The sequence below is a fragment of the Sphingobacterium cavernae genome (genome assembly GCF_008520265.1).
Classification (GTDB): domain Bacteria; phylum Bacteroidota; class Bacteroidia; order Sphingobacteriales; family Sphingobacteriaceae; genus Sphingobacterium; species Sphingobacterium cavernae.
In genome coordinates this window covers 57,672-115,342 of sequence record NZ_VIQM01000025.1, presented here as the reverse complement: position 1 = coordinate 115,342, position 57,671 = coordinate 57,672, and the positions used below count along the sequence as shown (strand labels likewise).

The window sequence follows — 57,671 nt, the reverse complement described above, 5'->3', positions numbered from 1 at the left end:
GCTATATTTTTATACGATTCACTAAATTTTGGCGCAGTAACAAATACGAAGTATCAGCGGAGCACTCAGAAAATGTAAAGATAATTTCTGTAAATGTCTATCAATTTAACACTGAATATCACCGATTAGTCGATATGATTCGAAAAGAGCAACCCGATGCTTTTTTGACAATGGAAAGTAATAAAGATTGGGAAAATGCATTTCAAGAATTAAAAGATGAATACACCAACTTTAGGGAAATCGCCTTAGAAAATACATATGGAATGCATTTTTATACTAAGCTGAAAGTGCATGATATCAAAGTACATTATTTTGTTTCAGATGATTTGCCAAGTATAGAAGCTGAGTTAGAAACAGAGGATGGTTATCGGTTTATTTTCTTTGGCGTGCATCCACCACCACCAAGTCCGACCGAAGAAGAAACTTCCAAAGAACGGGATGGTGATTTATTAAGTGTAGCTAAGCGTGCGAAAAAACATTCACTACCTGTTGTAATCACTGGAGATTTTAATACAGTTGCTTGGTCGCGAGTTTCTATTTTATTCAAAAAAGCAAGTGGCTTAATTGACGCAAGATACGGTCGCGGCTACCTAGCTACTTTTCATGCGAATTATTGGTTTTTCCGTATTCCTTTGGATTTATTGTACCATAGTCCGGATGTTTTTATTGATGACTTAAAGATTTTACCGTCAATTGGTTCAGACCATTTTCCGATGTGTTGTTCATTTTACATAGATAAAAACAATGACGAACAAGAAGGCGATGTAAAAACTTTGGATATCGAAGAAAAGGAAGAAGTCGAGGAGTTAATCGAAGAGGGGAAAGAGGAGGAAAGCGAAAATAGGAGTGACCCTTAATTAAAATTACAGCTTCTCTAATATTAGTCGATGGGAATACAAAACTTATGACCAAAATTAGAGAAGCTGTAATTAATTTATAAATGCTCTATTTAGCTAAATATCCACCATCAACAGGATAGTAGGATCCAGTTACAAACGAAGATTTGTCTGAAGCTAACCAAAGCGCTAATTCGGCAACTTCTTCAGATTTACCCAAACGTTGCATAGCATGTTGTGTTTCGAGGAAAGTTAATGTTTCTTTATTTAAATTATCATCCACAAGTGGAGTAGAAATAAAACCTGGGCCAATTGCATTGATACGAACACCACGCGTACCGTATTCCCAACCTGCAGTTTTTGTCAGTCCGACTACACCATGTTTTGCGGCTACATAAGCTGAAGAGTATGCAAAGCCTACCTGTCCTAAAATAGAAGCCATATTGATAATACTTCCTCCTACTTTTTCGATTTCTGGAAGTTGATAGTGCATACCGTAGAAAACACCATTCAAGTTAACATCAATGACTTTTTTCCAACTTTCAAGGCTATAATCGCCAACTGTAGCTGCATCACCGCCAATACCTGCATTATTAACCGCAATATGTAAAGCTCCAAATTTCTCTACAGCAATATCAACTAATTTTTTATTGTCTTCTGGCGAAGAAGAATCTGCTTTTACAAATACAGTAGCTTCACCTAAAGAATTAGCTAATTTAGTACCTGAATCTTCATTCAAATCTGCTATTAAGACTTTAGCTCCTTCTTTGACGAAAAGCTCAACAATAGCCTTTCCTATACCTGAAGCTCCACCTGTTACAATTGCTACTTTATTCTCTAATTGTTTCATAAATATCTGATTTTAATGATGAAGACAAGTTAGCTGTTTTAATGTTTGCAAAGTATGATGTTGATTTCTTAAAATAATGACTTATAACAAATTAAAACTTTATGAAATATTAACGAATATATCATCATATTACTAAGTAATGCTAGACCAAAATTAAAATTCTATGCTTTTAATAAATAAGCTTATGAGCAAGATCAATCTGAAGTGCGCCATTTATTTTACTGTTTTTGTGACAATTTTATGTTTTACTAGTTGTACTTCAAAGCCTAAGCAAGTTTTAACATCAACAGTGAAATCTTCCTTAAAGAAAGACAGTGTTGAGAAGTTTAAATTAAACTGTGGATGTATGAGAGGTAGTGGAATTGAGTTTAATAGAGATTCTTTATTTACACAGGTAGAAATAAATCCCGAACCCCCAGGAGGTATGAAGGTTTTTCGAGAATGGATTATACAAAATTATAATTTACCGCAGAAAGCGTACGATTATAGAGTAAAGGGTAACGTTATGATTTCATTTGTCGTGGAAAAAAATGGAACATTAACCGATTTTGTAGTTGAATTTGATAAAGGATTTGGTACAGGAGAAGCTGGAATAGAGATGTTGAAAAAAGGCGAGAAGTGGAAGCCTGGTATATTTAGTGGTATTCCTGTCAGAACGAAATATGCTTTGCCTATCCGTCTTGATATAGAAAGAATGAAAGTTGATACAAACAAATAAAGTCCGATAATAATATCGGACTTTATTTGATTATCCTTTAATACTCTTAATAAAATCAGGGATTTTTTCTAAGTAATTTTCTTCTGCTAAAAGTTTAACAAAAGCAGTTCCGACTATTGAGCCATTAGCATAAGTGGTGGCTTTTTGGAAAGTTTCTTGATTTGAAATACCAAAACCAATAATAAATGGATTTTTCAAATCCATATCTTTTATACGTTTGAAATACGCTTCAGCTTGATCTTTTACTTCTAGATTTTTCCCTGTTGTTGCATTCGACGAAAGTAAATAGATGAAGTTAGTAGACAAATCATCGATTTTGCGAATACGTTGTTCCGATGTTTGTGGAGTTACTAAGAAGATATTGCTTATATCATTTTCTTCGAAAACGGTTTGGTAAAATTCCTCATATTCGTACATCGGCAAGTCTGGAATAATCGTTCCGTTGACACCAACATCCTTACACGCTTTGCAGAAATTCTCCACACCGTATTGCAATACAGGATTAACATACCCCATTAAGTAGACGGGAATGCTTACATGTTTGCGTAAATCTCTCAATTGTTCGAAAAGAACTTTTAGTGACATGCCATTTTTCAAGGCTTCTTCTGAAGCATGTTGAATCGTTGGTCCATCTGCTACCGGGTCAGAATACGGAAAACCGATCTCTAGAAAATCAGCACCTGCTTCTTCCAAAGCTTTGGCAATCTGCACGGTACTATCCAAAGTCGGATACCCCGCAGTAAAATATATAGACAGTAATCCGTTTGAATGTTTATTTAGTTGCATTTTTTTTAAGCATTATGCTTTAGGCTTTAAGCAGTAAGCGTATGGCTTATAGCCTATTGCCTATGGCAATATTATAAATTGAAATACTTCATATAATTATCTAAATCCTTATCTCCACGTCCTGAAAGACAAATGACAACCGTTTCATCGCCTTTGAAATTCATTTTTTCCAAATGCGCTAACGCGTGAGAACTTTCAATTGCTGGGATTATACCCTCCAATTTCGTTAAACGTAATCCAGCTTGCATCGCTTCGTCGTCAGTAGCTGAAACATATTCACTACGACCGGACTTAAATAACCAAGCATGTTGTGGGCCAATTCCTGGATAATCCAAACCTGCTGAAATGGAATATGGCTCGATAACTTGACCATCTTCTGTTTGCATCAAAATCTGACGGCTTCCATGCAAAACACCTTCTTTACCCAAGGCAGTTGTTGCTGCAGATTCACCAGAATCCACACCATGACCAGCAGCTTCAACAGCCACGATTTTTACGCCTTTTTCATCCAAGAAATGATAAAACATACCCGCTGCATTTGAACCACCACCTACACAAGCCATCACGATATCAGGAGTTTCTTTTCCAGTCTTTTCCAAGAGTTGTTTTCTTGTTTCGAATGAGATAATAGATTGAAAACGAGCAACCATATCGGGATACGGATGCGGTCCCACTACCGAACCAATGATATAATGCGTATCTACAGGATTATTGATCCAATCACGTAATGCTTCGTTTGTAGCATCTTTCAATGTTTTACTACCCGAAGTCGCAGGAACTACCGTCGCACCCATCATCTTCATACGCGCAACGTTTGGTGCTTGGCGCTGAATGTCGATTTCACCCATGTACACCACACATTCTAAACCTTTCAATGCACAAACTGTCGCTGTTGCCACACCGTGTTGTCCAGCTCCAGTTTCAGCGATAATACGTTTTTTACCTAGGCGTTGTGCCAACAAAATCTGTCCAATGGTATTGTTGATTTTGTGTGCGCCAGTATGGTTTAAATCTTCTCTTTTCAAAAAGATATTTGCACCATAAAGTTCCGACAAACGTTTTGCGTGATACAAAGGCGAAGGTCTGCCGACATAGTCTTTTAGTAATTGCTCAAACTCTTCTTTGAAAGAAGGGTCATCCATGATTTGCAAATATTGATTTTGCAATTCCTCCACATTGGGATACAGCATTTCGGGGATGTAAGCTCCACCAAATGGACCGTAATATCCTTTGCTATCTACTTGATATTTACTCATTTTATAATAGAGATTGCTTGTGTTAACGAATGTATATTTTTTAATGCAGGTTCGATTTCAAATTTTGAATTTAAATCCAAACCGTACAATCTAGTGTCTTCAAAATTAGCTGCTTCTGCAATGTTTTCTACCGAAATACCACCACTCAGCCAATAAGGCGTGTTATACGGATAATCATTTAATTTCTCCCAATTGAAGGTTTGTCCTGTACCTCCGTACTGTTTGCTTTTGGTGTCAAAAAGGAAATAATTTACCTTTCCTTCGTAATCGACTATACTTTGCCAATTTAAATCTTCGTCAATCCCAAAAGCCTTAAAAGTTTCAACGTCTAAATCTTTAATTTCTTGACAAAATTCAGGTGATTCATCGCCATGTAATTGCACAACTTGCAAGTCAAATTCTTTAATTTTTGCTGTTATTTCTTCCTTGGAAGTATTGACAAATACACCAACTTTTTTGATAGAAGAGGGGATACTAACCTCAGGTTTTCCCGAAACAAATCTTGCAGACTTAGCATAAAATATAAAGCCAATATAATCAATAGGTAAGGTCACAAGTTGATGGATATTCTCCGCATCTCGCATCCCACAAACCTTTATTTTTAATTCTTTATTCATGTTTTTAACTGTCATGCTGAGCTTGTCGAAGAATGAGCTATTTTGTCAATTTCTTCAAGCTATCCAAAGCTTTTAATCCTAACAAAGATTCTTCGGCTTCGTAGTAACAATCTCCAAAGGATTTTTCCGGATGGAAAGTTTTAATCGCAAAAGCTGCATTTGTCAGCACTACATTATTTTGCACTGTATTTCCTTTACCTTCGATTATAGTTCTAAATATCCCTGCCGCCTCTTCAACATTATCACCACCAGCTAATTCCTTCGCTTTCACAGCTTCAAAACCAATTTCCTCTACCGAATAATAGCTTTCGCCTTGATTATTAATTACTTTGAAATCACCTGTCAACGAAATTTCATCGTACCCATCCAACGCATGGATAATGCTGTATTGTTTGTCTGTATTTTGGTACAAATAACCATATAGACGCGCTAATTCTAAAGAAAAAACACCAACAGATTGGAATTTTGGATTTGCTGGATTCGTTAATGGTCCCAACATATTAAAGAAAGTTTTAATTCCTAAAGCACGACGAATTGGTGCTACCGTTTTCATCGCAGGATGGAAAAGAGGTGCATGTAGAAAGCAGATATTCGCTTCATCCAATTGTTTTTGCAACGTATCTTTATCGTTGTTGAACTGGTAACCCAAATATTCCATTATATTTGAAGAACCACATCCCGAAGATACGCCTACGTTACCATGCTTGGCGACTTTATAACCTGCCCCAGCCACAACAAAAGAAGCTAAAGTCGAAATATTAAAGGTATTCTTGCCATCACCACCTGTACCGCACATATCAATCAAGTCATAACCTTGAAAATCCATTTTCAGACACAGATCATACATCGCATCACGAAATCCGCCCAACTCTTCTACACGTATGCTTCGCATGCCATATGCGGTCATAAATGCGGCAATTTGGTGTGTGTCGTATTTTCCAGTCGCAATATTCGTTAGGATCTCATATGCTTCCTTACGTGAGAAAGATTTGTATTCAAATAAATGCCTTAATATTTCTTTCATATTGATTCGGTCTGAATAGTTGTTTTGTTATAAGTTTAGGTTATTGCCAAATAAAAAGGCTCACCTTATTGGCAAGCCTATTATATTTTGATTGTATACAAATTTATGCAATAGGGGATTGCCACAACGTTAATTGTTGTGCCACCACCATGCTTTATTTGATACAAATTGATTCATTTTTAAATTGTTGAAAGCAAATCTATATTATCTTTTCAACAATGTCAAGGATTTTTTAGAAAAATTGTTCGTTTACCAATTTTACTTATAATATTCATAAAACTTGTTCTTAAATAATTCGTACGGATCATACTTCTTTTTTAATTCAAGGAGGGTTTCTGATTGTGGATAAGCTTGCTTCAATAATTCTTTAGTATTGTGCAGTCTGTATGGTAAGTAAAATGTTCCCTCATTTTTGATAGCTATTTTAGTAAGTTGCTGGGTAAGCTGCATCATTTCTAATTCAGCCTTATCAGTTTTCGGTTGATTGAATAGAAAGACAAAACCATAGACATGCTCTTTTGCTTAGTGCATGAAACTAATAGTATCTGTTGCGACATCGCGAATAGTTATATTCAATTAGTCAATGTTTTGATGCGGTAGTACCTCTCTAATTTCTTTGATAAAAGCATCAAAATTTCTATCAGGAATAAAATACTCCTGCAAGATATCTACCGACAAAGAATCTTTGTTTTCAATTAGTTCAACGCTCTCATCCAATAATTGATTACGCGTAAAAACTTGATTTTTTCCAAATGAATAGGCATGATTTTCTAAACTTTTTCTTAGCTCTTTGCCATAATCACTATCTACTGTTCCTCTAAAGATTAATCTTTTAAGTTCAGTAGGAATACTGTTGTAATTCGAATTAGGTCTTTTATCTGTTTTTGAAAAAATATTAAGTGTTGCATTCTGTAGAAAATGTTTTTTTGAAATATCTAATCTGCCATACACTAATTCTGCTTTTTTATTGTTGGTGATATATTTTGAAAAATATTTCAAGTATTCCTCAGCAGGAAAAGTCATTCTTGAATATTGGAGCGAAGAGTTATGTACAATTTCCAATTCAGCTTCCAAAATAATAGCAAATAATCCATAACCTCCAATAATTAGTTTAAAAAGTTCTTGGTTTTCTGTTGATGAACATAAGATTACTCGTCCATCAGCAGTCATAACTTTCAAAGACTTAACGCTGCTAGAGATAGGCGGTGAATTTGGTTGCCAGCCATGACCATTAACACTTATGGAACCCCCGATGCTAAATGAACTAAAGGCCTGCATCACTTTAACAGATCGATTGCATTTATCTAGTTCGACTATGGCTTGGCTCCAATTTGCTCCAGCACCTATTTTCATAGTATTACTCACTGTATCTATGACAATCTTATTATAAGGGAGCATATTAATTACAATTCCATTCGGATATATCGTGTGACCTCCCATAGAGAATTTTCCGCCTGCTATCGATACTGGCAATCGTCTTTCTTTGGCTAATTTGAGTATAGATTGAAGTTGTAGAATAAACTTTTCTTCTTCTTGCTCAATATGAATGATGCTATCAATCTTTGTAAGATTTTGACGGCTAGCATCATTTGTATACCCTTTTGGAATTGTTAGACTATCAATATTTTCAGTCCATTTGGTTTTGATAAGATGGAAAGAAGGTTTCCCAATCAATATGACTATTGCCACAATGAATATTAATGGGATAATAACTATTAACTTCATATTCTTGATATTGTTGACAGAATATAAAATTAGATGGTAAGGATAGATTTAAATTTGCCTTAAGGCAAAAAATTAAACCTTCGAACGAATACGGCTCAAGGTGTGTTGGGTAATACCTAAATAAGAAGCAATATGGCCTAACGATACGCGCTGTATAATGTGAGGATATTGTACTAACAGTTGTTGATATCGTTCATTGGCGGATAACATACGTAAGGCATTGGCTTTAGCTTCACTGCGAATATAATACTGTTCGGTCAATATTCTTCCGATATAGTTAAATTCTGGAAATTCAATGTATAGCTGTTGTAATTTATTAAAACTCAATCTTAGCAGTACACATTCTTCAAGAGCTTCCAAAGCCTCGAAAGATGGTTTCTGGCTGAAAAAGCTAAAGACAGATATAGCTAATTCATTTTCGAACAAAAACCACGACGTTTTATCATTTCCTCCTTGATCAAGATAATAGGAACGAAGTGTTCCTTTAGCAATAAAGTATATGTATTTACTGGTTTCGCCAATATGTAGAAGCTTCTCCTTCTTTTTAAAGGTAATAACATCAGTCCATTCGAAAATACTATCCTTAAGATTGTGGGATAAAGTCTGTATATTTTCAAATAAGGAAATTACTTGTTGAACAATTTCTTCTTTCTTAAACTCTACTTGCATAATTGAATTTAAGAAATAAAATCAATTATTAATACAACACAAAATGTGCTTTGTTATTTCCTTTAGAAACCAATGTAAATGATGCGATTTTATCTTGTGCTAAGTAAAGAGCCACTACTTGACGATTTCTGTAATGCAAAAAGTAAACTCGATTGCTGTCTAATTCTTCCAAATCAATATCACGTGTATCTTTGCGCGGCATTTGCGCAAAAGGAATATATTGAATATCCTCAATTTTCTTACTTAAGAGATTGATACGCAATTCATCCAAACTTACTTCCAAATAATCATATAATTCGTCATTTGGATTTTCGATAATGACATATTTACTCAATATCACATCTGCTCTAATTTCATCATTTGCCAAATCGTGAATAAAGTTTTTTAGGATGTGCAAATCATGCTCTTTTGTAGGAATTGAATCTTGGTTCTGCCCAAAAAGAAAAATGCTTTGTATAGAAAATAGAATGGATAAAATTATGCGCATAGTTTAATTTTTAGGATTCGACTGCGAAAGATGAGAAAGGATTAATGTGTGAGTCTAATGGCTCAATGGTAGTTTATAATTTATATTCAATAGTAATGAATGTTTTGTTTCATTGGCATCATTCAATCGCGTTCTAAGTACACCATCGACCTTATGATAAAGGTAGTCTTTACCATTTTGTACGTTAAAATGCCCCAAATTATATTGAAGCCCTATACGAGTATTTGGTGATAATGCATAAGATAGTCCTACAGTTGTGAATATCTTTTTGCCATTTCCTTTGTGTTCATAACTAATAGGTTTTTCGAAGTCTTCAATCAAATTCCAGTTACCATATGCGTAATATTTGGAAAGATAACCTTCAACTGTTATTTGTGTTGACCAATTTTCGTTAAACCCATAATCCATAGCTATACCTGCTCCATAATTAGGGAATTTATATTTATAATACGAATTGAGTCCAGGTAAATAGTTTCTATCATTGCTTCTCCAATTTTTATCGTTTAATAAATACAAACTACGACTGGAATGATTAAAACTCAAGTAGGTGACGAAGGATAGGTTTTCTTGCGTACTCCAGTCAATCCCAGGCTGAACTTTGATGGAATGACCTGTGCCTTTGTGATTGCTAAGATATAATTGTGTGTAAGATTGTGTACGATTATCACCATCATAATCAAAGTCTGTTACGTTACCACTCAAGGTTTTATTTAAAAGGATTTCCCCGTTTAAAACGAACTTTTTATGGGATAATTTCATTTCTATCCCATATTCCAAAGCGTTGGTTGGATCCCAAATGAGTTCGGAAAGAACATTCGGGTTCTTGCCGGATTCATTTCCTGAAATATTAAATGATGTTTTGGATATTGAGTAGCCTATTTTAGGTTGGATGCTAAGCGTAGATTTACTAGACTTATCCCTAATAGGGAAATTTTGAGCGAAATTAATTTTTGCAATTAAAATAATGAATAAGCAAATGCCTAAAGATTTTTGCATACCTGTTGTTTCTAATAAAGACAAAGGTAATTGAAAATCGTTTAACAAAATTATTAATCCCAGAGCATTTTGGGATAAAAAATAAAAATCGCACTAATTAATAGTGCGATTTTTATTCTAAATTAATACTCGTCTTCATTAAAAAAGAAATCATCTTTTGTTGGGTAATCCGGCCAAATCTCTTCGATGTTTTCGTAAGGCTCGCCATCATCTTCCAAAGCTTGAAGATTTTCTATTACTTCTACAGGAGCACCAGAACGAATTGCATAGTCGATTAATTCATCTTTTGTTGCAGGCCATGGTGCATCTTCTAAGTGTGATGCTAATTCTAGAGTCCAATACATAGTCTTACAATTTTAAATTTCACTTTTCGCAAAAATAATATAATATTTAATAAAAGCAAGTTAAATAGCAGCGAAATTACATTAATGTGGAAAGTCTCTTTTTTTTAGGTTTTAAAGCGGATTAGATTCTAACCAATCGCGCTTCATTTTATCGTATACGTAATGTTGTAATTCGTCTAATTGCGCTTCTGTAAGTTTCTCTGTGTCAATTGGTTTAAGAGTTTTGATGTGCACGACTCCGGGTCTAGAACCGTAAGTCATTCCCCCATCCCACAATATACGCCAAGCATCTTTTATGACTACAGGCAAAATTTGAATTTTATTATCAATGGCCAATCGAAAGGAGCCCGATTTGAATTCATGCAGTTGTGGCGGATATTCATCATCAATTTTCCCTTCGGGGAATATGACAATGGATTTTCCTTCTTTCAATCTTTCATCTGCTTTTATGAATGCTTTGAATGCAGAAATTTTACTTTTTCGATCTACCGTGATATCGATGCTTCTGAAAAACATCGCAGTCACTGGATTATCTAGCAGCTCAACTTTTCCCATAAAAGAAAAGGGCTGTGGACAAAGGAAAGTAAGCGCGGTGATATCTAATATGGAGGTATGATTTGGACAAATGATGTACGGTTTGCTCCAGTCTAATTCTTCTTCGTACTCAACTTGGAACCGGATACCTACAATAGCTGTCGATAATAGGCTGATCCATTTTCGGCAGAATACGATTTGATTGAAATATTTGTTGGGCTTTCGCGTGAAAAAGTATAGAAATGGATAGAAAGGAATAAAAAACAGTATTACAGCTCCTAAGTAAAGAAAGGTATGTGTTTTTCTTAATATTCTCGGCATAAAATCATGAGTAAGTATAGATTAATAGCAACGAATATATCAAAAAATAATAGGTCTAGAAATGCTAGACCTACTAAATTATGATATTTTAAAACTGAATTATTTGCTTAATTCAGCGTAGTATTTGTGAAACAAAGGAATAGTTTCGATACCTTTTAAATAGTTTTCGATACCATATTTCTCGTTTGGAGAGTGTAGGTTATCACTGTCTAATCCAAATCCCATTAATACAGTTTTGATACCCAATTCTTTTTCAAATAAAGCTACGATTGGAATTGATCCACCACCACGTGTAGGAATAGGTTTTTTATTGAATGCTACTTCAAGAGCTTTCTCCGCGGCTTTGTAGGCGATGCTATCTGTTGGAGTTACTACTGGTTCACCACCATGATGCGGTTTTACCTCTACTTTTACAGATTTTGGTGCGATAGCTTCAAAATGATCTTTGAACAACTTCGTAATACGCTCCGAATTTTGATTTGGAACCAAACGCATAGAGATCTTCGCGTATGCTTTAGAAGGTAATACAGTTTTAGCACCTTCGCCAATATAACCACCCCAAATACCGTTTACCTCTAATGTAGGACGTGTACCTGTACGTTCGATAGAAGAATAACCTTCTTCACCCCATACATCTGCAACACCTAAATCTGTTTTGTATTCTTCGATATCAAAAGGAGCTTCGTTTAACGCTTTTCTTTCTTCTGGAGTTAACTCTACTACATCGTCGTAGAAATTGGGAATCGTGATGTGGTTGTTTTCATCGTGAAGAGAAGCAATCATTTTAGCAAGAATAGTAGCTGGATTTGCAACAGCTCCACCGTACACACCAGAGTGAAGGTCGCGGTTTGGACCAGTCACTTCTACTTCTACATAAGAAAGACCACGAAGACCAGTTTCTAAAGAGGGAGTTTCTAAGCTGATCATTGACGTATCTGAAATTACAATTACATCAGCTTTCAAACGTTCTTTGTTTGCTGCTACAAAAATTCCCAAATTTTCTGACCCAACTTCTTCTTCACCTTCAATCATGAATTTTACGTTACATGCTAATTGGTTCTCACGAACCATGTATTCGAAAGCCTTTACATGCATGTAGAATTGACCTTTGTCATCGGCAGCACCACGCGCATAGATCTTTCCATCACGTACTGTAGGTTCGAATGGAGGTGTGTCCCACAATTCTAATGGATCAGCAGGTTGTACGTCGTAGTGACCGTATACCAATACCGTTGGTAAAGAAGTATCAAAAATTTTCTCACCATAAACAATAGGATAGCCTGCTGTAGGACAGATTTCTACATTATCTGCACCTGCATCTTTTAATTTTTGAGCTACAAATTCAGCTGTATTTAGTACGCCTTCTTTATATTGAGGATCAGCACTTACTGATGGAAAGCGCAATAATTCAAATAATTCTTCTAAGAAACGATCTTTGTTCGCTTCTACATATTCTTTGATGTTTTGCATTTGAAAAATGTTTTTACAAAAATAGGGATTATTTGTTTAATAACCTTTTGTTGTGATGGAAACTAAATAGTCATAAAACATTTGAAATTGTATTAAGCTATTTTACCGATAAAAGGTAGGGTTTCACCGATGATAATAAATAATTAACAATATTTCATACGAATAAATCAATTTAGAATATTTTCTTTGTACCTAAATATGCAAAAACACCAATCTATTTTATTTAAAAATTATTTAACTAAATACTTATGAAGGGAATTTTCCTATTGCTGTTGACCTTTTTTGGTTTTGTGGTCAGTAGCCAAGCACAAAACAAAATAACAGGTCAAGTATTGGATATTACAGACAAACTGAAACTGAAAAATGCTTCAATCATGTTGGTTCAATCAAAAGATTCGCTTTTGGTTGACTACACACGAGCAAACGAAAATGGCTATTTCGAATTTAACAAACCTGCTAATGGCGATCATCTCGTGATGATATCTTATCCTAAATATGCAGATTTTATCCAAGAAGTAAAAGCTTCAGATAATAAGACTGATTTAGGAGAGATTCTATTATCTAGTGTAGCACACCTGATCGAAGAAGTTGTTGTTAAGAGAAGAGCAGCAATTACGATTAAAGGCGATACCACCGAATATGATGCTTCTCAATTTACTGTAGAAAAGAATGCTAAAGTAGAAGACCTTTTAAAAGTTCTTCCAGGTATAACAGTGGACGCATCGGGAAATATTACAGCACAAGGTAAGACCGTGAAAAAGGTACTGGTTGATGGAGAGGAGTTCTTTGGTGATGATCCAACTTTGGTAACGCGCAATCTTCGTTCAGATATGGTGGACAAAGTTCAAGTTTTTGAAAAGAAATCAGATCAAGCTGAGCGGACAGGCGTAGACGATGGTGTACGTGAGCAAACGATCAATGTGCAATTGAAAGATGATGCAAAGAACGGTATGTTTGGTAAAGCATTAGGAGGGGTTGGTACAGATGAATATTATATGGGGCAATTGATGTTAAACATGTTCAAAGGCTCTAAAAAATTATCTGCTTACGGGCTTTTTGGTAATAATGGAACTACATCGATGAATTGGCAAGATGCGCAAAAATATGGCATCGATATGGATGCATCCTTTGAAGGAGGTGTCATGGTGGTGAACGATCCTTTTTCTGGGCAAGGTGTTATAGGTATTCCTCGCGTCATTAATTCAGGTGTAAATTTCAATGACCGTTGGAAAAAAGATAAGTACCAATTGAATTTGAGCTACAAATATGGTAAACTTCAGGCTGATGGTAATGAAGAGACTATTATGTCTGGTGTCATAAATAGTACGCAGAATAAACGTGTTGATTCTGATAATGATCAACATCGCGTGAATTTTAGATTAGACACTAAAATTGATTCATTAAATCAACTTTTAATTACTGCAAATGCATCTAAAAAAATGTTATGGAGTAATGAAACCATAAAATCTCAAAATTCTGCTAGTAATATGAATCCAATGTCAAGTAACTCAAGTGATGAAGAAAAAGATCACAAAATTGATAATTTGGGTATTTCAGCTTTGTATACAAAGAAATTTATGAAAGCTGGTAGATCATTATCATTGAATGTTGGAGCTAGTAATGAAGAGACTACAGGTCAAGGTTTTTTGAATTCTATATTAGTAAATAATATTAGTACATCGAAGGATACAACAGTAACAGATCAATACAAAACAACAGATCAACGTTTATCATCTTTCAAAGGCGGTGTAACTTATTCGGAGCCATTGTCCAAAGCTTTCAATCTTTCTGTAGGTTATGATATTACGCGTGTAGCAAATGAATCTTTGTTAGAATCATTTAATAAGTCAGCTACTAATAAATACGATGATTTGGACGAAGTATTCAGTAGTAATTACGATTATAATAGATTTAGCAACAATTATAAACTTGCATTAATTTATAATACAGAGAAATTAACAGCTAATTTGACTAATAATTTCAATGACGATCAATTAAAGCAGGTAAATAATTATTCAAATAAGTCGCTGGAAAGAAATTTCTTTACTTATAACCCTAGTTTAGTTACAAACTATAAAATTTCGACTTCTAAAAATTTACGTATATCTTATAATGGTAAAAATCAGTTGCCAGCATTGAATCAAATTCAACCAATCTTGAATAACTCGGATCAATTGAACCAATATATTGGTAATGAGAATTTAAATCCATCGTTTTCTAATAGAATTGAAGGTTTTTATCATAGTTTCAATATTTTATCCAATCAGTTCAAATATATTGGAGGTACATTTAATAGTACAAAAGATCCTATCGTCCAAAATATCACTACAGATAATGGTGTGAATTATTACCGTTGGGACAACATGAATGGAAAGAATAATATGGATTTGAGTGCGTATGCAGGTTATCATTTCCGATTAAATAAGGATCTGGTATTAGATAACTCAATTTCGCCAGTATTTTCAATATCACGAAGCCACAATTTTGTTGATGGAAATGCAAATGAAGTAAACACACAAAGCTATTCTTTGGCGTATGAAATCCAAAGACAAACAAAAACAGGATTTAATTTCTCGACAAGATTTACGCCTCAATACCGTCAAATGAAGTCGAATCTAAGTCCAGAACAAGACAACAATGGTTTTGTATTCACATCTGGAGGAAGTTTAGAATATTTCCTTTCAAAAACTTTCAAAGTGTATACAAATTATGATTACTCATATGAAGCTCCTACAGCCGCATTTGATCAGAAAATAGAACGCTTTTTGATTCATCCAGGTGTGAGTAAGAAATTCTTGAAAAACGAATCTTTAGTGTTAGATTTTGTTATTAATGACGTATTAAACCAGAATATAGGCTACTCACGTATGCAGTCCAATTCGATTTTTATGCAAAGAAGATTTGATACAATACAACGCTATTATATGTTGAAATTGTCTTGGGATTTTACGAAAATGTTTGTTAAATAATAAATACAGAGAAATGAAATACTTATATATACTTACCATATTTTTATTGGGAGCTGGTTATTCTGCTCATGCGCAATATGCGATGTTTGCTGAAGAAGGAACGGTGTTTTATGATAAGACTATGTATACCAAAAATATACTTCGCAAACAATTTATAGAAAAAGCGGATGAAGCACAAAAAAATCAGATGACCGCTATGTTACCGCGCGTACCTGAAAATATTGTGTTGAAAAAATCACTTAAATTCAAGGGTAACGAAACGCTATTTGAATCTCAAAAACAGGATTTAGATCCTATGATGAAACAAATAATCATGATGTTAGCTTTAGATTTTGAAGCAACGACGTATTCAAATTTATCCAATAATGAATATAAAAGATATAATGATCTGATTGGACAAAAAGTTATAATTCAAGATACTTTAAAGAAAGTGAAATGGACAATAACTGACGAGTATCGTGAAATTGCGGGATACAACTGTAGACGTGCGAATGGAATAACTGAAGATTCAACATATGTCATTGGCTTTTATGCAAATGAAATACCAATAGATGGGGGACCTGAATCGATTAATGGTTTGCCAGGATTGATTTTAGGTTTGGTAGTTCCGAGTCAACACGTATCATACTTTGCTTCTAAAGTTGAAATTACGAATAATGTTATTCTGGATAAGAAAGCTGTTGAAAATACGAAAGTGAAAACGATGAGTCGTGGAGATATTGCTAAAATGATGTCAGATGCTTTTAGTAATTACTTAAATAAATCTACTGTTGATTATGTAATTCGATTAGCATTAATGTAAAATAAAAGTATTCCTTATAATTAAAAAGGCTCACTTTCGGTGAGCCTTTTCTTTTTTAATACGTTATACAAAGATTATTTACCTTCGTTTTTCTTATTTGTAACTTCGTTACGAATATCTTGCGCTAAAGTTTTAATTTCTTGTAAACCTTTACGTACACGAGTACCCGCAGCTGAGTTACCGTTGTTGAAGAATTTTTCAGCGTCAGCTTCGATAGAAGCTACTAGTTCTTTTAATTTTGTGTAGTTTTCCATTTTTATTAAATATAATTTAGTTCTATTTTATATACTAAGATGTAATAAATATACAAAACATAAAAACATAAAAACAACAAAATCACACTTTTTAGCAAAAAAAAGGTGATTTTGTAGAAATTTAGTCCCTAATCGTCAACTCATTTATAATATTTTGAGCTCCCGCGTACTTATCTATTATAAATAACACATAACGAATGTCAACTGATATCGTACGTTGTAATTTTGGATCGAATATCACATCGCCTGCCATTGCTTCAATATTTCCATCAAATGCAATACCTATCAGCTCACCATTTCCATTCAATACCGGTGAGCCTGAGTTACCTCCAGTGATATCTTGATCTGATAAGAAATTCACCGGCATATAACCTGCTTTGTCCGCGTAGCGACCATAATCTTTTTTCTCTTCTAGCTCCATTAACTTTTTAGGTAAGTCAAATTCTTCGTCGTTTGGTTTGTACTTCTCTATAGTTCCTGTTAATGTGGTGTAGTTGTTGATTTTCGCATCGTTACGTGGATCTTTTGGTAATGCACGAATTGTTCCATACGTCAAACGCAACGTACTGTTTGCGTCTGGATAGTATTTAGCTTTGGGATTTTGTGCTAAGAAACCTGCAATATATTTGCGGTGAGCTGCTTGGAAATTATCATCAGCTAATTGTTGCTCATCCGTTTTTTCGCGGTATTTGTCCGCTATATCTTTGGAAATTTTGAATAATGGATCATTTTGCAACGTAGCAGCATCTGGATTAGCGATGAATTCCGCTAATTTCTCTTTAGAACCAAAAATACTAGTTTCGAAAGCTGATTTAATAACTCCATTAAATTGATTGTTGTTTTGATTAGCCAATTCCTCAATATACGGCGCAATATTATCACCGCCTTTTGCAACGTACAAGTTCAATTCATCAACTAATACATCAATTTCTAATGGAATATAAGCTTTATCGTAATTATCTGCGATGAAATCTTCCAAGCGAGGTGCCATTTCCTGACGTTTCGCTTCATTAGAAGCAGCATACTGTGCCAATCCATTACCCAATGAATAAGGTAACATTGCAAACGTAGACGAACGAATCATACCGATTAAGTAATTGTCGTGTCTTGCTTTCAAATTAGTTGCCGCGTAATAATCCTCGATAGTTTTAATTACATCGCCGTACTGTGCTTTATTAGCCGGTTTATTTGCCCATTTGTTGAATTTTTTCTCTGCTTTGCGTTTCGTTGCAGATGTTTTATGCTTCGTCAATGCATCGATCATTCCTTGGCGGTTTTTCCAATAATTGGCTACGCCAGAATATTTTGATGCATAGTTAATATTCACCGTTTGGTCTTTGTCCATGTGACGTTTCATTGCATCCATACCAACTTTTGAAGCTTCTACCCAAGCTGGATAAGCAAAGTTTACGTTTTGGTCAATACCAGCAGCAGGCATCCAACGGTTGGTACGACCTGGATAACCTAAGATCATCGAGAAGTCACCTTCTTCAAAACCTTTCAAGCTAATCGGTAAGTGATATTTAGGTTTCAAGGGAATATTCTCTTTTGCGTAAGCAGCTGGATTACCATCTTTATCTCCATAAACACGGAAAACAGCAAAATCACCTGTATGACGTGGCCATTCCCAATTGTCTGTATCACCACCAAATTTACCAATACTGTTAGGTGGCGTACCCACTAAACGTACATCGTGATAATCTTGGTATACAAAATAGTAAAACTCATTGCCATTGTAAAATGAACGTACATTTACAATGTATTTACCATTTTCTGAATTTTCTTTTTCGATTTTTGCAATCTCTTGCTGAATGATTGTATTGCGTTCTTTTTCGGACATAGAATCATTTACTAAGCCCAAAATGCGTTTAGAAACGTCATCCATACGTACAAAGAATCGTACAAAAAGAGATTTCGGTTTTAGTTCTTCTGCATTATTTTTTGCCCAAAAACCATTTGTTAAATAATCATTTTCTTTTGTTGATAATTCAGCGATAGCACCGTATCCACAGTGGTGGTTGGTGAACACCAAACCTGTTTTGGAAACAATTTCTGCTGTACATCCGCCATTGAACTGCACGATAGCATCTTTAAGGCTAGAATTATTGATACTATAAATTTCTTCAGCAGTCAATTTAAGACCTTTTTTCTGCATATCAGCCTCATTGAGACGTTTGAGATGCATCAAGAACCACATACCCTCGTCCGCCATTGCGGCAAGACTCGTAACACACAGTACTACTAATACTACAAATTTTTTCATCTAATTTTCTTTTAATTAAAGCAAAATTGGTTTTAATCATTCGTAAAACAAAATTTCAATAGCGTGAAACTTTACTTTTTATAGATTTTCTATACCGAAGATAGTCGGAGCTTTTGCCTATCTTTGCAGGATGCAAGCATCATTCGAAGATTTCAAACTCAATAAACAAATACTTAATGCAATAGCCGAGGCTGGGTATGAAGTACCTACCGAAATTCAGCAAAAAGCTATTACACCTATCCTAGCAGGGCAGGACGTGATGGGTATTGCACAAACTGGAACAGGAAAAACTGCCGCTTTTGTGTTGCCTATGTTGATGAAGTTGAAATACGCTCAAGGCAATGACCCTCGTGCATTGATATTGACACCTACGCGTGAGCTCGCGATGCAAATCGAAGAAAGTATCAAAACATATTCTACCTATCTAGATTTACGTACGGTATTATTATTTGGAGGTTTAGGTCCTAAAACACAAAAAGAACAATTGGAAAAAGGTTGCGATATTATCGTAGCTACACCAGGTCGCTTTTTGGAACTATATTTAGAAGGTCATATCAATACGAAATCACTGAAATTCTTGGTGATGGATGAAGCGGATAAGATGATGGATATGGGGTTTATTTCCAAAATACATCGTATTCTTGAAGTGGTGCCGCGTAAGCGTCAAAACTTACTTTTCTCAGCGACAATGAGCGAATTGGTTCGCAAGATAGCTGGAGACTTTCTTGCTTTCCCAACGGTGATAGAAGTTACAGAACAAGCAACGCCAGCAATTAGTGTGTCCCAAGTTATGTATCACGCACCAAATCTTAAAACTAAAATTAATTTACTACAGCATTTGTTCCAAAATGATGAAGTCTTTCATCGTGTGATTATATTTTGTAAGACAAAAGAAGTAGCGGACAATGTGTATGCTTTTGTGGAACGAAAATATGGCGCTGAAAATGTACGCGTAATTCATGCCAATAAAGGACAGAATACACGTATTAACTCTATAAATGCTTTTAAATCTGGTGAAATTCGTTTTCTTGTAGCTACCGATGTTGCGGCTAGGGGATTGGATGTATCCAATGTGAGTCATGTTATCAACTTTGATGTGCCGATTATTATCGAAGACTATGTACACAGAATTGGTAGAACGGGACGTGCTTTCCAAAAAGGTGATTCTATTACATTCGCAAATGAAAGCGAAATGTATTATGTGGCGAAGATTGAAAAATTAATTAGACAGTCTATTCCTGTGGCTGAATTACCAGAAGATGTTTTTGTGGAGAAAACGCCTTATGAAGAGCGTCAAGCTATCGCTCGTGAGATTGATAACCAAAAGAAAAAGGATAATCCAGATTATCAAGGTGCATTCCACGAGAAAAAGCACGCCGCTAAAATTGAAGAGACTAGACGTATCAATGCGAAGAAAAAAGCTGGAAAATTAAAACGTCAACCTGTGAATAAGGATGGTGTGAAGAAAAAGGGAAAGAAATTTAAAAATACCTAACAGTGAAATTTACACCCTTAAATATCACATTGGCCGTCATATTGGTTTGGATTATTTCAGAATGGCAATCCGACCAAGAAATGATTTTTTCATGGGGATGGTTATTGTTGTTGGTCGTGGTGATTAGTTTAGTTGACTTAGCTTTCAGGCTAATATTTAAGGATATGAAAAAAGTGTGGTTCCTGCAAGTCGCTTTCATACTGATTGTAGGAATGTTGATGATTATATTGAAATTACAGTAAATGAAAACAGCAGAAATAAAATTGAACGTAGCATTGGATGAAAACAATGTGCCAGATACTATAAATTGGTCATCTACAGATGGACAAAACGAAGAATCTTTGCCTGCGAAAGCAATGTTCTTGGCTTTGTGGGATGCACAATATAAAAATTCCATGCGTATCGATCTTTGGACAAAGGATATGCCTTACGATGAAATGAAGCGTTTCTTCTATGAGACAATGCAAACTATGGGTGATTCATTTTTACGTGCTTCGGGAGGTGATCCAATGGCAGAAAAGGTAATTGGTGATTTGCGTGATTACTGTGCGCATTTCGCGGAGAAAATGGAAGTTCTAGAGCAACAAGGCTAATTCATAGATTTTTTACTTCTAACTTTTGACTTTTTAAAATGAATTATTTTTTAGTAAAATCGGAACCATTCAAATACAGTTGGGAACAGTTCAATAAGGATGGTCAAACCTTTTGGGATGGTGTTCGCAATTTTCAAGCGCGCAATAATATGAAAGCGATGAAAGTAGGAGATTTGGTTTTATTTTATCACAGTAATGAAGGTAAAGAGGTTGTGGGAATGGCAAAAGTGGTGAAGGAGTTTTACCAGGATCCTACTACCGAAGATCCAAGATGGGTAGTCGTAGATTTGGCACCTGTGGAAACATTTAAAAAGCCTGTTACACTAGAAATGGTTAAAGCAGACGAATTACTACAAGACGTCGCTTTAGTCAAACAAGGTCGACTATCAGTCATGCCACTGAAGCCAGAAGAGTTTGATCGCATTGTGGAATTAGGCAATACATAAAAACCATAAAGCCTTAGCTAGTCTGCTAAGGCTTTATGGTTTTTATCCTTTGTGATCGAAAAGTCCTACTATATTTTTTAACGCGGGTGCATTTTCGGGTTTTAATTTTCCTGCTAGTATTAAGCGCAACTCCCGACGTTGTAATGCCTCTTCGAAAAGTTGTTTTTCTTTATCCGTTTCTGGAATTAATTCAGGTACTACTTTTGGTTTTCCTTCTGGATCTAGTGCTACGAAAGTATAATAGGCTTCGTTACTTTTTTCTTTCGTTCCTTTTGGAAGATTTTGAGCGAATATTTCCATACGTACTTCGACAGATGAATTGAAAGCACGAGTTACTTGAGCTTGAATGGTAACCACTTCACCCAATTTGATAGAACGTTTGAAAGATACATTATCCACCGAAACTGTCACTACCACATTGCTACAATGTTTTTGTGCAGCCATAGCTGAGCATATATCCATCCAATACAATAGTCTTCCACCCATTAAGTTTCCAAATGTATTGGTGTCGTTGGGCAATACCAACTCATTCATTTCGGTATAGGATTCGTGTGCTTTTTTTGCTTCCATCTAGCTATTATATTTTTTTAACTGTTCTTCGATTTTGTGCAAAGATACAACAAAAGGTGTAGGCTTATAACTTAATATTTGTTCAGCTTTATTTAATATAAATCCAGTTTTGCGGGGCCTGTTTGTAGCCTGACCAATTTCAGCCGCTGTAATGGGGGTGATGAGCGTTTTATCATAGTTCCACGTGTCAGCTAATTTTTCTACAGCTTCTAAGACACTCATCATTTCATTGCCTGAAATGTGAAAAATTCCAGAGGCGTTTTTTTGCATAGCTAAATAACAAGCATCCGCTAAATCATCTACCCATGTGGGCATACGCCATTGATCCGAAACTACTTTTATACTTGCTCCATTTTCCAATTGCTTCTTTGCCCAAAGCACGAGATTGCTTCGGTTTTTGTCTGGAATAGCACCATAAACCAAAATTGTACGAAGTATAGCGGTTCCCTCATTGTTAGATAAGATAGCTTTTTCTGCGTCAATTTTACTTTGCCCATATTCATTTGTTGCTCTTATATCGTCTGTTTCTTTGTATGGGCCATTTTTTCCATCAAAGACAAAATCTGTAGACAGAAAAGTATAATGAATAGATAGTTTTTTACAAGTCTCTGCTAACTTTTTTGGTAATTCGACATTGATTTTTTGCGCCAATTCAGGTTGTTGTTCACACAGTTCCACACTAGTCAATGCTGCAGTGTGTAAGATATGAGTAGGCTGAAAATTTATGATAGCTTTTTCCAAAGCTTCATAATCCAACAGATCCAACTGTTGAAATGTATCGGCATTTAAATATGGATTTCTATTTTCAGATTTTGAAATACCTAAGACAGCTTTTATTTCGATATATTCAGAAAGTTTTTCGGAAAATTTTTGGCCTAAAAATCCATTAGAACCAGTTAGTAGTACACGCATATTTTAATTTGTCCAGATAAAATCCATTTTGTCTTGCAACATAGAGTTATCAATTACTTTTATTTCCAATTCTAATATTGCCTTCAAAGCTTCATAATCAATTTTGTCCGCATCATCGGTGGCTTTATGGTAATCATCATGACCACCAGTGTGAAAAAATAGTACAGGAATATTTTTCTTATAAAAAGAAGTTTGATCCGATCCACCATTTCCGTCTTTGCTTTTGTTGAATTTGATACTGCTGGTGACACCATCAAATATAGCTGGAAACTTAGAACTCGTGCCATAACCAATCACTGCTAACCCATTATCTGGATTGTAGCGACCAATCATATCCATATTGAGCATCCAGTGGATTTTTTCCAACGGGAGAGTGGGGTTTTCTGTCCAATATCTAGACCCAACTAGCCCTAATTCCTCAGCTGAGAAAGCAATAAATAGAATATTAAATTTCTCTTTAACCTTGTTGGTGCTGTAATATCTTGCTAATTCCAATAATCCAGCTACGCCAGAAGCATTATCATCTGCACCATTGTGAATATGTCCAATATGGGAAGTATCTCGAGTTCCACCAAAATCACCGTGTCCAAGGTGATCGTAATGTGCACCTACAACAATGGTGTAAGGCGCGTCATTGTCTAAAAAACCAATAATATTTTCAGCATGTCGAATACTATCTGGCACAATGACACGACGAACTTTAGCTTCGAAGGCTTGTCTGTATCCTTTTGTTCCCAGCGGTCTCAACTTGTATTTTTTGAATTCTTTCTCGATATATTTAGCAGATTTTGCTAGTTCTTTAGAACCTGTAGCACGCCCTTTCATTTTGTCGTCTGCCAAAAAACAGATGTGTTTTTTCAACCTATTGATTTCAATTTCCTGTGCGCTAAGTTTAAAACTTAATAAAAATAGGAGTGCTGTGAAGAGGAAAAAATGTCTTTTCATAAACTTATGTAGTTAGTGGTAAATATAATAACAAAGGGCTAGATTTCAATGTCTAGCCCTTTGTTTTAGTCTTCGCGAATTTCACTATGAGGTGTTTCTTTTTCTTGATGTTCTTCTTTGAAATATCTTTTCTGGAAGATTAATATTAGGAATACACCTACTGAAATAGCGGAGTCTGCTACATTAAAAACAGGTCTAAAAAACAGAAAGTCTTCGCCACCCCATATTGGAAACCAAGTTGGGAAAGTTCCATTTATTAATGGAAAATAAAACATATCTACGACTTTGCCATGAAGCAAGGATGCATATCCACCAGCTTCTGGAAATAAAGAGGCTTTCTCAAAATAAGTGCTTTCACTGAAAATAACACCGTAAAATACTGAATCAATTATATTACCAACGGCTCCAGCAAATATCAAAGCGACATTTAAAATAAAACCACGATTGTATTTATTCTGAATCATATAATGTAATCCGTAACCAATACCGCAAACGGCAATAATACGGAATACTGTTAAAAATAATTTGCCATATTCACCACCGAATTCCATGCCGTAGGCCATTCCTGGATTTTCGATAAAGTGGATTAATACTTTATCACTAATGATATGGAAATCTTGACCAATGGTCATATTTAATTTCACCCAAAACTTAGAGATTTGGTCTATTAATAGGATTATCGTAATTAGAACTAAGGGTTTAGTATAGCCTTTCATATTATTTTCATAAAATAGCCTTTACAATATAAGCATTGCAAAGGCTATTTTTCGCTTTTTAATTTTCGTGTTTAGTATTGCTTGTTTTTTGCCTCAATACTCAAAGTAGTATGAGGAACAGCTTTCAAACGCTCTTTTTGAATTAATTTACCTGTTTCTCTACAGATGCCGTAAGTTTTATTTTCAATACGTACAAGGGCAGCTTCTAGATTGTCCATGAACTTTCTTTGACGAGCAGCTAATTGATTTGTTTGCTCTTTCTCTAATGTAGCTGAACCATCCTCTAACGTCTTATAAGTACCTGCGGTATCATCTGTTCCGTTGGCATTACCTCCACTCAAAGTTTTGGTCAATGCATCAAGCTCTTCTCTAGCAATTCTCAATTTCTCAAGAATAATGCCTTTGAATTCTTGAAGCTCAACGTCGCTGTAACGTGTTTTTTCTGTATTTTCTCCCATAATCTAATATTTTTCGATTAATACCTCAAGTTTACTTTCATTGATCTCTATACTGTCGTTGGTGCTTAAAACATCCACAAAATCAAATGAATCAGCTAGTATTTCTGTGCAAATATACGATAAATTATTTTTGGCAGCTTCTTCGATCTCATTATTTCTACTTAGCTGAACTTTGATACGATCTGTTACCTCAAAGTTCTTCTCTTTACGTAGATTTTGAAGACGGTTGATTAATTCACGCGCAATGCCTTCTTGTTTTAATTCTGGCGTAATTTGGATGTCTAAAGCCACCGTTAAATTCCCCAAATTAGCAACTTGCCAGCCAGCTACGTCTTCTGCGATGATTTCAACATCTTCCAAAGTAATCGTATAGCTTGTGTCTGCAAGTGCTAATGATCCATTTTTCTCTAATGCTGTAATATCTTCTGCACCTAATGCTTGAATAGCTGTGCTAACAACTTTCATATCTTTACCGACTTTAGCACCTAATGCTTTGAAGTTTGGTTTGATTTTTTTCTTAATAATTCCCGTCGTATCCGTGATGAATTCAATGTCTTTGATATTTGTCTCCGACAAAATTAAATCTTTCACTTTTTCTACTTTTTCTTGGAATGCTGCATCCAATACAGGAACCAAGATTTTGCTTAATGGTTGACGTACGTTTATACCTACTTTTTTACGTAGTGACAATGTCAATGAAGAAATATCTTGTGCAATAGCCATTCTTTCTTCCAAAGCTTTGTCTACCAACTCCGTTTGATATGCAGGAAAGTCAGCCAAGTGCACCGACTCAAAGTTTTCTTTCTTCGTAGCATTGTTTAAATCCAAATACAATTGATCCGCGAAGAACGGCGAAACTGGTGCCATTAATTTCGCAATCGTATCCAAACACGTATACAATGTTTGATAAGCCGAAATCTTATCTTCTGTATATTCACCTTTCCAGAAACGACGACGACACAGACGCACGTACCAGTTACTCAAATGCTCATCCACAAAATTCTGTATAGCTCGAGCAGCTTTTGTTGGTTCGAAATCTGCATAGAATCCATCAACTTCTTTGCTCAAACTGTTCAACAAGGAAATAATCCACCTGTCGATTTCAGGACGATCTTCAATTGCAATTTCTGCTTCAGCGTAGCTGAATTTGTCGATGTTCGCATATAATGCGAAGAAAGCGTATGTGTTATATAATGTACCGAAGAATTTACGACGAACTTCATCTAAACCTTCATCGTTGAATTTCAAATTGTCCCAAGGAGATGCGTTGCTGATCATGTACCAACGTGTCGCATCTGCCGAATATTTATCAATAGTCGCAAATGGATCGACACCGTTTCCAAGACGTTTAGACATTTTGTTTCCATTTTTGTCTAATACCAATCCGTTAGAAACAACGTTTTTGAACGCTACCGAGCCACGAACCATTGTCGAAATAGCGTGAAGCGTAAAGAACCATCCACGAGTTTGGTCAACACCTTCCGCGATAAAATCCGCAGGAAATGCTGAATTATATTCCGATTTGAAAGGAAGAGGATCGCCAGCGGCTAATTTATCGTAATCTAATCCCCATTGTGCATAAGGCATCGCGCCTGAATCAAACCATACATCAATTAAGTCCAATTCACGGAACATTTTCTGTCCAGACTCTGAAACCAAAACAATATGGTCAACATAAGGACGGTGAAGATCTAATTTCTCTGAACCGAATTTATCTAAATACTCTTTGTTAACGGATTTTTCTTCAATTGTAAGAACATCTGATTCCAAAGAAGCTTCTAAATATTGTTTCAATTCTATCATCGAACCGATACAGATTTCTTCGTTTTCATCCTCCGTTCTCCAAATAGGAAGTGGTGTTCCCCAATATCTAGAACGTGACAAGTTCCAGTCTACTAAGTTTTCTAACCAGTTACCAAAACGGCCTGAACCTGTAGCTTCTGGTTTCCAATTGATTGTTTTGTTCAATTCTACCAATTTCTCTTTTACAGCAGTAGTTTTGATAAACCAACTATCCAAAGGATAATACAATACGGGTTTATCCGTACGCCAACAGTGCGGGTAGGTGTGTTCGTATTTCTTAACGTCGAACGCTTTGTTATCTTCTTTTAACTTGATCGCGATTAATACATCTGTCGGACGGAAGTCTTTATCAGCTCGTTCTTCTTCCGAATAGTATTCTTCTTTTACAAAACGACCTGCAAAATCAGTTACTTCTTTAACAAAACGACCAGTGCGATCAACTGTAGGTCCTTCTTTGCCATTTTCATCTTTTACCAAAATAGCTGGTACACCAGCTTCTTTGGCTACACGAAAGTCATCCGCACCGTAGGTAGGCGCGATGTGAACGATACCTGTACCATCTTCTGTCGTAACGAAATCACCAGGAATTACGCGGAAAGCTTTTTCCAATAATTCCTCAGAAGTAATATAAGGTAACAATTGGTGGTAACGTAAACCTACCAATTCGGCACCAGTAAATTCAGCTACTTGTTCCCAAGGAACGATTTTATCACCTACTTTGTAATCTTGGAATGAAGCGTTTTGTCCTTCAGCTTTGAAATGTTTGCTGATTAAGTTTTTTGCCAATACAACCGAAACTGGAGAACCAGTGTATTGGTTGAAAGTTTTGATTTTTACGTATTTAATTTTTGGACCTACTGCCAAAGCCGAGTTACTTGGCAATGTCCAAGGTGTAGTTGTCCATGCGATGAATGCTACATCTTCATCTGCTGATTCTACTAAGGTATTAATCAACGGATGAACTTGCAATTTGTCAACGCGGAATTCAGCAACGATAGTTGTGTCTTTTACATCTTTGTACGTGCCTGGTTGGTTCAATTCGTGTGAACTTAATCCTGTACCTGCGGCAGGTGAGTACGGCTGAATAGTGTAACCCTTGTACAAAAGACCTTTTTTGTATAAGTCTTTCAACAAGAACCATAATGTCTCGATATATTCGTTTTGATAAGTAATATATGGATTTTCCAGGTCCACCCAATACCCCATTTTTTCTGTTAAGTCATTCCATACATCTGTGTATTTCATGACCTCTTTGCGACAAGCATTGTTGTAGTCTTCAACAGAAATTTTCGTTCCTATATCTTCTTTGGTAATGCCTAAAGATTTCTCCACAGCCAACTCGATTGGGAGACCGTGCGTATCCCAACCACCTTTACGTTTTACTTGGTAACCTTTTAAAGTTTTATAACGACAGAAAATATCCTTAATCGTACGAGCCATTACGTGGTGAATGCCCGGCATACCATTCGCCGAAGGCGGACCTTCATAAAAAGTGTATGGTTTGCTTGCAGGACGATTCGAAATACTCTTTGCGAAGATATCCTCCGCACCCCAACGTCTTAAAACTTCCTTTCCGATTTCCGGTAAATTTAACTGCTTATATTCCTTGTACATCACGTATTTTATATCAATTTTTCAAAGGTCGCTAATTTAACGATTTAACTTTGAAAATGGAAGGTGAAAAAATCCCACTATTTGTTAGAAATCTACGTATACAAGAAAAGCACTTCAATCGAAGTGCTTTTCTTGTATGTAAAATAAAATTATTATGCAGAGAAACTCGAGCCGCAGCCGCAAGTACTAGTCGCATTAGGGTTGTTGAAAATAAAGCCACGTGCATCTAGGCCATTTTTGAAATCAACTTCCATACCTGCCAGATACATGCCGTGTGCCTTGTTCATAAAAATGCGAATTCCTTCGATTTCATACTCTGAATCGCCTTCTTTTTTCTGATCAAATCCCAAGATATAACTCATTCCTGAGCAGCCACCGCCTTCTACGCCTAGACGAAGACCAAATTCTGCACCTAACTCTTGTTGATCTATTAATTTTTTTAATTCTGCTACCGCGCCCGTAGTTAAAGTAACTGGACCTGTTGCTATTATATTTTCAGTACTCATAGTAATAACCTTTCCGAATTGATTGTTAAACAAAATTACATATTTTTAGACATTAAAAATCAACCTTATATTTTTTGACAATTTATAAACATTGAAATAAAATGGAATTTATCGAATTGCTAAAGCAATTATTTATCATTGGGTTCGGCGTATTGGTGGCATTAGTCTTAGCTTTTTATGTGATATGGCCCAAAGTTGAGAGCCTTTTTCTGAAAGTTAATGCTATTAATCATAATAAGGAGCTTGTTAAGAACACACAGCAATTGCAGTTTACAGCTTATGAACGATTGATATTGTTCGCTTATCGCATTACGCCCTACCAGGTTCTATTGCGAAATCATGCGCCAAATCTTACTATTGAGCAGTATAAACAAGCCATAATTCAGGATATTGAAAACGAATATCAGCATAATTTTACGCAACAACTTTATGTGTCGGATGCTGCTTGGACTGTTGTCAAAGATTTAAAAGATAGTACAATAACTTTGTTTAAAAATACCAGTAAAGTAGTTCAAGCTGATGCGACTACAGATACATATGTTGGGATGATCTTGAAGCATGTGTCCGAATTGGATGTAAATCCATACGAAGCGGCACAACTTATTCTAAAAAAGGAGCTTTCTGCCTAATAAAATTTTATTTTTTGAAAGAATCATATCTCTTTAATGAAGAATTTACTGTACATGCATTCTTTTGAAAAAGAAGTGTTAAAGAATTTAAAGAAAAGATAAGATAATCGTATATTTGCGACAAAATAAAGTGAATTACGCATCCAACAATAATTAAGTATAATGGAAAGAGATCAAGCCATCTTTAATCTAATCGCTGACGAGCTAAAACGCCAAGAAGAAGGTATCGAATTAATTGCTTCAGAAAACTTCGTAAGTAAACAAGTAATGGAAGCTGCAGGTTCTGTTTTGACAAACAAATATGCAGAAGGACTTCCAGGAAAACGCTATTACGGCGGTTGTGAGGTAGTTGATGAAATAGAAACTATCGCGATTGAAAGAGCTAAGAAATTATTCGGTGCAGAATGGGTTAACGTTCAGCCTCACTCTGGTGCACAAGCTAATGCAGCTGTATTTTTAGCTACTATTAAACCAGGTGATAAGATTTTAGGTTTAGATTTGTCGCATGGCGGTCACTTAACACATGGTTCTCCAGCAAACTTATCGGGTAAGATTTACCAACCATTATTCTACGGAGTAAAAGAAGAAACAGGTCTGATTGATTACGAATCTTTAGAAGAGACTGCATTACGCGAAAAACCAAAAATGATTATCTGTGGTGCTTCCGCATATTCTCGTGATTGGGACTACGCGCGTATTCGTAAAGTAGCTGATGAAATCGGTGCTTTATTAATGGCGGATATTTCGCACCCTGCGGGTCTTATTGCTAAAGGATTATTAGCAGATCCACTTCCGCACTGTCATATCGTGACGACAACTACGCACAAGACATTGCGTGGTCCTCGTGGTGGTATGATCATGGTAGGTAAAGATTTCGAAAACACTTGGGGAGCTAAAACTCCTAAAGGTGAAACTCGTACTATTACACAATTGTTAGATTTAGCGGTATTCCCAGGTACACAGGGTGGACCGTTGGAGCACACTATTGCAGCAAAAGCAATTGCTTACGGTGAGGCTTTGACTGATGAATACTTAGCATATGCTAAGCAAGTACAAGCAAATGCACAAGTATTAGCTAAATTCTTTATCGATAGAGATTACAAGATCATTTCTGGCGGTACAGATAACCACTTAATGTTAGTTGACTTACGCAATAAAGATATTTCGGGTAAAGAGGCAGAGGCTGTATTGGGTCAAGCAGGTATCACTACGAATAAAAACATGGTTCCTTTTGATACACGTTCTCCTTTTGTGACTTCAGGTGTTCGTTTTGGTACTGCAGCAATCACAACTCGTGGTGTTAAAGAAGCGGAAATGATTCAAATTGGTGAATTAATCGACGAAGCATTGGAAAATCGCGGTAATGAAGCTCAATTAAATGCTATTCACGGTAAAGTGAAAGATTTAATGGCAAAATTTCCATTATATAAGTAAGAGAATTGTAAATAAATAATTTTAAAAGCACCAAATCAAACTTTGGTGCTTTTTTGTTGTTAGTTTTATATCTAATGTGACTGTGAATTAATGTTAAATAAAAGCTAAGTCTTTTGAATTTATGTAGAATTTCTACTACTTTTATGCCTACAATTAGCTATTGAATTTTAAAACATAACTAAAACAAACGCTTATCGAAACACGCTTACTCTAAAATTAATTTTTGCTGTAACTTAAATAGGAAATTGTTATGAAAAATTTAAATAACATGACCGATCAACAACTGATTCATCTATATGCCAGTGGCGATGAGAATGGGTTGAAAATATTGATAGATCGATACAAGAGTAAGATATATACCTCAATATATATGCGTGTCAAAGATGAGTATGTCGCTGAAGATATATTTCAAGAGACATTCATTAAAGTTATTAATACGATCAAATCTGGAGGATACAATGAAGAAGGTAAATTTTTACCTTGGGTGGTTCGTATTGCTTACAATATGGTCATTGATTATTTCCGCAAGGAGAAACGTAGTCCTACAGTAATTACTGGGGATGGTTATGATATTTTTGAAATGATGGATTTTGCAGATGATGATGTGGAACGCAAAATGGTCAGAAATCAAGTGGATGTGGATTTGAAGAAACTTATACAGTTGTTGCCTGATGACCAAAAGGAAGTGCTTATAATGCGTCATTTTTGTGATATGAGCTTCAAAGATATAGCTGAAGTCACGGAGGTAAGTATTAATACAGCTTTAGGTAGAATGCGTTATGCGTTAAGTAATTTGAGAAGATTAATTGAAGAACATAATTTGAGTTTTCAGTATAATTAATATCATTGTGTGATACTAAAAAAGGATTTTCATTTCTGTGAAAATCCTTTTTTATTGCTGTTATTTTGACGGTGTTTTAGTATATTTGAGGTTCATCATTGACAAGTTGACATTAAAATATAGGATATTTAACCTAATATTATTTTTGGAATTTGTTTTGATATAGAACTGTAAATAAGTAGAAATTATAAATTATAAAAAGATATGGCAATTTGGGTTTTGTTAATAGGGATTGGAATCATAAGTATGATTGTCCAAACGAGATTTAAAAATAAGTTTAAGAAGTATTCAGAAATGCCGCTGACATCTGGGCTATCGGGAGCGGAGATTGCGCAAAAGATGCTTCACGATAGTAATATATACGACGTAAAGATTATTTCGGTAGAAGGTCAATTGACGGATCACTACAATCCAGCGGATCGAACGGTAAATTTAAGTCCTGAAGTATATCATGGACGTAGCGTCGCGGCTGCTGCTGTGTCAGCACACGAATGTGGTCACGCTATCCAGCACGCTACAGCGTATTCATGGTTGCAATTCCGTTCGTCAATGGTGCCGATTGTTAATGTAGCTTCTAAGATTGTATCATTTACTTTGATGATAGGTGTTATGTTAGCGATCTTCTCTAATAATCTCCTGTTGCTTCAAATTGGTGTTGCAGCATTAGCAGTTACAACTGTTTTCAGTTTTATTACATTGCCTGTAGAATTTGATGCTTCAAAAAGAGCTTTAGCATGGTTGAATACAGCGAATATCACGCATAATGTGGAAGAGCATGATGGTGCTAAAGATGCATTGAAATGGGCAGCGATGACTTATGTAATAGCGGCTTTATCAGCATTAGTAACTTTATTGTACTATGCGAGTTTGTTAATGGGGCGTAGAGATTAATAACTTTTAGAATTAAATAGTGGAGGGGGATAATTATTTTATCCCTTTTTTGGTGATTTGTGTTTTGCATGAATCTCCTTTCGAAGCAATTTTGTAACTTTGTCGCTTAGCATAAGAATTTCAAAAGATTAACTATGTTTTCAAATCTTCAAGATAAATTAGATAGAGCCTTTAAAGTATTAAAAGGACAAGGAAATATTACAGAAATCAACGTCGCGGAGACGATGAAAGAAATTCGCAAAGCATTGTTAGATGCCGATGTGAATTATAAAACAGCCAAAACTTTTACGGATGACGTGAAGCAAAAAGCTTTGGGTGAAAATGTATTGACTAGTATCTCTCCTGGTCAGTTGTTGACAAAAATCATGAATGATGAGTTGACAGCTTTAATGGGCGGTACTGTTACAGATCTTGATTTATCGAAGAATCCCACTGTAATCTTGATAGCGGGTTTGAACGGTGCGGGTAAAACAACTTTCACTGGTAAACTAGCAAACTATTTAAAAACTACGAAAGGTAAAAAGCCATTGTTGGTTGCAGGTGATGTTTATCGTCCAGCTGCGATTGATCAATTGGAAGTTTTGGGTGGCCAAGTTGGGGTACCAGTATACACAGATCGTAATTCTACAGATCCTATTGCTATCGCAAAAGCGGGTGTAGAAGAAGGAAAAAGAAATGGAAATAATGTAATCATCATCGATACGGCTGGTCGTTTGGCTATAGACGAAGCGTTGATGAATGAAATTACAGCAGTTAAAGAGGCGACTCAACCACAAGAAATTCTTTTTGTTGTGGATTCTATGACTGGTCAAGATGCGGTAAACACAGCCAAAACATTTAACGATCGTTTGGATTTTACAGGTGTTGTATTGACCAAATTAGATGGTGATACTCGCGGTGGTGCGGCTTTATCGATTAAATCTGTTGTCAATAAGCCTATCAAATTCATTGGTACGGGGGAGAAGATGGAAGCTTTAGATGTATTCTATCCAGATCGTATGGCCTCTCGTATCTTGGGTATGGGTGACGTTGTTTCCTTAGTAGAACGTGCACAACAACAATTTGACGAAAAGCAAGCAGCTGAACTTCAAAAGAAAATCCGCAAAAATAAATTTGATTTCAACGACTTCCGTTCGCAAATCCAACAAATCAAAAAAATGGGTAACATGAAAGATTTGATTGGTATGATTCCAGGAGCTGGTAAAGCGTTGAAAGATGTAGAAATTGAGGATGATGCTTTCAAACCTATTGAGGCTATTATTGATTCGATGACACCATTTGAGCGTGAAAATCCTGATGCTATCGATCAACGCAGAAGAACGCGTATCGCTAAAGGCTCCGGTACAAATATTGAGGAAGTGAATAAATTGTTAAAACAATTCATGGATATGCGTAAGGTGATGAAGCAGATGTCGAATCCGGCTATGGCGGCGAAGATGATGCGCAACATGCCAAAGATGCCAGGAAAACCATTTTAATTAGGAATTCAATATTAAATAATTTTCAAAACCAAGTCTTTAAATGACTTGGTTTTGTTTTTATAAATGATTTTTGTTGCTTAATTTTAGCGGTAAAGAATTAATTGTTAATTTTGTAGCATGGACGATCACCCCACACAGCTCTCAGCATATGGATCTATTCTCTTAATCGGAGTAGTAGGTATTCTTTTGGTGTGTGTGACTATGTTTATGGCCAAATTATTGGCACCCAATAAACCTAATCCAATCAAATTAAGTACGTACGAATGCGGTGAGGAAACGACCGGAAGTTCGTGGGTACAATTCAATCCAAGATTTTATGTCATTGCTTTAGTATTCCTTTTATTTGATGTGGAATTGATTTTCGTATTTCCGTGGGCTACAGTCTTTGGGCAATCGGAATTAATTGCTGCTGATGCGCGTTGGGGATGGTTTACGATGATTGAAATGGCAATTTTCTTAGGCATATTGATTTTAGGATTAGTATATGTTTGGGTGCGTGGTGATCTGAATTGGGTAAAACCAAAACATAAAATTCCTACAGTTGATACGGGTATTCCATTAAGTGCTTATGAAGCTTTGAATAGCAGACAATATCAAGTCAAAGATTATAAAGCGACTGAAGTGGTCGAAGAAGTGAAGGAAGAAACGGTACAACCGAAGACTTCTGTTGGCTTCAAACCAAGATTTAAAAAACCAAACGCATGACCAATCTAGAGCAACAACTTAAATCCGATGGTGTCGTCGTCGCTAAGATTGATGACTTATTGAATTGGGCTCGACTTTCGTCGATGTGGCCTATGAGTTTTGGAATTGCCTGCTGCGCGATCGAAATGATGGGTGCGATGGCTTCGACCTATGATTTGGATCGTTTTGGGGTATTCCCGCGACCTTCCCCTCGACAATCGGATGTAATGATTATAGCTGGAACGGTTACGTTCAAAATGGCGGATCGTATCAAAAGATTATACGAGCAAATGCCAGAACCGAGATATGTGATTTCAATGGGATCATGCTCGAATTGTGGTGGTCCGTATTGGCAACATGGTTATCATGTGGTGAAAGGTGTGGACAAAATTATACCTGTGGATATATATGTGCAAGGATGTCCTCCACGTCCTGAAGCCTTAATAGGCGCATTTTTAGAATTACAAAAGAAAATTGAAAGTGAGCAAATCTTTCAAGATAAGTATTTTGAAGAGACTGTTTAATAGTTAAATATAATATGGCAAAAGATTTTTATGGTGAGTTGCAGTTAGGCATTCTCGGTGGTGGTCAGTTAGGCCGCATGTTTATCCAGGAAGCTATCAATTACAACGTGAATGTACATGTGTTGGATCCGGATAAAAATGCACCGTGTCGCAAACTATGTCAACATTTCGAATGTGGCTCATTGAGTGATTATGATACAGTCTACAATTTTGGTAAAGATTTGGACATGATCACTATCGAAATCGAGAAAGTGAATGTGGATGCTTTAGAAGCATTAGAAGATGAAGGCGTTGTCGTATATCCACAATCTCGTGTTATTCGTTTGATTCAAGATAAAGGATTGCAAAAGCAATTCTTTAAACAAAATGATATTCCTACATCAGCATTTCAATTTATTTCAAATATTGATTCATTGAAAACCGCTAATTTGTCTATTCCTTATGTTCAGAAATTGCGTAAAGATGGATACGATGGTAAGGGAGTGAAGATGATTCGTACAGAGGATGATTTAACGAAAGCGTTTACAGAGCCATCTATCATCGAAGAAATCGTTGATTTCGAAAAAGAAATTGCTGTTATCGTGGCACGTAATGACAGGGGTGAAGTAAAGACTTTTCCGATGGTCGAGATGGAATTTAATCCTGAAGCTAACTTGGTAGAATTTTTGATTTCGCCATCAACATATAGTTTTGAAATTCAACAACAAGCAGAAGAATTAGCTAAGAAAATTGCTAATGACTTGCAAATAGTAGGATTGTTAGCTGTCGAAATGTTCCTAACAAAAACAGGTGAAATTTTAGTGAACGAATTGGCCCCACGCCCACACAATTCGGGTCATCAAACTATTGAAGGGAACTTTACTTCGCAATTTGCACAGCATATGCGCGCAATTTTTAACTTACCTTTGGGTGATACAAGCGCACGTTCAAATGCTGTAATGATTAATCTTTTGGGAGAAGAAGGTTACGAGGGATTAGCAAAATATGTGGGGGTTGAAGACGTGTTAGCTATGGATGGCGTATATATTCATTTATACGGTAAAAAGTATACAAAGCCTTTCCGCAAAATGGGACACGTATGTATTGTAAATGCCGATAGAGAATTGGCAATTAGCAATGCCCGAAAAGTACAAGAAATATTAAAAGTTATTGCATAAAAATTTATGAGTTCACAATCGGTGCAAGTTGGCATTATCATGGGAAGTAAATCAGATCTTCCTGTCATGCAAGATGCTGTAGATGTTTTAAAAGAATTAGGTGTTTCTTTCGAAGTAACAATTGTTTCGGCACACCGTACACCTCATCGTATGTTTGAGTATGCTGAAAATGCTGCTGAAAGAGGTTTGAAAGTTATTGTTGCTGGAGCTGGTGGTGCTGCGCACTTGCCAGGTATGGTCGCTTCGATCACGCACTTACCTGTCATAGGTGTTCCTGTAAAATCTTCTAACTCTATTGATGGTTGGGATTCGGTATTATCAATTCTACAGATGCCAAATGGTATTCCTGTAGCCACAGTAGCTTTGAATGCTGCGAAAAATGCGGGTATCTTAGCCGCTCAAATTATAGCGACAAATGATGCTGATATTGCTTCTAATCTTTTAAATTTCAAAAAGGGATTAAAGGAAAAAGTTGAGGAAACGGCAACTGAAGTAGAAAATATGAATTTCTAATATTGTTTTATTTAGAAAGAAAGTAGTCGCTTAAAAAATATTAAGCGACTTCTTTGTTATTTAGTGATAACATCTTGTTCTATTGATGGAGGATGCGGAAATTTGTACTTATCTTTAGCTAAATTGTAATATTTTAAGTTTCCATTAATAATCAGTTTGTTTGGTAATGGTGCATTACCTCCCGTAGTTGAACTTCCAGATCCAACAATTAATCCGTTGTAAGTATTATACATTTCTCGTGTATATTCATCTTGAAAAATTATGTTTGATTTTTCAATTAGATTTACATTTAATGAGTCGATATTCGAATTAGGCCGTATATATGCCATACTATTAATAATTTGCATGTCTATCGAGGATGCAGAATTTATACTAAAACCTATTGCAGATTTATCTTCTATTTTGAATTTCAATGGTACTGCAGTATTTGAATAATTAATATCCAAGCTAGATTTATTACCTAGAATGTATTCAAGAGGTAATGTGTTATCTATTAACAATTCTTTTGCTTTGATATTATCTGCTACGATGCATTTAATGGTATTATTGATTAAAATATGTAATTCGTTATTTCTACTATTTTTTAGATGTATGATCAATGTATCATTTTGAACCGAAAAATTTACATTATTATCTTTATACGTAATTGTGCCATTATCTTTAGTTTTATTCGAAATTTTAATTTCTGAATATTTGTTTTCAAAATCGTGCCCAGTACCTTTCAAATAAATAGTTGTTATGTTTTTAGGGATTTCAAAATTCTCGTTTGATTTAAATTTTAGGTTTAAAGCTGAAAGCCAATCTTTTGGCTTATTTGTATCACCACTTAGGTAAACAGTGCCTCTTAATTGTGGGATATTAATATATAATAGCCATAAAAGGAATGCTGAGGCGAATAATAGTTTGTTTTTTTTCATTGTTATTATTGTGTATTAAACAATTTTAATATTTCTTGTTCTGTAACACCCAATAGTTTTGCAGTATTTAACACTTGGGCTAACTCATTGTGTACGAAACTTTCTTTACGGAGACTTTTTATTTTTAGATCGACATCTTTCACTAAGAAAAAGCCTATCCCTCTTTTGTTATAGATGATATTGTCCTGTTGTAATTTTTCATAAGCGCGCATCACAGTATTCGGATTTACCTCAAGTTCTCCAGCAAGATCACGTACAGATAGTATCTTTTGTTCTTCGATCCATTCTTTTTGCAGTATGCGTTCATAAGCGTACTCAACGATCTGCATATAAATGGGCTTTTCATTGTGAAAGTGCATTTTATTCCTCCCTTTCCTTTAGTGTATAGTAGGTACTAAATAGTATTAGTAATGTCGCTAGTACATATACTACTATGTAAATTGGGGTATTAACTTGCATTTGTTCTGTATTTGCGCTGCTTAAATCCAAAAAGTTTGATAAGAATTTATTGACTGCAAATATTAGTATTCCTACTATTAAAAAAGTTTTAGTGAATGAATAGTTATCAAAAAACTGTAATACGCTCAGCCTAATAAAACCAAATAACACTGCATAAAAAATTACAAAGATACTTTCGCTAAGTCCTAAAATATTTATATAATTTAAGTTAGTGGAAAATATCTTATTCATTTCTAATTGAGTATGCAGAATACCTATGCCTTCCTGTAATTCGATTAATTTCTGCATGTATAGTGTACGTATGTAATAGATTATGCCAAAATCAATAATAATTATCAATATTAAACTTACTGTTGCTATGTATACAATGCTGATTGCGATTGCCAATAGTCTTGTCAATGGAGATATGGGAAGGGTACGTATAAGTTGATTCGAAATTTGTTCTTTAAGTGGGACTTCCATAAATATTACCACATTTATCAATGGAATTAATAGCATATGAATATTTTGATAATGCAGTTTTTCTAAGGAATTACGTAAAGAATTTCCGCTGTTCTGAATGTCACTATTAGTTTCCATCAAAAAAATAAAAATATCACGATTTAGAAAGAATCCCAATAAGATATACAGGACTACTGTTGCAATACTTATAGTTGCTAAATTTATCACTCCAGATCCTCTGCATATTTCGCGTATGCTATATGTTAAGTTTTGATATGTCATCATGTTATTATATTTTATTATGGGTGACAGCATTAAATAATAATTCTATGTCAACTTTACTTTCAATATCTTCTTCGTTCAGAATTATATTTTTATGGGTTGATATATTATTTTCTGAATACACTGCGTTTACTAAGGTATTTGGCGTATGAATAAAAGCATATTTGCTTAATATATCTCCTATACTATAATTAAAAACTAACTTTCTGTTATGAAGGATGAGCAAATGATCTAATAGATTTTCGATATCATTTACTAAGTGTGTGGAGATAATAGTGGTTTTGTTTTCGGTACTGCTCTTAGCCAACAATTGCCGAAATATTGATTTACTCGGTATATCCAAACCGTTCGTAGGTTCATCCAAAAATAAAAAATTGGTGTTAGTGGATAATGCAAATGCCAAGTGTAATTTTTTCTCTTGACCAAAAGAGAGATCATATATTTTTTGGTCTTTATTCAAATGAAATTCTTTTAATGCGTTGTAAAAGAAATCATTAGAAAAGTTCTTATAAAAGATTCCATATATGTTCTTAAAATCTTTCAATGTCATATTCTTCGATTTGGGTTGGTCGGGTAAGAAGTATATTTCTTCGAAGAATGCTGATGTGCGTGATGTGCTGTTTATATTATTTAAGGATATTGTGCCTGCTTTTGGGAAAATCAATCCAGATAATAGTTTCATGAGGGTTGTCTTACCTTCACCATTTAAACCCAATAAACCATAAATTCTACCGGATTCTAATGTGCACGTTATATTTTCTAAAATAGGTATACTTTTTTTGTAATGATAATTTAAGTTATTGATATGTATCATGGTTAATTGTTTTAGTGTATTAAGTCTTTAATACACTACAATTTTATAAAGAATCTTTTAATGTTCAAAATTTATTTTCACAAAGTTTGTGTTATGAATCTGTAGATGAGCTGAATAATTGCTTTAAGAATTTCTTAAAAAACAAAAAAGTCGCATTATTATAAAGCGACTTAGATTTTAAACTTAATTTTACTTTTCTTATTTTGCTAAATACTTCTGCACGTAATCATAACTTTTCTTTACGCTCTCGAATTTATTTGGCAAATAAATATCATCTTGCTCCACAAATGCGTGAACCAATCCCGATTTTTCGGCAGCTTGTACAATATTTGTAAAGTCAATATTTCCAGAACCAACTTCTGTATATTTCACTTCTTTGAATATTGAATCCAACGGCAATTGATCAAAATTTTCTCCGATTACTGGCGTAGTAAATTGTTTATCCATGTCCTTAACATGCCACATCTCAAATCTTCCGGGATATTTGTTAAAATAGGTCAATGGGTTTAAACCAGCTTTTTCAATCCAGAATAAATCCAGTTCAAAAGCCACTAAATCTTTTTCAGTGAAAGCCAACATTATGTCCAATCCTCTGGTATTATTAGCAAACTCTCTGAATTCCCAAAAATGATTGTGATAACCTATTTTAATGCCTGCTTTTTTCGCCATTTCACCCGCTTTATTCAGTTGTTCTGCAGCATACTGATAATCTTCTACTTTCAAATTATTTAAATCATGCATAGGGTTAACAGGTGCAATCACGTATTTCTGCCCTAAGTCTGCTGCTGTTTCAATATATTTTTCGATACTTTCTTTATCGTTATTGTTACGATCCAGGTATTTACTCATATCATAATGCCCACTAAATGTAGACAAACCGTTGTCAGCTAATATTTTTTTTAAGTCAGGAACTTTTACGCCCCAAAAAGAGTTATTTGCAACATCAACTCCAAAAGTCTCTATATGCGTGTATCCAATTTTGGCAACAGTTTCTAGTGTTAATTTGGGATCATCGTTTAATAAATCACGTAGGGAATAAATTTGTATACCTATATTCTTAATTGGACTACCTGCTAAAGTCGTTTTTTTAGCATCGGTACATGCTGTAAGTAAGGATGAACCGAAATAAGCACTCATAGCGCCAATTCCAGCTTGTTTTAAAAAATTTCTTCTCGAATTTTGCATGTTTATATGTGGTCTTGATTGTTGAATTTTACTCTATAACAAATAGTATATAATAAGGTTTTTACTATAAAATGTATCGTATATTTACTGAATTAAATTTATTTCAGAATTATAAATATAATAAATGTCATTGTAAAACAAAGGGCTACCATGTCGTATGGAAGCCCTTTGTGTAGCATATAAGATTATAAGGATTATACTGTCATAATATCTTTTTCTTTCAATTCAGCTAATGTATCAACTTTAGCGATATATGTATCCGTTAATTTCTGCACTTCAGCTTCACCTACTTTGATTTCATCCTCAGAAGCACCGTCATTTTTCAATTTCTTGATAGACTCGTTCGCATCTTTACGAATATTACGTACTGCTACACGACCTTTTTCCGTTTCTTCTTTCGCTTTTTTAACTAAATCACGTCTTCTTTCTTCTGTAAGAGGAGGTACTACTAAACGAATAACTACGCCATCATTCTGTGGGTTAAGACCAATATTAGAATCGATAATTGCTTTTTCGATTATTCCTAACATGTTTTTTTCCCATGGCTGAATCACGATAGTACGTGCGTCCGTCGTGTTAACATTCGCTACTTGAGAAAGGGGAGTTGCCGATCCGTAGTAATCTACATTAATACCATCCAACATAGATGGTGTAGCTTTGCCAGCACGGATTTTAGTCAGTTCTGTCTCCGTATGTGCGACTGCTTTAGTCATTTTCTCTTTGCAGTCATCCAATTCAATAGAAATCAGTTCGTTCATATGTTTTAATATTTTATACTTAGCTTACTACTGTACCGATGTGTTCACCATCCGCTAATTTTTTCAAATTACCTGGTTTATTCATATCAAATACAATGATTGGAAGATTATTTTCTTGGCACAACGTAAAGGCTGTCATATCCATTACGTTAAGTCCTTTTTGGTATACTTCGTTGAATGAAATATGTTCGTATTTAGTAGCTGAAGAATCTTTTTCTGGATCAGCTGTATAAATACCGTCTACTCGTGTTCCTTTTAATACTGCATCAGCATTGATTTCAATTGCACGTAAAGAGGCAGCTGTATCTGTAGTGAAGTATGGGTTACCAGTACCTGCACCAAAAATTACTATTCTTCCTTTTTCTAAATGTCTTACTGCTCTACGACGAATAAATGGCTCACAGATTTGTTCCATTTTAATAGCTGTAAGCAATCTTGTTTTTAAACCTACTTTTTCTAAAGCATCTTGCAAAGCCATGCTGTTGATTACTGTAGCCAACATGCCCATATAATCTGCTTGTACTCTGTCCATTCCAGCTTTTTCTGCACTCAATCCGCGGTAGATATTACCTCCTCCGATTACAATTGCAATTTCAAGACCTTGAGAATGAATTTCTTTGATATCTTTTGCGTATTGAGCTACGCGATTGATGTCGATACCATAATTTTGCTCACCCATAAGGGCTTCGCCGCTGAGTTTTAGTAGTATACGTTTATATTTCATATAGTTTTTTCTTTGGAAGATTTCCAAAAGACAAAGATATAATTTTTTTGCTGCTATCTAATATAGAGAAAGTAATTGTTTTATTTTTTTGAATTCGAGATTGCTTCTTCGTAGTACTCTTCATACAACGGCAATATTTTGCTGATTTCAAATTTTTGAGCGTGTTCGTATGCTGCTTGCTTAAATTGCTCTAAACGATCGCAGTCTTCCAATATATGAATAGCATGTTTGGACATTTCGTCAATGTCGCCGACATTACTCAAAAATCCAGTTACACCTTGTTCATTCAATTCGGGCAAGCCGCCGATATTTGTTGAAATAATAGGTACTCTACAAGCCATTGCTTCCAATGCTGCCAAACCAAAACTTTCGGATGATGAAGGCATAAGGAATAGATCAGAGACAGATAAAATCTCTTCCACAGCATCTTGTTTACCTAAAAAACGAACGGAGTTCGAAATGCCTAATTGACGCGAAAGCTCTTCAGCATTGCTACGTTCTGGACCGTCTCCTACCATCAATAATTTACTTGGTATAGTTTGGGATACTTGATGAAAGATACGAACCACATCTTGTGTGTTTTTTACCTTACGAAAGTTGGAGGTGTGCACTAATATACGTTCATTTCCAGGTGCAATTGCTTTTTTGAAATGTTCACGATTTTTACTCACGAAACGTGTCAAATCAATAAAGTTTGGAATTACCTTAATGTCCCTCGTAATGTCAAATGACTCTAAAGTTTGACTTTTTAAATTTTCGGAAACCGTCGTCACACCATCTGATTCATTTATCGAAAATGTAACAACAGGTTTGAACGTTTTATCTTTTCCGACAAGAGTGATATCTGTACCGTGTAATGTGGTGACTACAGGAATATTAATTCCATAAGTCTTCAATATTTGCTTTGCTAAATAGGCTGCTGAAGCATGTGGGATGGCATAATGTACGTGTAAAACATCCAATTTTTCAAAGCGTACAACATCCACTAGCTTACTCGCTAGAGCAGATTCATAAGGTGGAAAATCAAATAGGGGATATTGAGAAATAGATACTTCATGGTAATATAGATTTTCTAAAAAGAAATCCAATCGCGCAGGTTTATTGTAGGTTATAAAATGTACTTCGTGACCTTTAGACGCGAGACCTTTCCCCAATTCTGTCGCCACGACGCCGGATCCACCAAATGTTGGATAACAAACAATACCTATTTTCATGAAGATTTATTTATAATTTTAAAACAACCAAAGTTAAGGAAGGTTTTACATTCGATTTGCAATAAAATCGTAATCTTTGTGTTATGATTATAAATTTGGAGGAATTAAGAAAAGAAATCAAATACAAAACAGCTCGATCTTCTGGTGCTGGAGGACAGAATGTGAATAAAGTGGAAACAAAAGTGAGTTTGATTTGGGATTTTGAACATTCAATTCTTCTTAATGATGTACAACGTTCTAAGGTTCGTATAGCGTTTAAAAATAGACTACAATCGGAGGGATTTATTCAAATTGATTCTTCGGAAAGTCGTAGTCAGTTAGCAAACAAGGAAATCGCTTTTGATAAACTTGTTTTTCTTCTTCAAGAATCACTAAAACCCAGCAAAAATAGAATTCCTACCAAAGTGCCTCGTTCCAAAATCTTAGCGCGACTCGATCGTAAATCTAAAAATGCAGAGAAAAAATCCAATCGTAGGTGGCGAATGGATTAATAGTCTAACACGAATGGTGTTATTATAATACGAGTTAATAAAAATTATTTTAACTAAATTTTTTGTTTTAAGCACGTTAATCTATATTTACTATTGATTTAGTAGATTAAATAGTTTTACATTAATTCGTAGTATTAAAATTACGCATGAGCACAAAAGAAAATCAAACCGCCTTAGGCGATGTAGCAGCGAGACACCTAGCCATTGCTACACGTACCGCACCTCAATTAGAAAGTATCACACCGAGATGGATTACCCTATTGTTACAATGGTTGCCTGTAGAATCTGGTGTTTTCCGATTAAATCGTGTTGTAGGCGAAGAAGGAATCCAAGTAGATTGTTCACGTCGTGATGAGAGTGTATTGCCCCATACTTTTGTGGATTACGATGAGAATCCCAGAGAATACAATTTGAGTGCAGTAAATACTTTAATTGATATTCACACACGTGTATCCGATTTGTATAGTAAGCCTTACAATCAGATTAGTGAACAATTACGTCTAGCTATTGAGAACATCAAAGAAAGACAAGAAAGTGAATTAATTAACAATGCGGATTATGGATTGTTGAATAGTGTTGCAAAGAAACAAGTTATCAAGACGCGTTTAGGACCTCCAACACCAGACGATTTGGATGAGTTATTAACAAAAGTGTGGAAAAATCCTAGTTTTTTCTTGTTACACCCACAAGCTATTGCTGCTTTTGGTAGAGAATGTACACGTAAAGTTGTTCCACCTCCGACAGTTTCATTATTTGGTACGCAATTCATTACCTGGAGAGGAATTCCTCTTATACCATCCGATAAAGTGCCAATTGTGAAAGGAAAAACAAAAATCATTCTGGTAAGAACAGGAGAAAGTAAACAAGGCGTCGTAGGACTATATCAGCCTAATCTTCCTGGTGAGCAAACTCCAGGTTTATCGGTAAAATTCACAGGAATCAACGATAAAGCTATTGCTTCGTATTTGATTTCGTTATACTGCTCATTGGTTGTATTGGTAGATGATGCATTGGCTGTATTGGAAGATGTGGATGTTACAAATTATCACGAATACAAGTATTAATAATTCTTGATTTTTATGCAAGATTAATAATGCAGTATTCACATTTTAAACTAATTACATGTCACAATTCAATAATATTCCTTCTGACAAGGAGTTAGAATCGGTTGTCAATCACTTATTCAAAGGATTATCGGGTTTTAATCAACTTGCGCATGTGAGTCATTCGGATTCTGGTGTCTTTCAACGTAAAGTGACTACTGATTACGATCAAATCAGTGCGCATGATAAAGAATTTAATATAGCGAATCCGCAGACGAGTCTAAAAGATCCTTTACTTCGAGATGAAGGTAAGTTTCCATTGGCACAAGCTGGGGATGGGAGTTCTCCACATTTCAAACAGGAAGGTAGAGATGCTTTTAATTCCTATGCAAATCCGTCGCAATCGGCTGGTTTGGAAGATATATCCGAGAAATTCGCTGATTCTTATGCTTATCAATCGAATCTTGGTGCGAATTCGGCATCCTTAGACGATTTGATTCCGAAAGATATCTTTGCGTTTAATAATCCAATTTCCTATCAACCTGAATACGGAGACGATATTCCTTTTGCGAAGGAAACCTATTCAACATTCAATGCTGCTATTAGCCCTTTAGGAAGTCCATATTCATTTGTAGGAAATGATTTACTCCAAGATCACAGTTCCAATTTTGATGTGTATGCTATTCGCAAGGATTTTCCGATCTTGAGTGAATACGTGAATGGTCGTCCGTTGGTTTGGTTTGACAATGCAGCGACGACAAAAAAGCCACAAGTGGTGATTGATCGTTTGGCATATTTTTACCAACACGAAAATTCGAATATTCATCGGGCGGCACATGAATTAGCTGCGCGTGCTACGGATGCCTATGAGAAGGCTCGTGAAACGATAAAATCTTTTATCAACGCAAAGTCTGTAAACGAAATCATCTTTACACGTGGAACAACGGAATCTATTAATCTTATAGCCAATAGCTGGGGTGCTGAAAATCTCAAAGAAGGTGATGAAATTATTATTTCGAATCTGGAGCATCACGCGAATATCGTACCTTGGCAATTGTTAAGTCAGAAAAATGGCTTCAAGATTAAGGTTATTCCAGTAAACGATGCCGGTGAATTGCTTATCGATGAATATAAAAAACTATTCACGGATAAAACGAAACTTGTATCTTTTACCCACGTCAGTAATGCGTTAGGCACGGTAACACCTGTGAAGCAAATCATTGAGATAGCGCATTCAGCTGGTGCTAATGTGTTGCTGGATGGTGCACAATCTATCTCGCATATCAAAGTAGATGTTCAAGATTTGAATCCAGATTTCTTTGTTTTCTCTGGACACAAAATTTTTGGACCTACTGGAATAGGTGTGGTTTATGGAAAAGAAGAATTGCTTAATCAAACGCAACCTTATCAAGGTGGTGGAAATATGATTCAGGATGTTACTTTCGAAAAAAACAATTTTTCACCCTGCACCTAATCGCTTTGAAGCAGGAACTGGTAATATTGCGGATGCAGTAGGTTTGGCGGCAGCGCTGGATTATGTCCAAAAAATCGGAATTGATCGCATTGCAAAATACGAACATGAACTTTTGGATTATGCGACTAGTTTATTTAAACAAATACCGAAAGTGAAATTAATAGGGACAGCGAAAGATAAAGCTAGCGTCATGTCTTTTACCATAGATGGATTTAGCAATGAAGAAGTGGGTAAGGTATTGAACGATTATGGTATCGCTGTGCGTACGGGACACCATTGTGCGCAACCAATTTTGCGTCGATTGGGCTATGAAAATTCTGTTCGTCCTTCCTTTGCATTCTATAATACATTTGCGGAAATTGATTTATTAGCAGATGTGGTTCGAAAATTAGCTTCGAGTAAATTCTAATCAAAAAATTCTTTGTTACAAATAGGTTTAGGCTTTCATACTCACTGTAGTATGGAAGCCTTTTTTATGAAAACTAAAAAAATAGTTGTAAAACTAAAAAATTAGTTTTAGCTTAGTTTTAGTAATCGATTATAGGCAGACGTGCCAATTTAATTTTTATAAATAGAGTTATGGACGAAATCAAAGAACTTACAAAGGCAGAAGAGCAAATCATGCATGAATTGTGGGAGATGGGAGGAGGCTTCGTAAAAGAAGTGATCGAACGACTACCTGAGCCAAAGCCTGCATATAATACTGTTTCTACAATAATTCGTATCCTCGAGACCAAGGGTTTTGTGAATCACGAGGCTTACGGTAAGAGTCATAAATATATTCCAGCGATCAGCAAAGAAGACTACAAAAAAGTAGTAGCAGATAAATTGTTGAGTGGTTATTTTGAAAATTCACCCAAACAGATGCTTTCTTTCTTTTTGGAAGAAAACAAATTGGACGTCAAAGATCTGGACGATATTTTGAACATTATCAACAAGCACAAATAAAATTATAAACTACTTATAAATTTACGTTATGGTAATTTATCTGCTATTAGTCAATATAGCTGTCATCATAAGTTATAGCTTATACTATTTCAGCTTTCGTAAATTAACTTTTTTCCAGTGGAACAGAGTTTATTTGCTCAGCACAGCATTTTTCGCATTACTGATTCCGATAGGACTATTCATAGATTTATCCACATTTTTTGAGGATGATATTATTATTCCTATGGTCAATGTACACGAGTTTATTGATATACCAATTGTCCTCTATGTACAGCAAAATTCTTCCTTGTATTTGGTGGATGTGCTAAAATGGTTTTATATCGTTGGTTTGATTGCAAGTGTATCAATCATATTTTGGCGACTGTGGAATGTGCGCAAAATGTTTCAAGTTGATGCACCTTTTTTGGGTTTCTCCTTCTTCAATAAAATGTTTTTAGGTAAAGAAGTCAATTCCTATAAAAGCATTGAACGACACGAAGAAATTCATATCGAGCAAGGACACAGCTATGATATACTATTTATGGAGTTGTTCAAGGCATTGAATTGGTTTAATCCTGTGGTGTACCACCTGAGCAAGGAAATAAAATTCCAGCACGAATGTATAGCGGATGAATTGAGTTCGGAAGATAAAGTAGCTTATGCCGAGTTATTAGTGGCTCATGCGCTCAAAGTGCCACAAAATGTATTGGTGCATGAGTTTTCCAATCAATCGTTTTTAAAGAAAAGAATCATGATGTTATTTAAGAATAAATCATCAAAGAATAAACGCTTTTTGTATTTAGGCATAATTCCAGCCGTATTGGTTGTTGGAATATCAACCGTAATATTTAATACCTCCAGAGCTAAAAGTGTCGTTGCAAAGGTTGAATCCAAGATTGAAGATGTGAAGTTACCAACGCAATCAACTACATTACAAAATATTGATTATACTAAAGATAGGGATCTTCCAGAACCAGAAATTGGTATTGATGCATTTACAACAAATATTTACAAGGAAATACAGAAAAAAATTAAGGAGTCCAAAGAGCAATCTTTGCAAGTATACATGAATGTAAAAATTCAAGTTTTAAAGAATGGTTCAGTAGGGAATATTGATATTGATAGTAAGAACAATGAGGATTATAAAAAGCTCGTATCAGATCTTGTAAAGAGAACGAAATGGCTTCCCGCACAAAAAAATGGAGTTTCTGTAGATGCGGCACGTGAAGTTAGGTTAGGTACAGGAACTTTTGGAAGAAATAGTGACTTATCCTCTCAAGAGGGCGGTAATGAAATTTTTAGTGAAACAGAAATACTTCCAGAGCCTCCAGAAAGTATGGATGCATTCCGTAAATGGATAGGAAATAATTATCAATACCCACAAGCTGCTATTAATGCTGGTGTCAAAGGAACTATCAGAACAAATTTTGTAATCGAAAAGGATGGCTCATTGTCGGATATTAAAATTGTAAAAGATCTAGGTCATGGAACTGGCGAAGCTGCTTTGGAGTTACTGAAAAAATCCCCAAAGTGGAAACCTGCAATCCAAAATGGGCGCAAAGTTCGCTATGAATTCACTCTGCCAATACGTTTAGATTTGACGAATATGGGAGAAGTTGAAGAGAGTGCGCAAGATACGATTCAAGATAAAAGTGGAGGTAAAATTGTTTTTCTAGCAAATACACGTTCTAATGAAAGTTCAAATTACACCGCTGTAGAAATTATTCCTGAACCACCAGGTGGAATGACAGCTTATCGCAAATGGATTGGAGATAATTATAAATATCCCCAAGCTGCAATTGATGCAGAAGTAAAGGGGACAGTTCAAGTTACTTTTGTTGTTGAAAAAGATGGCTCGCTTAGTGATTTAAAAGTGGTAAGAGATTTAGGACATGGTACAGGAAATTCAGCGATTGCTGTTTTAAAAACTTCTAAGAGATGGTCTCCTGGAATTCAAAATGGTAAAACTGTACATGTGGCATATTCTTTACCTATACGTCTTGACCTCACTAAAATGTAATATGAAGGTTAAGATTGGTAGTCTGATAGTGCTATTTTTCTTATCAAGTTGCTCATCTCGCAAGTTTGCCAAGGAAAGTGTATTTGTGGATGATGTGGATGAATATTTTAATCCGGAATTGAAGGTAAATGTGTGGACGTATATGAATTTCTATCCTTACCAAGATGGTGGAGAGACGGGAGTTAAGTTGAATGCGTTTTATGCTCAAGATATAGATATTCTTAAGCAAATTGGTCTAAAGAGTAGAGGATCAAAAGTTCTTTTTTCTGCAGTTCCGAATTCATCGCCTCAATACCATCTTTTAGCAGTTTTACATCAAAAGAATTTACCAAATACTGAGGGTTTTGAAAAGAGGGAAGTCGGTAAAGATCAATATTACCTGCAAAAGGACTTTGAACTAGGGAGATTAGACATTCGTCAGGTATTGATTCCTTTTGAAAAGGGCAAAAAAATGTTGAGTCTAGTATATTATATTAGCAGTGAAAAACATCTGAATTGCAAATTTTGCAGATTGGACTATTTAGCGAAGATTAATGCAATAAACCTACAAGATACACAGCAAAAGATTTATAGAAACAATTGGAAAATCGCGGAGAATATTTCAGAAAAAGCTCTGAATACAGAAATTGTCGTCCCTGCAACTATTCAAGATGCAAAAGGAAAAGTTTATTTAAAACTCTTCGCGGAATATGAGTCCGAAACTGGAATCAACTATTTCCATATTCTAGATTCAAAACATAAGGAAGAAAAGATAAGACTCAAGCTACTTCCAAACCGCTATTTCTTAGAATATCAAGATGAAAAATTCAAAACAATTCACCGTGATACGATACATATAAAATCATAAGATAATAAAGCTAGGTTAATGACCTAGCTTTATTATTTAGTATAAGTATTTATGATTACCTTCCAGTACCCTGTGCTTCTTCAAGCGACATATCAACAACTGGTTTTTTATCTCTATTTGCTATTTCCCAAGCGGTCAAGAAAATCAATTTCTCACGTTTTACCATCATAGGGAAGTCTATTTTGTCAACAGTATCTTCTGGTGTATGGTAGTGTGGGTGCAATCCAGAGAAGAAAAATAACGATGGAATACCATTCTTCGCAAAATTGTAGTGATCCGAACGGTAATACAAGCGCATTGGTTCTTCTGGATGATCGTAGTCATAATCCAATTTCATTTTTGTCTTAGCGTTTGCTTTTTCAACAATTGGTTTAAGATCCGTACTCAATTTATTAACACCAATCACGTGAATATAATTATGATCACCATTCAAGTGTTTGTCATCTATACGACCAATCATATCAATATTAAGACAAGCTACAGTTTGTGTCAAAGGAATAATTGGATTTTCAACGTAATATTGCGAACCTAATAATCCTTTTTCTTCTGCTGCTAATGCGATAAATAAAATGCTACGACGTGGACCTTTGCCTTCTTTTTTCGCTTTTGCAAAAGCTTTAGCAATTTCTACAACACCAACAGTACCCGAACCATTGTCATCAGCTCCAGGGAAGAATGTGCCGTCAGGTAAAATACCGTCATGATCCCAGTGACCACATACTACTATCACTTCATTTTTAAGATCTGCACCTTCTATGTAACCAATAACATTTGGGTCGCTAATTTTCTCATTTTTTACGCCCATAGAAGCGTTTAGCGCACTTTTGATAACTTGAGGTTGCGCTGGGGAAGCAAGATTTTGTGCTTTGAATTTCTCTACACTTGTACCCGCTTGTGCTAACAACTGATCTGCTAATGATGTTTTGATATGTACAACCGGAATAGAAACTCGTTGATTTTGATTGGCATTACCTTTATCCAAAGCCACACGTCCCATCATGCCACGATTATTCATGCGTTTGATCATTTCCTCATTTTGAGAACTTGCCGCAAGGATTAATTTTGGATTCAACTTCATAATTTCTTGAAGTCTCTTGAAACGGCTTGATGACCATGTAGATTTTGAAGTAGTGCCTGTGATGATCGATTTTCCTTCTGCGTCTACAGGTTCACCTTCATTAATAAGTAACACCACTTTACCAGCGATGTCTGTATTTTTTAATTCATTGAATTTGTCATCTTGAATACCATAGCCCACAAACACTATCTCGTTCGCATTGAATGACGCCGTGCTATTATCTCCCTGCACATAGAAATCCTGTCCATATACTAGTGTTTGGTTTCCTAGCGTAAAAGAGTCAACCTTATAGGAGATTTGTAACAATGGAACCTGCTGTAGATATGTTCCATTCACTATTGGTTGCAAACCAAAAGATTTGAACTGATCTTCCACGTATTTAACCGTTTTTTTACCGCCTTCTTGGCCTGTTCCTCTACCAGCAAATTCTTTGCTTGCTAGAATAGTTAAATATTCTTTCGAAGATTCTTCTGTAATCAGATTGGCATATTTGGATGGATTTTGAGCCACCGAACAACTGTATGCAACAGGCAGAATGAAAAGTAAGGAAAGGATTTTTCTCATAGTAGGTCTATTTTAAATTATGCACAAGAAATTTTGTTCACACGCGTAGCATGTCTACCGCCTTCAAATTCCGTTGTAATAAATGTATTCGTAATTTTTTTAGCTAATTCTAAATCTATAAAACGCGCAGGAATACACAATACATTCGCGTTATTATGTTGACGTGCTAATGCCGCAATTTCATTTTGCCATGCAATTGCTGCACGTATTCCTTGATGTTTATTTGCCGTAATAGCTACTCCGTTTGCACTACCGCAAATCAAAATTCCTAATTCGTTTTCTTGATTTTCCACCGAAGAAGCTACTGGATGTGCATAGTCTGGATAGTCTACAGAATCAGCTGTCGAAGGTCCAAAATCACTAACCTCATGTCCCAATTCTTTCAAAAACTCTACGATTGGAGTTTTATAATCAAATCCTGCGTGATCGCTACCTATTGCAATTTTCATAGTATTATATATTAGTTCTTATAAAATTCTTTTTCTTTTAATTCCCTCTTACGCTGTACATTCGCCGACACAGAAATACTCAACTCATACAATATAAACATTGGTGCACTCACCGTTAATAGTGTGATAATATCCGCTGTAGGCGTAATAATAGCAGCAATGATTAAGATAATTACTACCGCATAACGTCTACTCGCACGCATAAATTGCGGCGTCATAAAGCCAAGTTTTGATAATATAAATATTAAAATCGGTAATAAAAATACTACACCACAACCCAATGTTAATGTTGCTATAGTCGAAAGATAGGAGTCAATTTTGATCTGGTTTGTAATTTCCGCGCTCAATGATACATTTGCTAAGAAGTTAACCGACAAAGGAACGACAATGTAGTAGCCAAATAATGCCCCTAAAGCAAATAATATAGTCGCATAGAATACAAAACCACTTGCCGATTTGCGTTCAACTTCTGTCAATGCAGGCTTCACAAACAACCAAATTTCAAATAAGAGATATGGAAAACCTAAGGCAAGTGCCATCAATAGACAGGAGTTTATTTGCAACATAAACTGACCCGCTAATTCCGTATTAATAATATTAAAAGGAATTTTATCTACACAAAAACCATCTAGATTCATTAATTCTCCGACCTTACACATCATGCGGTACGTCCAGAAATCTAAATTCTTTGGTCCCATAATGATTTGGTTGAATACGAAATCATAAAATGAAAATGAAAGTATCGCAAAAACTGCTATTGCTATTACGGATCTAATGATGTGCCATCGTAATACTTCTAGGTGCTGGAAAAATGACATTTCCGCTTCAAGTGTCTTTCCTTTATCTTTTATGGCGTCAATTAGTTTTTTATTTGACATATCTAGTTTTTAGTAGTGAAAACAAAAATACCATTCTTTGGGATAAGAATGGTATGAATTGAATATCAAAACAAAATTTTTACGCTTCCTCTTCTTCCGGGTATTCCGAAAGGTCGAAAGTTTCCATAAATTTCGTTGTAAAATTACCTGCTCTAAAGTTTGGATCACGCATTAATCGCAAATGCAAAGGAATAGTAGTCTTCACACCTTCAATTACAAATTCACTTAATGCTCTTTCCATCGTTGCGATAGCTTCTTCACGAGTCTGTGCTGTACAGATTAATTTCGCAATCATAGAGTCATAGTTTGGCGGAATAGTATATCCAGCATATACGTGTGTATCGACACGCACACCATGACCACCTGGTGAGTGGAAATTTGTGATTTTGCCTGGTGAAGGACGGAAATTATTGAATGGATCTTCTGCATTGATACGGCATTCAATGGCATGCATTGTCGGCTCGTAGCTCTTACCAGAAATAGGAATACCTGCAGCCACTTTGATTTGCTCTTTGATCAAATCGAAGTTAATTACTTCTTCAGTTACCGGGTGCTCTACCTGAATACGCGTATTCATTTCCATGAAATAGAAATTGCGGTGTTTGTCCACTAAGAACTCAATCGTTCCAGCACCTTCATAATTCACTGCTGTTGCACCTTTGATAGCAGCTTCACCCATCTGCGCACGCAACTCTGGCGTAATAAATGGAGATGGAGCTTCTTCTACTAATTTTTGGTGACGACGTTGAATAGAACAATCGCGCTCTGACAAGTGACATACTTTGCCGTATTGATCACCGATTACTTGGATTTCAATGTGACGAGGCTCTTCAACGTATTTCTCTAAGTAAATACCATCATTACCAAATGCAGCAGCAGATTCTTGACGTGCTGAATCCCAGTTAGACTCGAAATCTTCATCTTTCCAAATGATACGCATTCCACGACCACCACCACCAGCAGTAGCTTTGATAATGACAGGATAACCAATTTCATTAGCTAATTTAATACCTGTTTTTACGTCAGGAATTAAACCATCCGATCCAGGTACTGTTGGTACACCGGCTTTTTTCATGGTGTCTTTAGCTGAAGCTTTATCTCCCATGCGTTCAATCTGATTCGCAGTAGCACCAATAAATTTGATGCCGTACTCCGCACAGATAGCTGAGAATTTAGCGTTTTCAGAAAGAAAACCATAACCAGGGTGAATGGCGTCAGCGTTAGTTAACTCTGCAGCCGAAATGATATTAGGAATATTTAAATAAGAATCTTTACTCGCTGGAGGACCGATACATACCGCTTCATCAGCAAAACGTACATGCAAACTATCTTTATCCGCTGTAGAATATACAGCCACACTCTTGATACCCATCTCACGACATGTGCGGATGATACGTAGAGCGATTTCCCCTCTATTTGCTATTAATATTTTTTTGAACATAAGGAATGACTAAATAAACCAATTGTACTATGTTAGCATAACATCTATTTAAACTCAAAAAGCTGCGCGAAGGCAGCTAGAGATTAGTTTGGATCAACTAAGAATAATGGTTGATCGTATTCAACTGGTTGTGCGTCGTTCACTAATATTTTAACGATTTTACCAGAAACTTCCGATTCGATTTCATTGAATAATTTCATCGCTTCGATAATACATAATGTCTTACCAGAAGTGATTTCGTCACCTACATTTACGAATACTGCTTTATCAGGACCTGGTGAACGGTAGAATGTACCAATCATTGGCGATTTTACAGTGATGTATTTAGAATCATCAGATGCTGCAGGAGCCACTGGTGTCGTCGCTACAGGAGCTGCTGGAGCCGCCGCTTGTACAGGAGCAGGAGCAGGGATAGCTGCTGGAACGCTTGCTGTTACATAAGTCGGTTCTTGATTTGTTTTTATCGTGATTTTGAAATCTTTCTCTTCAATCGATACTTCATTCACACCTGATTTAGATACGAATTTAATCAAGTCTTGAATTTGTTTAATGTCCATACTCATGATAGTAGGTTTTGTCAATTTGTTAATTAATTATTATAAAATAGTCGATAAATATAGCAAAAAATTGACTTAGCTTAATAAGCCCATTTTAAATAAACTGATCCCCAAGTAAATCCGCCACCGAAAGCTGCTAATATTAAATTATCACCTTTCTTCAATTGGCTTTCCCATTCCCATAAACATAAAGGAATAGTACCACTTGTAGTGTTACCGTATTTATGGATGTTTACCATCACTTTTTCTTCTGGTAGTCCCGCACGTTCGGCTGTAGCGTCAATGATTCTTTTGTTCGCTTGATGAGGAACCAACCACGCAACATCATCAGCTGTCAGGTTATTGCGTTCCATGATGCTATGTGCAACATCAGCCATATTTGTAACAGCAAATTTGAATACTGTGCGTCCCTCTTGGTAGGCATAGTGTAGACCTGCCTCAATGGTTTCATGCGAAGCCGGATTCAATGAGCCGCCACCTTTGATATTTAAAAATTGACCGCCTGAGCCGTCAGTTTTTAAGATTGTATCTTGGATGCCGTTACCTTCGTCGTTTGGTTCTAATAATACCGCTCCACATCCGTCTCCAAATAGGATACATGTATTTCTGTCAGTATAGTTGACTACTGAAGACATTTTATCTCCACCGACTACTAATACTTTTTTGTGTTTGCCAGACTCAATAAATTGTGTACCTGTCGTCAAACCAAAAAGAAAACCTGAACAAGCAGCTTGTAAGTCATAACCCCAAGCGTTCTTTGCCCCGATTTTATCTGCTAATATATTTGCAGTAGCAGGAAATAACATATCTGGTGTACTAGTACAGAATATTATTAAATCGATTTCTTCGGCAGATATACCTCTTTTTTCAAGAAGACCTTTTACAGCTGGTACAGCAAGATCTGAGGTTGCTAATCCTTCTCCTTTTAGAATACGACGTTCTTTAATACCTGTACGAGAGACGATCCATTCGTCGTTCGTGTCCACCATAGTTTCTAGTTCCTTGTTCGTTAGAACATAATCCGGAACATATCCGTTTACCGCCGTAATAGCCGCGTGAATTTTAGACATATAATGTTAGTTAAAAGCAGTTTTTATCTTATCGATAAATTTCGACTCGATCATACCTTTGGATAGTAATACCATATTTTTAATAGCAGTAGGAGTGGAAATGCCATGCCCGATAAGCACCGGTGCATTGACACCTAGAATTGGACTACCTCCATATTGCTCATAGTTGAACCTATCAAAGAAATCATCTTTAAAACCTTTTTTCAAAGTAACAACATAGAATGATTCGGCTAATTTAAGAACCACATTTCCTGTGTAACCGTCACATACATATACATCGGCATGATCCGAGAATAAGTCACGGCCTTCGGCATTACCAATGAAATTAATTTTAGTGTTTGATTTAAGTAATGGATAGGTTGAGATTGTTAGGGCATTACCTTTTTCTTCTTCTTCGCCAATGTTTACCAATGCAACTTTGGGATTGGAGACATTATACATATGCTCTGCATATAAGCTTCCAAGAATCGCAAATTGGTTTAACATTTCAGGCTTACAATCAGCATTGGCACCTACATCGAGAAGTATGCCGAATCCTTCTTTTAGCTTTGGAACATTAGTAGCTATTGCTGGGCGAAGTACGCCTGTAATAGTTTTTACACTAAACATAGCGCCTACTAGCATAGCGCCAGTATTACCTGCTGAAGAAAATGAATCTATCTCCCCATTTTTCAACAACTCAAATCCTTTTGCGATACTTGAGTTTGGTTTTTGGGTGATAGCCTTTGTGGGATGCTCATGCATAGAAATACTTTCAGGAGCATGTACATAATCAAATAATGATGGATCTGCACCTGCTTCTTCTATGCGTTTTTTTGTGTCTTCTTCGTCTCCGAATAATACTATTCGTTGCTCTGATGAAAGACTTTTTTGTGCTTCAATAGCACCTAATATGTTTGATTTGG

Annotated in this window: 60 protein-coding genes (2 of these 60 cut by a window edge); 24 read left to right on the top strand and 36 right to left on the bottom strand. The window is 35.6% G+C overall.

Going from position 1 to position 57,671, the window contains the following annotated elements:
- A protein-coding gene (locus FLS47_RS04345) for an endonuclease/exonuclease/phosphatase family protein (RefSeq protein WP_149913164.1) crosses the window boundary here: on the top strand, window positions 1-857 show its 3' portion. The gene continues 220 nt to the left of window position 1, outside the view; 857 of the gene's 1,077 nt are visible here — the last part of the coding sequence; its start codon lies off the left edge, out of view; it ends in the stop codon at window positions 855-857.
- Between the two features lie 88 nt (window positions 858-945).
- Here the strand turns inward: FLS47_RS04345 and FLS47_RS04340 are convergent, their stop codons facing one another.
- A complete protein-coding gene (locus FLS47_RS04340; RefSeq protein ID WP_149913163.1) occupies window positions 946-1,686 on the bottom strand; it encodes an SDR family NAD(P)-dependent oxidoreductase in 741 nt (246 codons plus the stop codon).
- Window positions 1,687-2,032: 346 nt separating this feature from the next.
- On the opposite strand from FLS47_RS04340, the gene FLS47_RS04335 reads away from it, so the two are divergent.
- Complete coding sequence (locus FLS47_RS04335; protein WP_188347350.1) at window positions 2,033-2,404, top strand: energy transducer TonB; 372 nt, start codon at window positions 2,033-2,035, stop codon at window positions 2,402-2,404.
- A gap of 30 nt (window positions 2,405-2,434) precedes the next feature.
- Here FLS47_RS04335 and trpA read toward each other — a convergent pair whose 3' ends face one another.
- From trpA to FLS47_RS04280, 11 genes are all read right to left on the bottom strand, one after another.
- On the bottom strand, window positions 2,435-3,190 hold the full coding sequence (gene trpA / locus FLS47_RS04330; RefSeq protein WP_149913161.1) for a tryptophan synthase subunit alpha: 756 nt from the start codon (window positions 3,188-3,190) through the stop codon (window positions 2,435-2,437).
- 71 nt (window positions 3,191-3,261) lie between these two features.
- On the bottom strand, window positions 3,262-4,446 hold the full coding sequence (trpB, locus tag FLS47_RS04325; protein ID WP_149913160.1) for a tryptophan synthase subunit beta: 1,185 nt from the start codon (window positions 4,444-4,446) through the stop codon (window positions 3,262-3,264).
- Window positions 4,443-5,063, bottom strand: a complete 621-nt coding sequence (locus FLS47_RS04320; RefSeq protein ID WP_149913159.1) for a phosphoribosylanthranilate isomerase — start codon at window positions 5,061-5,063, stop codon at window positions 4,443-4,445. The genes trpB and FLS47_RS04320 overlap by 4 nt, the downstream gene beginning before the upstream one ends.
- A 37-nt stretch (window positions 5,064-5,100) precedes the next feature.
- On the bottom strand, window positions 5,101-6,087 hold the full coding sequence (gene trpD / locus FLS47_RS04315) for an anthranilate phosphoribosyltransferase (RefSeq protein ID WP_149913158.1): 987 nt from the start codon (window positions 6,085-6,087) through the stop codon (window positions 5,101-5,103).
- 576 nt (window positions 6,088-6,663) lie between these two features.
- Entirely contained in the window at window positions 6,664-7,812 is a 1,149-nt protein-coding gene (locus tag FLS47_RS04310) for an FAD-binding oxidoreductase (protein WP_223225125.1), read from the bottom strand.
- Window positions 7,813-7,884: 72 nt separating this feature from the next.
- Window positions 7,885-8,481, bottom strand: coding sequence for a Crp/Fnr family transcriptional regulator (locus FLS47_RS04305; RefSeq protein WP_149913157.1), 597 nt, complete (start codon window positions 8,479-8,481; stop codon window positions 7,885-7,887).
- Window positions 8,482-8,509: 28 nt separating this feature from the next.
- Window positions 8,510-8,968, bottom strand: a complete 459-nt coding sequence (locus FLS47_RS04300) for a hypothetical protein (protein WP_149913156.1) — start codon at window positions 8,966-8,968, stop codon at window positions 8,510-8,512.
- A gap of 54 nt (window positions 8,969-9,022) precedes the next feature.
- Window positions 9,023-9,964: a hypothetical protein gene (locus FLS47_RS04295; RefSeq protein ID WP_149913155.1), complete on the bottom strand. Its 942-nt coding sequence runs from the start codon at window positions 9,962-9,964 to the stop codon at window positions 9,023-9,025.
- Window positions 9,965-10,086: 122 nt separating this feature from the next.
- Entirely contained in the window at window positions 10,087-10,308 is a 222-nt protein-coding gene (locus FLS47_RS04290) for a DUF2795 domain-containing protein (protein ID WP_002996718.1), read from the bottom strand.
- Between the two features lie 111 nt (window positions 10,309-10,419).
- A complete protein-coding gene (locus FLS47_RS04285; RefSeq protein ID WP_149913154.1) occupies window positions 10,420-11,163 on the bottom strand; it encodes a lysophospholipid acyltransferase family protein in 744 nt (247 codons plus the stop codon).
- Between the two features lie 99 nt (window positions 11,164-11,262).
- Window positions 11,263-12,633 (bottom strand): dipeptidase, encoded by a 1,371-nt coding sequence (locus FLS47_RS04280; RefSeq protein WP_149913153.1) that lies wholly within the window; start codon window positions 12,631-12,633, stop codon window positions 11,263-11,265.
- Between the two features lie 248 nt (window positions 12,634-12,881).
- Here FLS47_RS04280 and FLS47_RS04275 point away from each other — a divergent pair, with 248 nt between their 5' ends.
- Entirely contained in the window at window positions 12,882-15,602 is a 2,721-nt protein-coding gene (locus FLS47_RS04275; RefSeq protein WP_149913152.1) for an outer membrane beta-barrel protein, read from the top strand.
- 13 nt (window positions 15,603-15,615) lie between these two features.
- Window positions 15,616-16,404, top strand: a complete 789-nt coding sequence (locus FLS47_RS04270; RefSeq protein ID WP_149913151.1) for a GLPGLI family protein — start codon at window positions 15,616-15,618, stop codon at window positions 16,402-16,404.
- 74 nt (window positions 16,405-16,478) lie between these two features.
- Here FLS47_RS04270 and FLS47_RS04265 read toward each other — a convergent pair whose 3' ends face one another.
- Both FLS47_RS04265 and FLS47_RS04260 read right to left on the bottom strand, forming a co-directional pair.
- Window positions 16,479-16,658: a histone H1 gene (locus tag FLS47_RS04265; RefSeq protein ID WP_149913150.1), complete on the bottom strand. Its 180-nt coding sequence runs from the start codon at window positions 16,656-16,658 to the stop codon at window positions 16,479-16,481.
- A 121-nt stretch (window positions 16,659-16,779) separates the two neighbouring features.
- A complete protein-coding gene (locus tag FLS47_RS04260; protein WP_149913149.1) occupies window positions 16,780-18,921 on the bottom strand; it encodes a S46 family peptidase in 2,142 nt (713 codons plus the stop codon).
- Window positions 18,922-19,051: 130 nt separating this feature from the next.
- Between FLS47_RS04260 and FLS47_RS04255 the strand changes: the two genes are divergently transcribed.
- The 4 genes from FLS47_RS04255 to FLS47_RS04240 are packed head-to-tail and all read left to right on the top strand — an operon-like array spanning window position 19,052 to window position 21,455.
- Window positions 19,052-20,416 (top strand): DEAD/DEAH box helicase, encoded by a 1,365-nt coding sequence (locus FLS47_RS04255; protein ID WP_149913148.1) that lies wholly within the window; start codon window positions 19,052-19,054, stop codon window positions 20,414-20,416.
- A 2-nt stretch (window positions 20,417-20,418) separates the two neighbouring features.
- Entirely contained in the window at window positions 20,419-20,658 is a 240-nt protein-coding gene (locus tag FLS47_RS04250) for a hypothetical protein (RefSeq protein WP_149913147.1), read from the top strand.
- A complete protein-coding gene (gene gldC / locus FLS47_RS04245; protein ID WP_149913146.1) occupies window positions 20,659-21,009 on the top strand; it encodes a gliding motility protein GldC in 351 nt (116 codons plus the stop codon).
- 38 nt (window positions 21,010-21,047) lie between these two features.
- Window positions 21,048-21,455, top strand: coding sequence for an EVE domain-containing protein (locus tag FLS47_RS04240; protein WP_149913145.1), 408 nt, complete (start codon window positions 21,048-21,050; stop codon window positions 21,453-21,455).
- A 42-nt stretch (window positions 21,456-21,497) separates the two neighbouring features.
- Here FLS47_RS04240 and FLS47_RS04235 read toward each other — a convergent pair whose 3' ends face one another.
- The 7 genes from FLS47_RS04235 to FLS47_RS04205 all read right to left on the bottom strand — a co-directional run bounded on the left by FLS47_RS04235 (window position 21,498) and on the right by FLS47_RS04205 (window position 28,979).
- Window positions 21,498-22,025: an acyl-CoA thioesterase gene (locus FLS47_RS04235; RefSeq protein ID WP_149913144.1), complete on the bottom strand. Its 528-nt coding sequence runs from the start codon at window positions 22,023-22,025 to the stop codon at window positions 21,498-21,500.
- Window positions 22,026-22,937, bottom strand: coding sequence for an SDR family oxidoreductase (locus tag FLS47_RS04230; RefSeq protein ID WP_149913143.1), 912 nt, complete (start codon window positions 22,935-22,937; stop codon window positions 22,026-22,028).
- Window positions 22,938-22,940: 3 nt separating this feature from the next.
- Window positions 22,941-23,882, bottom strand: coding sequence for a M20/M25/M40 family metallo-hydrolase (locus tag FLS47_RS04225; RefSeq protein ID WP_149913142.1), 942 nt, complete (start codon window positions 23,880-23,882; stop codon window positions 22,941-22,943).
- A gap of 65 nt (window positions 23,883-23,947) precedes the next feature.
- A complete protein-coding gene (locus FLS47_RS04220) occupies window positions 23,948-24,598 on the bottom strand; it encodes a lipoprotein signal peptidase (RefSeq protein ID WP_149913141.1) in 651 nt (216 codons plus the stop codon).
- A 71-nt stretch (window positions 24,599-24,669) separates the two neighbouring features.
- Window positions 24,670-25,056 (bottom strand): TraR/DksA family transcriptional regulator, encoded by a 387-nt coding sequence (locus FLS47_RS04215; protein ID WP_149913140.1) that lies wholly within the window; start codon window positions 25,054-25,056, stop codon window positions 24,670-24,672.
- Between the two features lie 3 nt (window positions 25,057-25,059).
- On the bottom strand, window positions 25,060-28,473 hold the full coding sequence (gene ileS, locus FLS47_RS04210) for an isoleucine--tRNA ligase (RefSeq protein WP_149913139.1): 3,414 nt from the start codon (window positions 28,471-28,473) through the stop codon (window positions 25,060-25,062).
- A 152-nt stretch (window positions 28,474-28,625) separates the two neighbouring features.
- The gene (locus FLS47_RS04205) at window positions 28,626-28,979 is read right to left on the bottom strand and encodes a HesB/IscA family protein (RefSeq protein ID WP_149913138.1); all 354 of its coding nucleotides are present in this window, start codon (window positions 28,977-28,979) and stop codon (window positions 28,626-28,628) included.
- Window positions 28,980-29,080: 101 nt separating this feature from the next.
- Between FLS47_RS04205 and FLS47_RS04200 the strand changes: the two genes are divergently transcribed.
- The 9 genes from FLS47_RS04200 to purE all read left to right on the top strand — a co-directional run bounded on the left by FLS47_RS04200 (window position 29,081) and on the right by purE (window position 37,133).
- Window positions 29,081-29,608 (top strand): DUF7935 family protein, encoded by a 528-nt coding sequence (locus tag FLS47_RS04200; RefSeq protein WP_149913137.1) that lies wholly within the window; start codon window positions 29,081-29,083, stop codon window positions 29,606-29,608.
- A 162-nt stretch (window positions 29,609-29,770) separates the two neighbouring features.
- Window positions 29,771-31,042 carry a serine hydroxymethyltransferase gene (gene glyA / locus FLS47_RS04195; protein WP_149913136.1) on the top strand — a complete coding sequence of 424 codons (1,272 nt, stop codon included), beginning with the start codon at window positions 29,771-29,773 and terminating at the stop codon, window positions 31,040-31,042.
- A gap of 250 nt (window positions 31,043-31,292) precedes the next feature.
- Window positions 31,293-31,883, top strand: a complete 591-nt coding sequence (locus FLS47_RS04190) for an RNA polymerase sigma factor (protein WP_149913135.1) — start codon at window positions 31,293-31,295, stop codon at window positions 31,881-31,883.
- A 204-nt stretch (window positions 31,884-32,087) separates the two neighbouring features.
- Window positions 32,088-32,774, top strand: a complete 687-nt coding sequence (locus FLS47_RS04185) for a zinc metallopeptidase (protein ID WP_149913134.1) — start codon at window positions 32,088-32,090, stop codon at window positions 32,772-32,774.
- A 134-nt stretch (window positions 32,775-32,908) separates the two neighbouring features.
- On the top strand, window positions 32,909-34,252 hold the full coding sequence (gene ffh, locus FLS47_RS04180; protein ID WP_149913133.1) for a signal recognition particle protein: 1,344 nt from the start codon (window positions 32,909-32,911) through the stop codon (window positions 34,250-34,252).
- A gap of 120 nt (window positions 34,253-34,372) precedes the next feature.
- Window positions 34,373-34,960: an NADH-quinone oxidoreductase subunit A gene (locus tag FLS47_RS04175; RefSeq protein WP_149913132.1), complete on the top strand. Its 588-nt coding sequence runs from the start codon at window positions 34,373-34,375 to the stop codon at window positions 34,958-34,960.
- Window positions 34,957-35,463: an NADH-quinone oxidoreductase subunit B gene (locus FLS47_RS04170; RefSeq protein ID WP_149913131.1), complete on the top strand. Its 507-nt coding sequence runs from the start codon at window positions 34,957-34,959 to the stop codon at window positions 35,461-35,463. Before FLS47_RS04175 ends, FLS47_RS04170 begins: the two co-directional genes overlap by 4 nt.
- A gap of 14 nt (window positions 35,464-35,477) precedes the next feature.
- Window positions 35,478-36,620: a 5-(carboxyamino)imidazole ribonucleotide synthase gene (locus FLS47_RS04165; protein ID WP_149913130.1), complete on the top strand. Its 1,143-nt coding sequence runs from the start codon at window positions 35,478-35,480 to the stop codon at window positions 36,618-36,620.
- A 6-nt stretch (window positions 36,621-36,626) separates the two neighbouring features.
- Window positions 36,627-37,133 (top strand): 5-(carboxyamino)imidazole ribonucleotide mutase, encoded by a 507-nt coding sequence (gene purE, locus FLS47_RS04160; protein WP_149913129.1) that lies wholly within the window; start codon window positions 36,627-36,629, stop codon window positions 37,131-37,133.
- A gap of 56 nt (window positions 37,134-37,189) precedes the next feature.
- On the opposite strand, the gene FLS47_RS04155 is transcribed toward purE, so the two are convergent.
- The 8 genes from FLS47_RS04155 to bshA form a co-directional block, all read right to left on the bottom strand.
- Complete coding sequence (locus FLS47_RS04155) at window positions 37,190-38,050, bottom strand: hypothetical protein (RefSeq protein WP_149913128.1); 861 nt, start codon at window positions 38,048-38,050, stop codon at window positions 37,190-37,192.
- 5 nt (window positions 38,051-38,055) lie between these two features.
- Window positions 38,056-38,379 carry a GntR family transcriptional regulator gene (locus FLS47_RS04150; RefSeq protein WP_223225124.1) on the bottom strand — a complete coding sequence of 108 codons (324 nt, stop codon included), beginning with the start codon at window positions 38,377-38,379 and terminating at the stop codon, window positions 38,056-38,058.
- 31 nt (window positions 38,380-38,410) lie between these two features.
- Window positions 38,411-39,235, bottom strand: a complete 825-nt coding sequence (locus tag FLS47_RS04145; protein ID WP_149913126.1) for a hypothetical protein — start codon at window positions 39,233-39,235, stop codon at window positions 38,411-38,413.
- Between the two features lie 4 nt (window positions 39,236-39,239).
- The gene (locus FLS47_RS04140; protein ID WP_149913125.1) at window positions 39,240-40,046 is read right to left on the bottom strand and encodes an ABC transporter ATP-binding protein; all 807 of its coding nucleotides are present in this window, start codon (window positions 40,044-40,046) and stop codon (window positions 39,240-39,242) included.
- Between the two features lie 198 nt (window positions 40,047-40,244).
- Window positions 40,245-41,231, bottom strand: coding sequence for a sugar phosphate isomerase/epimerase family protein (locus FLS47_RS04135; protein ID WP_149913124.1), 987 nt, complete (start codon window positions 41,229-41,231; stop codon window positions 40,245-40,247).
- Between the two features lie 194 nt (window positions 41,232-41,425).
- Window positions 41,426-41,989, bottom strand: coding sequence for a ribosome recycling factor (gene frr, locus FLS47_RS04130; protein ID WP_149913123.1), 564 nt, complete (start codon window positions 41,987-41,989; stop codon window positions 41,426-41,428).
- 19 nt (window positions 41,990-42,008) lie between these two features.
- A complete protein-coding gene (gene pyrH, locus FLS47_RS04125) occupies window positions 42,009-42,713 on the bottom strand; it encodes a UMP kinase (RefSeq protein WP_149913122.1) in 705 nt (234 codons plus the stop codon).
- Between the two features lie 80 nt (window positions 42,714-42,793).
- Window positions 42,794-43,927: an N-acetyl-alpha-D-glucosaminyl L-malate synthase BshA gene (gene bshA / locus FLS47_RS04120; protein ID WP_149913121.1), complete on the bottom strand. Its 1,134-nt coding sequence runs from the start codon at window positions 43,925-43,927 to the stop codon at window positions 42,794-42,796.
- A gap of 83 nt (window positions 43,928-44,010) precedes the next feature.
- On the opposite strand from bshA, the gene arfB reads away from it, so the two are divergent.
- From arfB to FLS47_RS04090, 7 genes are all read left to right on the top strand, one after another.
- On the top strand, window positions 44,011-44,418 hold the full coding sequence (arfB, locus tag FLS47_RS04115; RefSeq protein ID WP_149913120.1) for an alternative ribosome rescue aminoacyl-tRNA hydrolase ArfB: 408 nt from the start codon (window positions 44,011-44,013) through the stop codon (window positions 44,416-44,418).
- 146 nt (window positions 44,419-44,564) lie between these two features.
- Window positions 44,565-45,482, top strand: coding sequence for a family 2A encapsulin nanocompartment shell protein (locus tag FLS47_RS04110; RefSeq protein ID WP_149913119.1), 918 nt, complete (start codon window positions 44,565-44,567; stop codon window positions 45,480-45,482).
- Window positions 45,483-45,540: 58 nt separating this feature from the next.
- A complete protein-coding gene (locus tag FLS47_RS18875) occupies window positions 45,541-46,935 on the top strand; it encodes a cysteine desulfurase (protein WP_317131676.1) in 1,395 nt (464 codons plus the stop codon).
- Window positions 46,895-47,344: an aminotransferase class V-fold PLP-dependent enzyme gene (locus FLS47_RS18870; RefSeq protein WP_317131675.1), complete on the top strand. Its 450-nt coding sequence runs from the start codon at window positions 46,895-46,897 to the stop codon at window positions 47,342-47,344. Before FLS47_RS18875 ends, FLS47_RS18870 begins: the two co-directional genes overlap by 41 nt.
- 170 nt (window positions 47,345-47,514) lie before the next feature.
- Window positions 47,515-47,883: a BlaI/MecI/CopY family transcriptional regulator gene (locus FLS47_RS04100; RefSeq protein ID WP_149913118.1), complete on the top strand. Its 369-nt coding sequence runs from the start codon at window positions 47,515-47,517 to the stop codon at window positions 47,881-47,883.
- Between the two features lie 28 nt (window positions 47,884-47,911).
- Window positions 47,912-49,882, top strand: coding sequence for a M56 family metallopeptidase (locus tag FLS47_RS04095; RefSeq protein WP_149913117.1), 1,971 nt, complete (start codon window positions 47,912-47,914; stop codon window positions 49,880-49,882).
- 1 nt (window position 49,883) lies between these two features.
- Window positions 49,884-50,729: a hypothetical protein gene (locus FLS47_RS04090; protein WP_149913116.1), complete on the top strand. Its 846-nt coding sequence runs from the start codon at window positions 49,884-49,886 to the stop codon at window positions 50,727-50,729.
- 55 nt (window positions 50,730-50,784) lie between these two features.
- Here the strand turns inward: FLS47_RS04090 and FLS47_RS04085 are convergent, their stop codons facing one another.
- From FLS47_RS04085 to plsX, 7 genes are all read right to left on the bottom strand, one after another.
- Window positions 50,785-52,371, bottom strand: a complete 1,587-nt coding sequence (locus FLS47_RS04085; protein WP_149913115.1) for a M28 family peptidase — start codon at window positions 52,369-52,371, stop codon at window positions 50,785-50,787.
- Window positions 52,372-52,388: 17 nt separating this feature from the next.
- Window positions 52,389-52,820, bottom strand: coding sequence for a ribose 5-phosphate isomerase B (gene rpiB / locus FLS47_RS04080; protein ID WP_149913114.1), 432 nt, complete (start codon window positions 52,818-52,820; stop codon window positions 52,389-52,391).
- 11 nt (window positions 52,821-52,831) lie between these two features.
- On the bottom strand, window positions 52,832-53,698 hold the full coding sequence (gene tatC, locus FLS47_RS04075; protein ID WP_149913113.1) for a twin-arginine translocase subunit TatC: 867 nt from the start codon (window positions 53,696-53,698) through the stop codon (window positions 52,832-52,834).
- 79 nt (window positions 53,699-53,777) lie between these two features.
- Complete coding sequence (gene accC, locus FLS47_RS04070; RefSeq protein WP_149913112.1) at window positions 53,778-55,139, bottom strand: acetyl-CoA carboxylase biotin carboxylase subunit; 1,362 nt, start codon at window positions 55,137-55,139, stop codon at window positions 53,778-53,780.
- A gap of 83 nt (window positions 55,140-55,222) precedes the next feature.
- On the bottom strand, window positions 55,223-55,702 hold the full coding sequence (gene accB / locus FLS47_RS04065; protein WP_223225123.1) for an acetyl-CoA carboxylase biotin carboxyl carrier protein: 480 nt from the start codon (window positions 55,700-55,702) through the stop codon (window positions 55,223-55,225).
- 74 nt (window positions 55,703-55,776) lie between these two features.
- The gene (locus FLS47_RS04060; RefSeq protein ID WP_149913110.1) at window positions 55,777-56,766 is read right to left on the bottom strand and encodes a beta-ketoacyl-ACP synthase III; all 990 of its coding nucleotides are present in this window, start codon (window positions 56,764-56,766) and stop codon (window positions 55,777-55,779) included.
- Between the two features lie 6 nt (window positions 56,767-56,772).
- Window positions 56,773-57,671, bottom strand: the 3' portion of a protein-coding gene (gene plsX / locus FLS47_RS04055) for a phosphate acyltransferase PlsX (protein ID WP_149913109.1). The gene runs 40 nt beyond the window's last position; only the last 899 of its 939 coding nucleotides appear in the window; the start codon falls outside the window, past its right edge; its stop codon occupies window positions 56,773-56,775.

What these genes read in the sequence shown, in the direction of transcription:
- FLS47_RS04270 (WP_149913151.1), top strand. Translation starts at nt 15,616, where the DNA reads ATGAAATACTTATATATACTTACCATATTTTTATTGGGAGCTGGTTAT.
- trpD (WP_149913158.1), bottom strand. Translation starts at nt 6,087, where the DNA reads ATGAAAGAAATATTAAGGCATTTATTTGAATACAAATCTTTCTCACGT.
- FLS47_RS04135 (WP_149913124.1), bottom strand. Translation starts at nt 41,231, where the DNA reads ATGCAAAATTCGAGAAGAAATTTTTTAAAACAAGCTGGAATTGGCGCT.
- FLS47_RS04340 (WP_149913163.1), bottom strand. Translation starts at nt 1,686, where the DNA reads ATGAAACAATTAGAGAATAAAGTAGCAATTGTAACAGGTGGAGCTTCA.
- FLS47_RS04280 (WP_149913153.1), bottom strand. Translation starts at nt 12,633, where the DNA reads ATGCAAAACATCAAAGAATATGTAGAAGCGAACAAAGATCGTTTCTTA.
- FLS47_RS04175 (WP_149913132.1), top strand. Translation starts at nt 34,373, where the DNA reads ATGGACGATCACCCCACACAGCTCTCAGCATATGGATCTATTCTCTTA.
- FLS47_RS04335 (WP_188347350.1), top strand. Translation starts at nt 2,033, where the DNA reads ATGAGAGGTAGTGGAATTGAGTTTAATAGAGATTCTTTATTTACACAG.
- FLS47_RS18870 (WP_317131675.1), top strand. Translation starts at nt 46,895, where the DNA reads ATGTTACTTTCGAAAAAAACAATTTTTCACCCTGCACCTAATCGCTTT.
- FLS47_RS04095 (WP_149913117.1), top strand. Translation starts at nt 47,912, where the DNA reads ATGGTAATTTATCTGCTATTAGTCAATATAGCTGTCATCATAAGTTAT.
- bshA (WP_149913121.1), bottom strand. Translation starts at nt 43,927, where the DNA reads ATGAAAATAGGTATTGTTTGTTATCCAACATTTGGTGGATCCGGCGTC.
- FLS47_RS04185 (WP_149913134.1), top strand. Translation starts at nt 32,088, where the DNA reads ATGGCAATTTGGGTTTTGTTAATAGGGATTGGAATCATAAGTATGATT.
- FLS47_RS04320 (WP_149913159.1), bottom strand. Translation starts at nt 5,063, where the DNA reads ATGAATAAAGAATTAAAAATAAAGGTTTGTGGGATGCGAGATGCGGAG.
- trpA (WP_149913161.1), bottom strand. Translation starts at nt 3,190, where the DNA reads ATGCAACTAAATAAACATTCAAACGGATTACTGTCTATATATTTTACT.
- FLS47_RS04060 (WP_149913110.1), bottom strand. Translation starts at nt 56,766, where the DNA reads ATGTCTAAAATTCACGCGGCTATTACGGCGGTAAACGGATATGTTCCG.
- FLS47_RS04100 (WP_149913118.1), top strand. Translation starts at nt 47,515, where the DNA reads ATGGACGAAATCAAAGAACTTACAAAGGCAGAAGAGCAAATCATGCAT.
- FLS47_RS04255 (WP_149913148.1), top strand. Translation starts at nt 19,052, where the DNA reads ATGCAAGCATCATTCGAAGATTTCAAACTCAATAAACAAATACTTAAT.
- FLS47_RS04275 (WP_149913152.1), top strand. Translation starts at nt 12,882, where the DNA reads ATGAAGGGAATTTTCCTATTGCTGTTGACCTTTTTTGGTTTTGTGGTC.
- FLS47_RS04140 (WP_149913125.1), bottom strand. Translation starts at nt 40,046, where the DNA reads ATGATACATATCAATAACTTAAATTATCATTACAAAAAAAGTATACCT.
- FLS47_RS04170 (WP_149913131.1), top strand. Translation starts at nt 34,957, where the DNA reads ATGACCAATCTAGAGCAACAACTTAAATCCGATGGTGTCGTCGTCGCT.
- frr (WP_149913123.1), bottom strand. Translation starts at nt 41,989, where the DNA reads ATGAACGAACTGATTTCTATTGAATTGGATGACTGCAAAGAGAAAATG.
- FLS47_RS04240 (WP_149913145.1), top strand. Translation starts at nt 21,048, where the DNA reads ATGAATTATTTTTTAGTAAAATCGGAACCATTCAAATACAGTTGGGAA.
- FLS47_RS04230 (WP_149913143.1), bottom strand. Translation starts at nt 22,937, where the DNA reads ATGCGTGTACTACTAACTGGTTCTAATGGATTTTTAGGCCAAAAATTT.
- FLS47_RS04200 (WP_149913137.1), top strand. Translation starts at nt 29,081, where the DNA reads ATGGAATTTATCGAATTGCTAAAGCAATTATTTATCATTGGGTTCGGC.
- tatC (WP_149913113.1), bottom strand. Translation starts at nt 53,698, where the DNA reads ATGTCAAATAAAAAACTAATTGACGCCATAAAAGATAAAGGAAAGACA.
- FLS47_RS04090 (WP_149913116.1), top strand. Translation starts at nt 49,884, where the DNA reads ATGAAGGTTAAGATTGGTAGTCTGATAGTGCTATTTTTCTTATCAAGT.
- FLS47_RS04145 (WP_149913126.1), bottom strand. Translation starts at nt 39,235, where the DNA reads ATGATGACATATCAAAACTTAACATATAGCATACGCGAAATATGCAGA.
- FLS47_RS04265 (WP_149913150.1), bottom strand. Translation starts at nt 16,658, where the DNA reads ATGGAAAACTACACAAAATTAAAAGAACTAGTAGCTTCTATCGAAGCT.
- FLS47_RS04150 (WP_223225124.1), bottom strand. Translation starts at nt 38,379, where the DNA reads ATGCAGATCGTTGAGTACGCTTATGAACGCATACTGCAAAAAGAATGG.
- FLS47_RS04290 (WP_002996718.1), bottom strand. Translation starts at nt 10,308, where the DNA reads ATGTATTGGACTCTAGAATTAGCATCACACTTAGAAGATGCACCATGG.
- FLS47_RS04235 (WP_149913144.1), bottom strand. Translation starts at nt 22,025, where the DNA reads ATGGAAGCAAAAAAAGCACACGAATCCTATACCGAAATGAATGAGTTG.
- FLS47_RS04220 (WP_149913141.1), bottom strand. Translation starts at nt 24,598, where the DNA reads ATGAAAGGCTATACTAAACCCTTAGTTCTAATTACGATAATCCTATTA.
- rpiB (WP_149913114.1), bottom strand. Translation starts at nt 52,820, where the DNA reads ATGAAAATTGCAATAGGTAGCGATCACGCAGGATTTGATTATAAAACT.
- FLS47_RS04295 (WP_149913155.1), bottom strand. Translation starts at nt 9,964, where the DNA reads ATGCAAAAATCTTTAGGCATTTGCTTATTCATTATTTTAATTGCAAAA.
- FLS47_RS04190 (WP_149913135.1), top strand. Translation starts at nt 31,293, where the DNA reads ATGAAAAATTTAAATAACATGACCGATCAACAACTGATTCATCTATAT.
- arfB (WP_149913120.1), top strand. Translation starts at nt 44,011, where the DNA reads ATGATTATAAATTTGGAGGAATTAAGAAAAGAAATCAAATACAAAACA.
- pyrH (WP_149913122.1), bottom strand. Translation starts at nt 42,713, where the DNA reads ATGAAATATAAACGTATACTACTAAAACTCAGCGGCGAAGCCCTTATG.
- FLS47_RS18875 (WP_317131676.1), top strand. Translation starts at nt 45,541, where the DNA reads ATGTCACAATTCAATAATATTCCTTCTGACAAGGAGTTAGAATCGGTT.
- FLS47_RS04260 (WP_149913149.1), bottom strand. Translation starts at nt 18,921, where the DNA reads ATGAAAAAATTTGTAGTATTAGTAGTACTGTGTGTTACGAGTCTTGCC.
- gldC (WP_149913146.1), top strand. Translation starts at nt 20,659, where the DNA reads ATGAAAACAGCAGAAATAAAATTGAACGTAGCATTGGATGAAAACAAT.
- glyA (WP_149913136.1), top strand. Translation starts at nt 29,771, where the DNA reads ATGGAAAGAGATCAAGCCATCTTTAATCTAATCGCTGACGAGCTAAAA.
- FLS47_RS04165 (WP_149913130.1), top strand. Translation starts at nt 35,478, where the DNA reads ATGGCAAAAGATTTTTATGGTGAGTTGCAGTTAGGCATTCTCGGTGGT.
- trpB (WP_149913160.1), bottom strand. Translation starts at nt 4,446, where the DNA reads ATGAGTAAATATCAAGTAGATAGCAAAGGATATTACGGTCCATTTGGT.
- FLS47_RS04205 (WP_149913138.1), bottom strand. Translation starts at nt 28,979, where the DNA reads ATGAGTACTGAAAATATAATAGCAACAGGTCCAGTTACTTTAACTACG.
- FLS47_RS04215 (WP_149913140.1), bottom strand. Translation starts at nt 25,056, where the DNA reads ATGGGAGAAAATACAGAAAAAACACGTTACAGCGACGTTGAGCTTCAA.
- FLS47_RS04305 (WP_149913157.1), bottom strand. Translation starts at nt 8,481, where the DNA reads ATGCAAGTAGAGTTTAAGAAAGAAGAAATTGTTCAACAAGTAATTTCC.
- FLS47_RS04285 (WP_149913154.1), bottom strand. Translation starts at nt 11,163, where the DNA reads ATGCCGAGAATATTAAGAAAAACACATACCTTTCTTTACTTAGGAGCT.
- accB (WP_223225123.1), bottom strand. Translation starts at nt 55,702, where the DNA reads ATGAGTATGGACATTAAACAAATTCAAGACTTGATTAAATTCGTATCT.
- FLS47_RS04225 (WP_149913142.1), bottom strand. Translation starts at nt 23,882, where the DNA reads ATGAAAAGACATTTTTTCCTCTTCACAGCACTCCTATTTTTATTAAGT.
- FLS47_RS04310 (WP_223225125.1), bottom strand. Translation starts at nt 7,812, where the DNA reads ATGAAGTTAATAGTTATTATCCCATTAATATTCATTGTGGCAATAGTC.
- FLS47_RS04085 (WP_149913115.1), bottom strand. Translation starts at nt 52,371, where the DNA reads ATGAGAAAAATCCTTTCCTTACTTTTCATTCTGCCTGTTGCATACAGT.
- accC (WP_149913112.1), bottom strand. Translation starts at nt 55,139, where the DNA reads ATGTTCAAAAAAATATTAATAGCAAATAGAGGGGAAATCGCTCTACGT.
- FLS47_RS04300 (WP_149913156.1), bottom strand. Translation starts at nt 8,968, where the DNA reads ATGCGCATAATTTTATCCATTCTATTTTCTATACAAAGCATTTTTCTT.
- FLS47_RS04110 (WP_149913119.1), top strand. Translation starts at nt 44,565, where the DNA reads ATGAGCACAAAAGAAAATCAAACCGCCTTAGGCGATGTAGCAGCGAGA.
- purE (WP_149913129.1), top strand. Translation starts at nt 36,627, where the DNA reads ATGAGTTCACAATCGGTGCAAGTTGGCATTATCATGGGAAGTAAATCA.
- FLS47_RS04155 (WP_149913128.1), bottom strand. Translation starts at nt 38,050, where the DNA reads ATGAAAAAAAACAAACTATTATTCGCCTCAGCATTCCTTTTATGGCTA.
- ileS (WP_149913139.1), bottom strand. Translation starts at nt 28,473, where the DNA reads ATGTACAAGGAATATAAGCAGTTAAATTTACCGGAAATCGGAAAGGAA.
- ffh (WP_149913133.1), top strand. Translation starts at nt 32,909, where the DNA reads ATGTTTTCAAATCTTCAAGATAAATTAGATAGAGCCTTTAAAGTATTA.